Source organism: Dietzia sp. JS16-p6b, from assembly GCF_003052165.1.
Lineage (GTDB): Bacteria > Actinomycetota > Actinomycetes > Mycobacteriales > Mycobacteriaceae > Dietzia.
In genome coordinates this window covers 346,030-402,728 of record NZ_CP024869.1, presented here as the reverse complement: position 1 = coordinate 402,728, position 56,699 = coordinate 346,030, and the positions used below count along the sequence as shown (strand labels likewise).

The window sequence follows — 56,699 nt, the reverse complement described above, 5'->3', positions numbered from 1 at the left end:
TTCTCGAGGAACGCGCGAGGAGTGACGCGATGAACGAATACGTACCCATCCTGGTCCTCGGCGCCGTCGCCGTCGCCTTTGCCGTCTTCTCCTCGCTGACGTCCTCACTGGCCGGGCCGAGCCGGTTCAACAGGTCCAAGGTCGAGGCCTACGAGTGCGGCATCCAACCCACCCCGCAGCCGGTCGGGGGCGGCCGGTTCCCGGTGAAGTACTACCTCACGGCGATGCTGTTCATCATCTTCGGCATCGAGATCCTCTTCCTCTATCCGTGGGCCGTGCACTTCGACACCCTCGGGCTGTTCGGACTGGCCGCGATGGCCCTGTTCGTCGTCAACGTCTCCGTCGCCTACGCCTACGAGTGGCGTCGCGGCGGGCTGAGCTGGGACTGACCGGGGCCGGGGGAGGAGACATCATGGGACTGGAAGAGAAGCTGCCGAGCGGGTTCCTGCTGACCACGGTCGAGCAACTCGCCGGATACATGCGCAAGGGGTCGCTCTGGCCCGCCACCTTCGGACTGGCCTGCTGCGCCATCGAGATGATGGCCACCAGCGGAGGCCGCTACGACCTGGCCCGGTTCGGGACCGAGGTGTTCCGCGCCTCCCCCCGCCAGGCGGACCTGATGATCGTCGCCGGCCGCGTCAGCCAGAAGATGGCCCCGGTCCTGCGCCAGGTGTACGACCAGATGGCCGAGCCCAAGTGGGTGCTGGCGATGGGTGTGTGCGCGTCCTCGGGTGGGATGTTCAACAACTACGCGATAGTCCAGGGCGTCGACCACGTCGTCCCCGTGGACATCTACCTCCCCGGGTGCCCCCCACGGCCCGAGATGCTCCTGCACGCGATCATCACCCTGCACGACAAGATCCAGCACATGCCGCTCGGCGCCAACCGGGCCGAGGCCGTCCGCGCGGCCGAGCGGGCGGCGCTCGACCAACGCCCGCTCATCCCCGTCGAGGGGATGTTCCGGTGACCGGCGACCACCCGGTCCCGGCCGATGCCCCGGACCCCGCGGGCCCGGCCGAATCCGACCCGACCACCGTCGGGGTCCGCCACGGCATGTTCGGTGTCCGCGGCACCGGCGACACCTCCGGCTTCGGCGGCCTCGTGCGCCCCGTCGCCATGCCGGGAGGTACCCGGGCCCCGGGCGAGGGGGAACACGGTGCACGGGACGGCGGCGCGCCGGACGACGACCAGGGCGACGACGACGGGGTGGTCGCCACTCTCACCGCCGCCCTGGCATCGCGGGGCGGACCGACCTTCGACGACGCGGTGGAGAACGTCGTCGTCCACAGGGGGCAGCTGGCCCTCCACGTCCGGCGCCGACACCTGCCGGCGGTCGCGCTGACCCTCCGGGACGACCCCGCGCTCCGCTTCGAGATGTCGCTCGGGGTGAGCGGGGTCCACTACCCCGGCGCCGTGGGACACGAACTGCACGTGGTCTACCCCCTGCAGTCGATCACCCACAACCGCCGGCTGCTGTTGGAGGTCTCGGCCCCCGATTCCGACCCCCACATCCCGTCCCTGACCAGGATCTACCCGACCACCGACTGGCACGAGCGCGAGACCTACGACTTCTTCGGCATCCACTTCGACGGGCACCCGTCGCTCACCCGCATCCAGATGCCGGACGACTGGGAGGGCCACCCGCAACGCAAGGACTACCCGCTCGGTGGGATCCCCGTGCAGTACAAGGGCGCGACCATCCCGCCCCCGGACCAGCGGAGGGCCTACAGCTGATGGCCGACAGAACCGACTCGGACACCGTCCTCACCGCGACCGGACAGGACTGGGAGGCGATCAGCGACGCCGCACGCAGTGCCGACGACGATCGCATCGTCGTCAACATGGGCCCCCAGCACCCGTCGACGCACGGGGTGCTGCGGCTCATCCTCGAGATCGAGGGAGAGACCGTCACCCGTGCGAGCTGCGGGATCGGGTACCTGCACACCGGGATCGAGAAGAACCTCGAGTACCGCTACTGGACCCAGGGCGTCACCTTCGTCACCCGGATGGACTACCTCTCGCCGTTCTTCAACGAGGTCGCCTACTGCCTCGGGGTGGAGCGGTTGCTCGGGATCACCGACCAGGTGCCGGAACGGGCGTCGGTCATCCGGGTGATGCTCATGGAACTCAACCGGATCTCGTCGCACATGGTCGCCCTCGCCACCGGCGCCCTGGAGCTCGGCGCCAGCACCCCCATGCTGTTCGGGTTCCGCGAGCGGGAGATGGTCCTGGACGTCTTCGAGATCATCACCGGTCTGCGGATGAACCACGCCTACGTCCGGCCCGGCGGGGTGGTCCAGGACCTGCCCGACGAGGCGGTGCCCACGATCCGGGAGCTGCTGGACGTGATGCCCGGTCGCCTGCGCGAGATGGAGCTCCTCCTGCGCCAGAACCCGATCTGGAAGATGCGTCTCGAGGGCATCGGGTACCTGGACCTCACCGGGTGCATCGCCCTGGGCGTGACCGGGCCGGTGCTGCGCGCGAGCGGGCTGCCCCACGACGTGCGCCGGACCGATCCGTACTGCGGGTACGAGACCTACGAGTTCGACGTGGTGACGGGCTCGCACAGCGACTGCTACGACCGATTCGTCATCCGCGTGGACGAGATGAAGCAGTCCCTGAGGATCATCGAACAGTGCCTGGACCGGCTCGAGCCCGGCCCCGTGATGGTGGACGACCCCAAGATCGCGTGGCCCGCCCAGCTCAAGGTCGGTCCCGACGGCCTGGGAAACTCCCCCGACCACGTCCGCCACATCATGGACAGCTCGATGGAGGCACTCATCCATCACTTCAAGCTGGTCACCGAAGGGTTTGCGGTGCCCCCGGGACAGGTGTACGTGCCGGTCGAGTCGCCCCGCGGAGAGCTGGGCGTGCACATGGTCTCGGACGGCGGCACCCGCCCCTACCGCGTCCACTACCGGGACCCGTCGTTCACCAACCTGCAGGCGGTGGCCGCCATGTGCGAGGGCGGGATGCTCGCCGACGTGATCGCCGCCGTCGCCAGCATCGACCCGGTGATGGGGGGTGTGGACCGATGAGCGGCGAACCGGTCTTCCTGCAGTTCGGCCAGAAGCCCGATGAACCCGGGGCGATCGTCCACCCGGGCGCACGACGGAGCTACCCGGACGACGTCCGCGAGCGGTTGGCCGATGACGCCGCCGCGATCGTCGCCCGCTACCCGCAGGCCAGGTCTGCGCTGCTCCCGCTGCTCCACCTCGTCCAGGCCGAGGACGGGCACATCACGCCGGCCGGCGTCGAGTTCTGCGCACGGGTGCTGGAGCTCACGGCGGCCGAGGTGATGGCGGTGGCGACCTTCTACTCGATGTACCGCCGCACGCCGACGGGCGACTACCTGGTGGGCGTGTGCACCAACACGCTCTGCGCGGTGATGGGCGGCGACGAGATCCTCGTCTCCCTCGCCGACCACCTGGGCCTCGAGGGCCCCGGCACCACCGACGACGGCCGGATCACCCTGGAGCACATCGAGTGCAACGCCGCCTGCGACTACGCGCCGGTGGTGATGATCAACTGGGAGTTCTTCGACGACCAGACCCCCGACTCGGCCCGCCGGGTGGTCGACGACCTGCGGGCCGGGCGGCCGGTGACCCCCACCCGCGGCGCCCCGCTGTGCACCTTCCGAGAGACCGCCCGCATCCTCGCGGGCTTCCCGGACACGCGTCCCGGCGCCAACGACGGCGCGCCGGGCGCGCCCACCCTCGCCGGCCTGCGGGCCGCGGGATCGGCCGGGATGCAGGCGCCCGCCGACGCCGACGAGGAGGAGGTCTGACATGCCGCTCGCGCCGTACCTCAGTCGCTACTGGGACGCACCGGACAGCTGGACGCTCGAGACCTATCTGGCACACGACGGCTACACCGGGCTGCGCAACGCCCTGGCCGCCGGCCCGGATCAGGTCATCTCCACCGTCCTCGACGCGGGTCTGCGCGGTCGCGGCGGGGCGGGGTTCCCCACCGGCCGCAAGTGGGGCTTCATCCCCCAGGCCCCCGGCTCCGGGAGTCCCGACAGCACCGACACACCCGGGGATCCCCGGGCCTCCGACCCCGCAGACCGGCCCAAGTACCTGGTGGTCAACGCCGACGAGTCCGAGCCGGGCACCTGCAAGGACATGCCCCTCATGCTGGCCACCCCGCACGTCGTGATCGAGGGGATGGTGATCGCCGCGTACGCCATCCGCTCCTCCCACGCGTTCATCTACCTCCGCGGCGAGGTGGTGCCGGTCCTGCGGCGTCTGCAGACCGCGGTCGCCGAGGCGTACGAGGCCGGGTTCCTGGGCCGGGACATCCTGGGCAGCGGGTTCGACCTCGACATCGTGGTCCACGCCGGGGCGGGCGCCTACATCTGCGGAGAGGAGACCGCACTCCTGGACTCCCTCGAGGGCCGGCGCGGACAGCCCCGGCTCCGACCGCCGTTCCCCGCCGTCGCCGGTCTCTACGCCTGTCCCACCGTGGTCAACAACGTCGAGTCCATCGCGAGCGTTCCGTCGATCCTCCAGCGCGGACCCGAGTGGTTCCGATCGATGGGCTCGGACAAGTCCCCCGGCTTCACCCTGTACTCGCTGTCGGGCCACGTCACCCGGCCCGGGCAGTACGAGGCGCCGCTCGGCATCACCCTGCGCGAACTCCTGCAGCACGCCGGCGGGATCCGGGAGGGGCACACGCTCAAGTTCTGGACCCCCGGCGGTTCCTCGACCCCCCTCCTCACGGACGCCCAGCTGGACATGCCCCTGGACTACGAGGGCTGCGCGGCCGAGGGGTCCATGCTCGGCACCAAGGCGCTGCAGATCTTCGACGACACGACGTGCGTGGTGCGGGCCGTGCTGCGCTGGACGGAGTTCTACGCCCACGAGTCGTGCGGCAAGTGCACCCCCTGCCGCGAGGGCACGTTCTGGCTGGTGCAGATCATGCGCAGGCTCGAGGACGGGACCGCGACCGAGAGCGACCTGGACCGACTGCTCGACATCTCGGACAACATCGTCGGCAAATCGTTCTGCGCACTCGGCGACGCCGCCGGCGCCCCGATCATGTCCTCCATCGCGCTGTTCCGCGACGAGTACCTGGCCCACATCCCCGGCGGGTGCCCCTTCGACCACCGCCGCTCCACCGTCTTCGCCCCGGCCGAGGAGGTGGCCCGATGACCGCAGGTGACGCCGCACCCGACCGCCCGGCCACCCCCTCGGGCAGCACCGCCGATGACACCGTGGCCAACAAGATCACCCCCCGCGCCGACGACACCGTGGCCGACCTGGCGCCCGAGCAGAACGACGACCTCGTCACCCTCACCGTGGACGGCCGACGCGTCTCCGTGCCGGCCGGCACGCTGGTGATCCGCGCCGCCGAACGCCTCGGGGTGCAGATCCCCCGGTTCTGCGACCACCCGCTGCTCGAACCGGCCGGCGCGTGCCGCCAGTGCATCGTCCAGGTCGAGGGCGCCCCCAAACCCGTGACCTCCTGCACCACCCCGGTCACCGAGGACATGGTGGTGCGCACCCAGTTCACCTCCGAGATCGCGGACAAGGCCCAACGCGGGGTCATGGAGCTCCTGCTCATCAACCACCCGCTGGACTGCCCGGTCTGCGACAAGGGCGGGGAGTGCCCGCTGCAGAACCAGGCGCTCTCCAGCGGCCACGGCCACTCGCGCTTCACCGAGGTCAAGCGCACGTTCCCCAAACCCATCGCCATCTCGTCCCAGGTCCTGCTCGACCGCGAGCGCTGCGTGATGTGCGCCCGGTGCACCCGGTTCTCGGATCAGATCGCGGGCGACCCGTTCATCGACCTGATGGAACGGGGCTCCCGACAGCAGGTGGGCGTCTACGGGGACGAGCCGCTCGAGTCGTACTTCTCCGGCAACACCGTCCAGATCTGCCCCGTCGGCGCGCTCACCGGCTCCGCGTACCGCTTCCGTGCACGCCCGTTCGACCTGGTCTCGAGCCCCGGTGTCTGCGAGCACTGCGCCAGCGGGTGCGGGCAGCGGACCGATCACCGCCGCGGGAAGGTACTGCGCAGACTCGCCGGGGACGATCCGGACGTCAACGAGGAGTGGAACTGCGACAAGGGTCGTTGGGCCTTCGTCTACGCCACGCGGCCCGACCGCCTCACCACCCCGATGATCCGGGGCCGGGACGGTGGCCTGGTGCCGGTCCCGTGGAGCACCGCCCTGGCCACGGCCGCCGCGGGGCTGTCCGCCGCGCGCGGCCGCACCGGTGTCCTGACCGGCGGCCGACTGACCCGCGAGGACGCCTACGCCTACGCCAAGTTCGCCCGCGCGGTCCTGGGCACGAACGACGTCGACTTCCGCGCGCGCCACCACTCCGGCGAGGAGGCCGATTTCCTCACCCGACGTGTGGTCGGCCGCGGCCCGGGAGAAGAGGGAGTGGTCACCTACGCCGATCTCGAGACCGCTCCGGTGGTCCTGCTGGTGGGCTTCGACCCCGAGGAGGAGTCGCCGATCGTCTTCCTCCGCCTGCGCAGGGCCGCGCGGGACCTCGGGGTGCGGGTCTTCTCGGTGGCCCCGTTCGCCTCCCCGTCGGTGCGCAAGACGGGCGCCACGCTCGTGCCGACGGTGCCGGGGGCAGAGGCGGAGGTCCTCGCCGCGGCGGCCCGCGCATCGGGTCCCACCGCGCACGACCGGACCGCGCCGGCAGACGAGTTGCCCGCACTCCTCCGCTCCCCCGGCGCCGTGATCCTGGTCGGCGAGCGACTGGGCGCGGTCCCCGGGGGGTTGTCGGCGGCGGAAGATCTCGCCGACGCGACCGGGGCGCGCCTCGCGTGGGTCCCGCGAAGGGCGGGCGAGCGGGGGGCGCTCGAGGCGGGATGCCTGCCCGGCCTGCTGCCCGGAGGCCGGCCCGTCTCGGACGAGGGTGCCCGCCGGGCGCTGGCCGAGCTGTGGCGTTCGGAACCGCTGTCGGGCACCCCCGGCCGGTCCACCGACGACCAGCTCCGCGCCGCCGCCTCGGGGGACCTGAGCGCGTTGGTGGTGGGCGGGGTCGAGGCCGCGGACCTGGCCGACCCCCGGGCCGCGCTCGACGCGATCGACGCCGCCGGGTTCGTGGTGAGCATCGAACTGCGCCGGAGCGAGATCAGCGACCGCGCCGACGTGGTCCTGCCGGTCGCGCCCGTGGCCGAGAAGGCCGGCACCTTCCTCACCTGGGAGGGCCGCGAGCGCCCCTTCGCCGCCGCGCTGACCGGCGGAGACGCCCTACCCGACCATCGGGTCCTCAACGCCCTCGCCGAGGAGATGGGTGCCTGGTTCGGTCTGCCCGATGTCGAGTCCGTGCGCCGCGAGCTGGCGGCCGTGGGGGGCGCCGAAGGAGTACGCGAGGACCGGGAGGACCAGACCACGGACACGGACGCGGCCGCAGCCGCGACGACGACGAGGTCGGCTCCCCCGGGCCGGGCCCGGACGCCCCGGCCCCCCGCCGGGCAGGCCGTCCTCGCCACCTGGCGGATGCTGCTCGACTCGGGTCGTCTGCAGGACGGCGAACCGCACCTGGCCGGAACGGCCCGCACCCCCGTCACCAGGTTGTCCCCGACCACCGCGCACGAGGTCGGCGTCGCGGACGGCGAGCCACTGACCGTGACCACCGGACGCGGATCGATCACCCTGCCGTGCGCGGTCACCGAGATGCCCGATCGCGTGGTGTGGGTGCCGCAGAACTCGCCCGGATCGGCCGTCAACGCCACGCTCGCCGCGGCCGCGGGAGACGTGGTCCGGATCGTCGCCGGGGAGGTGGCCCCGTGACGACGGCCGCGCACCCGGACCTGTCCGCGTTCGGCATCGACCCGTGGTGGTTGGTGCTGCTCAAGGTGCTCGCGGTCTTCGCGTTCCTGGTGGTCACGGTGCTCGCCGCGATCTACCTCGAGCGCAAGGTCATCGCCTGGATGCAGATGCGGGTGGGACCCAACCGGGTCGGGCCTCTGGGCATGCTGCAGAGCCTGGCCGACGGCGTGAAGATCGCCCTCAAGGAGGGGCTGATCCCCGCCGGGGTGGACAAGCCGATCTTCCTGCTGGCCCCGGTCATCGCCGTGATCCCCGCGTTCATGGCGTTCGCGGTGATCCCCTTCGGGCCCGAGGTCTCGATCGCCGGTCACCGGACTCCGCTGCAGCTCACCGATTTGAACGTGGGGGTGCTCTACATCCTGGCCGTCACGTCGATCGGGGTGTACGGGATCGTGTTGGCCGGCTGGTCCTCCGGTTCCACCTACCCGCTGCTCGGGGGGCTCCGCTCCACCGCGCAGGTGATCAGCTACGAGATCGCGATGGCACTGTCCTTCGTGGGTGTGTTCCTGTTCGCGGGGACCATGTCGACCTCGGGCATCGTCGCCGCCCAGGCCGAGGTCTGGTTCGTGTTCCTCCTGGCGCCCTCGTTCCTCATCTACGTCATCTCCATGGTCGGCGAGACCAACCGCGCGCCCTTCGACCTTCCCGAGGCCGAGGGCGAGCTGGTCGGGGGGTTCCACACCGAGTACTCGTCGCTGCGGTTCGCGATGTTCATGCTGGCCGAGTACGTCAACATGACCACGGTCTCGGCACTCGCGGCCACCCTGTTCCTCGGCGGTTGGCAGGCCCCCCTGCCGTTCTCCCTGATCGACGGCGCGGACTCCGGGTGGTGGGCGCTGCTGTGGTTCGTCATCAAGGTGTGGGGCTTCATGTTCCTGTTCATCTGGCTGCGGGCCACCCTGCCGAGGCTCCGTTACGACCAGTTCATGGGATTCGGCTGGAAGGTGCTCATCCCCGTCTCCCTGGCGTGGGTGATGGCCGTGGCGAGCATCCGGGCCTTCTCGAACGCCGGGTACGACGGGGTGGCCATCGCCCTGGTGACCGTCGGTCTGATCGCGGTGGTCGTGATCGTGCTGGCCCTCCGCTCGCGCATCGGCACCCGCCCGAGCCGCGGGGGGTCCGCCACGGACCGTTCCGACCGATCACGGGTATCGACCGGGTCCGGCGACCCGGCCTACAACCCGGTGGCGGGCGGGTTCCCCGTCCCGCCGCTGCCCCACCAGCGCACCTCATCGGAGGAGGCCCGCAATGCCTAGGATCCCGAGGGTCCTCGAGCCGCTCGCCGGGTTCGGCGTCACGTTCGCGACGATGTTCCGCAAGAAGCACACCGAGCAGTACCCGGAGGAGAAGGTCCCCACCGCCCCCCGATACCACGGCCGCCATCAGCTCAACCGCTACGCCGACGGCCTGGAGAAGTGCATCGGCTGCGAGCTGTGCGCGTGGGCCTGCCCGGCGGACGCGATCTACGTGGAGGGCGCCGACAACACCGAGGCCGAGAGGTACTCACCCGGCGAGCGCTATGGGCGGATCTACCAGATCAACTACCTGCGCTGCATCGGGTGCGGGCTCTGCGTGGAGGCCTGCCCGACCCGCGCGCTGACCATGACCAACGACTACGAGATGGTCGGCGACGACCGGGCCGGGCTCATCTACGAGAAGCAGGACCTCCTGGGCCCGATGCTCGACGGGATGGTCCCCGCCCCGCACGACATGGCCCCGGGGACGACGCACGCCGACTACTACCGTGGCGACGTCCTGGGGACCGCGTCGAGCGGACCCGATGGCGGGAGCAGGTCGTGATGGCCGGGGACTCGGTGTCCACCGGGGAGTCGGTCCTGTTCTGGGTGCTCGCGGTCGTAGTGGTCGTCGGGGCCCTCGGGGTGGTCTCCGCCACCAAGGCGGTCTACTCCGCGCTCTGCCTGGCCATGACGATGGTCGCCCTGGCCGTGCTGTACATGGCGCAGGGGGCGGTGTTCCTGGGCGTCGGCCAGATCGTCGTCTACACCGGCGCGGTGATGATGCTGTTCCTGTTCGTGGTGATGCTCATCGGGGTGGAGTCCTCGGAGTCCCTGGTGGAGCGGATCCGAGGCCACCGCGTGGCCGCGATCGTCGCCGGGCTCGGTTTCGGGGTCCTCCTGGCGACCGGGCTGGCCCGCGCGCAGCTGCCCCCGTTCACCGGTTTCGGCGCCGACCACGACGACGTGCCCGCCCTGGCCACGCTGCTGTTCACCCGCCACGTGTGGGCGTTCGAGCTCACCGGGGTCCTGCTGATCATCGCCACCCTGGGTGCCATGGTGCTGGCACACCGCGAGCGGTTCTCCGGACGCCGCACCCAGCGCGAGATGTCCGAGCAGCGGTTCCTCGACTGGCAGCACGACGGCACCGCCCGGGTGACGCCGCCGCCCAGCCCCGGCGTGTACGCGCGTCGCAACTCCGCGGACTCCCCGGCCCGCCTGCCCGACGGCTCGGAGGCCACGGACTCGGTGAGCGAGGTGTTGCGACGGCACGGTTCCGACCGCGAGCTGGGCTCCGGCGACACGGCAGGGCCCGACGAGGGGGGACGACCGTGAACCCCGAGAACTACCTCTACCTCTCGGCCGTCCTGTTCACCATCGGCGCGGCCGGGTTCCTGCTGCGGCGCAACGCGATCGTGGTGTTCATGTGCATCGAGCTCATGCTTAACGCCACCAACCTCGCGCTCGTGACGTTCGCCCGGATGCACGGCGACGTGGGCGGACACGTGTTCGCGTTCTTCGTCATGGTGGTGGCCGCGGCCGAGGTCGTGATCGGCCTGGCGATCATCATGGCCATCTACCGTTCCCGCCGGTCGGCCTCGATCGACGACGCCAGTCTGCTCAGGTATTGAGGACGCGCCGATGACTCCTGATGTGACGTTGTGGCTGATCCCCGGCCTGCCGCTGCTCGGTGCCACCCTCCTGCTGCTCCTGGGGCGCCGCAGCGACCCGTGGGGCCACCTGCTGGGCTGCGCCACCGCGCTCGCCGCGTTCGGTGCGGCCGTCTGGCAGTTCGGCGCCATGGCCGGCCGCGGGCCCGCAGACCGGACCCTGCAGCAGACACTGTTCACCTGGATCTCGGTGGGCGACCTCACCGTGGACATGGGCCTGCGACTGGACCAGCTCTCCATGGTGTTCGTCCTGCTGATCACCGGCGTCGGCCTGCTCATCCACGTGTACTCGACCGGGTACATGGCCGCCGATCCCGCGCGACGGAAGTTCTTCGCCTACCTCAACCTGTTCCTGGCCGCGATGCTGCTGCTGGTGATGGCCGACGACTTCCTGGTGCTCTACCTGGGGTGGGAGGGCGTGGGCCTGGTCTCCTACCTGCTCATCGGGTTCTGGCAGCACAAGCCGTCCGCGGCCACGGCGGCCAAGAAGGCCTTCGTCGTCAACCGCGTCGGCGACATCGGGCTCGCCGTCGCGCTGATGGTGATGGTGACCCAGCTGGGGACCCTGTCCTTCGACGGGGTCTTCGCCGCGATCGACGGTGGGACCGTCGCGGCGGGTGTCGACGGCGTCGCGCCCGACCTCGGCCCGGGCGTGGTCACCGCACTCGGACTGCTGTTGCTGCTGGGCGCCTGCGCCAAGTCCGCCCAGGTGCCGCTGCAGTCGTGGCTCGGGGACGCCATGGAGGGCCCCACCCCGGTCTCCGCCCTCATCCACGCGGCGACCATGGTCACCGCCGGGGTCTACCTCATCACCCGGGCCAACCCGATCTTCGACGCGGCACCGGCGGCGCGAACGGCGGTGATCGCCGTCGGCGCGGTGACGCTGCTGTTCGGCGCGGTGATCGGCTGCGCCAAGGACGACATCAAGAAGGTGCTCGCCGCTTCGACCATGAGCCAGGTGGGCTACATGGTCATGGCGGCCGGGTTCGGCCCGGCCGGATACGCCCTGGCGATCATGCACCTGCTCACCCACGGCTTCTTCAAGGCCGGACTCTTCCTCGGCGCGGGATCGGTCATGCACGGGTTGGACGACGAGGTCGACATGCGCCGGTACGGCGCCCTCCGCACGGTCATGCCGGTCACCTTCGTCACCTTCGGACTGGGGTACCTCGCGATCATCGGCGTCCCGCCGTTCGCCGGCTTCTACTCCAAGGAGGGCATCATCTCCGCGGCGTTCGACGTGGGTGGCGGCGGAGCGGCCGGCTACCTGCTGGGCGCGGTGGCGCTCCTCGGAGCCGGTCTGACCGCGTTCTACATGACTCGGGTGATGATCCTGACCTTCTTCGGCCGACGGCGCTGGCGGGACGGCGCGCATCCCCACGAGTCACCGGTGTCCATGACGGCGCCGATGATCGTCATCGCGGTGGGGTCCGTGGCCTCCGGAGCCCTGCTCGCGATCGGCGGGCGGCTCGAGGACTGGCTGGCCCCGGTCGTGGGTGGACACCACGTCGAGCACGTCGTGCCGGTCTGGCTGGTCACCACCGCCTCACTGGTGGTCGTGGCCGCCGGGATCGCCATCGCGGTGCGGCTGTACGGCCGGGGCGAGATCCCGCTCGAGGTGCCGCCGGACGCCTCCGCACTCACCCGGGCCGCGCGCCGGGACCTCTACGCCGATGCCGTCAACGAGGGGGCCCTGATGCGGCCGGGCCAGGCCCTGGTCGCGGGCACCGCGGTGGTCGACCGCAGGGTCGTGGGCGGTGCGACGGGCGGGATCGCGGCGGCGATAGGGGCCCTGTCGGCCCGGGGCCGGTTGCTGCAGTCCGGACTCACCCGCTCCTACGCGCTGTACATGCTCGTGGGTGCGGCCCTGATCATCGCCGCCATGTCGGCCGGGGGTGTGCTGTGAACGGGCCCGGTCTGCTCTCCGCGCTGTGGCTCACGCCCCTGGTCGGCGCTCTCGTCGTCGTCGCCCTCCCCTCCGGCGCGCGACGCGCGGCGAGACCCCTCGCCCTGGCCACGTCGCTCGGCGTGCTGGCCGTGGCCGTCGCGCTCGCGGTGGGGTTCGACCCCGCAGGCCAGACCCACCAGTTCGTCGAGTCACGCTCGTGGATCCCCGCCTTCGGCGCCACCTACACGCTCGGGCTCGACGGGATCGCCCTGGTGTTGGTCCTGCTCACGGCCGCCCTCATGCCGCTGCTCCTGCTGGCCGGATGGCACGATGTCGACGACGGTGCCCACGGTCGCCGCGCGCAGGCCTACCCGGCGTTGCTGCTCACCACGCAGGGATTGGCGCTGGTGGCGTTCACCAGCCTGGACGTGCTGCTGTTCTACGTCGCGTTCGAGGCCATGCTCATCCCGCTCTACTTCCTCATCGGCGGGTTCGGCCGCAGCGACTCCTCCGGGGCCGACCGGGCTGCGGCGGCCGTGCGGTTCCTCATCTACAACCTGCTCGGCGGGCTGGTGATGCTGGTCGCGGTGATCGGCCTCTACGTCCTCACCGCCCGCGCCGGGATAGGGACTGACGCCGGATCGATCGGGGCGGGCACGTTCGACTACCGCCTCATCACCGCGGCCGTCGCGGACGGTCGGCTGGAGATCACGCCCGGCGTGGCGCTGCTGATGTTCGCCGCCTTCACCCTGGCCTTCGCGATCAAGGCGCCACTGTGGCCGTTCCACACCTGGCTGCCCGGCGCGGCCGTGGCCGCGACGCCCGCATCGGCGGTGTTGATGATGGCCGTCGTGGACAAGGTCGGCACGTTCGCGATGCTGCGCTACAGCCTGCCGCTGTTCCCGGACGCGGCCGCGACGGCGGCGCCGGTGCTCATCACGCTCGCGGTGGTCAGCATCGTCTACGGCGGCCTCATGGCCATCGCCCAGACCGACCTGCTCCGGTTGATCGCCTACGCCTCCATCTCCCACTTCGGGTTCATCATCCTGGGGATCTTCGCGAGGACCGAGCAGGCGGCCGCCGGGTCCACGCTCTACATGGTCAACCACGGCGTCGCCACGGCCGCGCTGTTCCTCGTGGCCGGGTTCCTCGTCCACCGACACCGCATCCGGGAGATCGGCTACTACGGAGGCGTGCAGCAGGTGGCCCCCCTCCTCGCCGGGACGTTCCTCATCGCCGGCCTGGCCACCCTGTCACTCCCGGGCCTGGCCCCGTTCGTCAGCGAGTTCCTGGTGTTCGTCGGCACCATCGGCCCGTACCCGGTGGCCGCGGTGCTCGCCACCAGCACCTTCGTCCTGGCGGCGATCTACATCCTGTGGACCTACCAACGGGTGATGGGGGGACCACCCGCGACCGGGCTGGCGCGGACACCTGATCTGGGTCACCGCGAACTCGTGGTGGTGATCCCCCTGGTGGTGGCGCTGATCGTGCTGGGCTTCTACCCGCAGCCCGCGTTGGACGTGATCGAACCGGCGGTCGCCCACACCGTCGCCCTCGTGGGAGGAGCCCGATGACCCCCGACATCGCGTACGGATCGCTCGCGCCCCTTCTCCTCGTGTTCGGGGCGGGGATCGTCGGTGTGCTGGTGGAGGCGTTCGTCCCCGCCCGGCGGCGCTATGCCACACAGATGGCCGTCTACCTGGGCGGTCTCGCCGCCGCCCTCGTCTCCGTGCTCCTGTTGTCCGGGACGCGGATCGTCACGGCCGAGGGCGCGGTCGCGGTCGACGGGCCGGCGCTGTTCCTGCAGGGCGTCACGGTGGTCGTGGCCGTCGCCGCCGGACTGTTGATCGGCGAGCGCACCGTCATCCCCTCGGCCTCCCGCAAGAAGGTCCTCGCGGGCTTCGCGCCCCAGGCCGCCGTGGCCCCCGGCGGTTCGGGAGAACGCGACGCCGAGCGCGCGGGATTCACCCAGACCGAGATCTTCCCCCTCACGCTGTTCGCCACGGGCGGCCTCATGCTGTTCCCGGCGGCGAACGACCTGATCACCCTGTTCATCGCGCTGGAGGTGCTCTCGCTGCCCCTGTACGTCCTGTGCGGGATGGCCCGGCGGCGACGCCTGCTCTCGCAGGAGGCGGCGGTCAAGTACTTCCTCCTGGGTGCGTTCTCCTCGGCGTTCTTCGTCTACGGCGTCGCGCTGGTGTACGGCGCCGCCGGGACCGTGGACTTCCGCGGGATCGCCGAGGCGGTCGAGGCCGACGGGGGCGGCGCCCTGGCCCTGATCGGCGTGGCCATGATGTCGGTGGGCCTGCTGTTCAAGGTCGGCGCCGTGCCGTTCCACACCTGGACCCCCGACGTCTACCAGGGCGCGCCCACCGCGATCACCGCGTTCATGGCCGCCGGCACCAAGGTCGCCGCGTTCGGCGCGATCCTCCGGTTCTTCCACACCGCGGTGCCCGGCCTCGAGGCGGACTGGGCGCCGGTGCTGTGGGTGATCGCGGCGCTGACGATGATCGTGGGAACTGTCGTGGGGGTCGCGCAGAACGACGTCACGCGGCTCCTGGCGTACTCCTCCATCGCCCACGCCGGGTTCCTGCTCACCGGGGTGATCGCGGTCCAGTCCACCGGGACGTCCGCGATGCTCTTCTACCTCGCTGCGTACGCCGTCAGCACCGTGGGCGTGTTCGCCGCGGCCGGGCTGGTCCGGGACGCCGACGGCGCCGAGATCGGCGATCTCCGGGCCTGGGCCGGACTGGGTCGGCGCCAGCCACTGGTGGCGGGCGCGTTCGCGGTGCTGCTGCTCGCACTGGCCGGGATTCCTCTGACCAGCGGGTTCATCGCCAAGTTCGCGGTCTTCTCGGCGGCCGTGGCCGGGGGCGCGGTGACCCTGGTGGTGATCGGTGTGCTCACCAGCGCGATCGCGGCCTCGTTCTACGTGCGCGTGATCGTGGTGATGTTCTTCCGCGAGGCCGGATCCGCGAGCTCGGGGGGCTCGGGGTCGGACCCGGGGTCTGGCGGCTCGGGGGTGGCGTTCGCCCGCCGACCGGTGACCCTGGCCGTGGTCGGGATCGCCGCGGTGCTCACGCTCGCTCTGGGGATCGCCCCGCAACCGCTCCTCGATCTCGCAGGGGCGGCCTCATCATTCGCGTGGTGACTCGCTCGAACCGCTCATTCAGCGCTCTCACCCCGCCCCCTCCTTCCACGTGAGGTCACCGCGTGCAGCGTTGTCCCAGGAGAACTGCGGCACACGCCTGACGCAGTGACTCAAAGCCGGCGGTCCAGGCAATGCCCGCGCGTGCTCGTCAGTCCATGTCCAGCCAGCGCGTCAGTCCATGCCCAGCGGGGTGGCGTCGAACTCCCCGGACAGCGCCGAAACGGACCGGGCCAGCTTCAGGTCCCGCCGGGTCACCCCGTCGACGTCGTGACTGCGCAGGTCCAGGGTCACCTCGTCGTAGCTCCACAGCAGGTCCGGGTGGTGGTCCTGGGAGTTGGCGGCCTGCCCGATCGCGGCGACCAGGTTGATCGCGGCCTGCGGGGTCTCACACACCGCGGTGTAGGTCAGCGACCCCTCGGAGAAGGCCCAACCGGGCAGGTCGGCGAGCCCCTCGGCGATCTGCTCCTCGGTCAGACGGGCCCGGTCATCGGCATCGGGGCGTGCGTTGTCGGCGTCGGCGCTCATGCCCTCCAGTCTGGCACCTCCCGGCGCGCCCGGCACCTCCCGCCGGATCCGACCCCGCCGCGCACCCGGCCTACCCTGAAGACGTGGACACCCCCGCCAGCATCCCCCCGCGCGGCGCCGGCCGGTACGCCCCCAGCCCGTCGGGCGACCTGCACCTGGGCAACCTGCGCACCGCCGTGGTGGCGTGGGTGCTTGCCCGCGGGTCGGGCCGCGGCTTCCGGATGCGCGTCGACGACCTCGACACCGCCCGCGCGCGACCCGGCGTGGCCGAGCGCCAACTGGAGGACCTCGCGGCGATCGGGATCGACTGGGACGGCGAGGTCATGTGGGAATCCGCTCGCTCGGACGCCTACGCCGCCGCCACCCGCCGCCTCACCGACCGCGACCTGGTCTACGAGTGCTACTGCTCACGCCGCGAGATCGCCGAGGCGCCGCGCGCCCCGCACTCCCCACCCGGCGCCTACCCCGGAACCTGTCGCGATCTCACCGACGCCGAGCGAGCGACCCGCCGCGAGGCACTCGGTCCGGGTCGGGTGCCGGCCCTGAGGCTGCGCGCCGGCATCACCGAACTCACCATCGACGACCTGATCCACGGGCCCTATACAGGCGTTGTGGACGACGTGGTGCTCCGCCGCGGGGACGGGGTGTGGGCGTACAACCTCGCCGTCGTCGTCGACGACTCCGACCAGGGCGTGGACCAGGTCGTGCGCGGTGAGGACCTCCTGCCCTCCACCCCGCGCCAGGCCCATCTGGCCGAGCTCCTCGGCCTGCCCCGGCCGGAGTACGTCCACGTGCCGCTCGCGGTCAACGCAGCCGGCGAGCGTCTGGCCAAGCGGGACGGTGCGGTGACCCTGGCCGACCTGGCAAAGGAGGGGACGACGACGAGGACGGCCGTCGCCCGGATCGTGGCCTCGCTCGGTGGGCCACCCGGTGCGGACTCGATCGACGCCCTACGCGGGGTGGTCACCCCGGAGTCGCTGCGGACCGGCCCCTGGGTCGTCACCTGACCCTCGCCTCCCACCCCTCGCGCACGGACCCCGGATCCCGCTCCTCTCCGGCGTGGGGCGGACGATGAATTCGCGGGACGGGCTCGTCAGGGCGAATAATCGACGCCCGTGACCACTCCATCGCAACAGAATCCTGACCTCCACGGGCCTGGGCGGCCGGACGGGACCAGTCCCGAGCCGGCGCGCAGCACACCGGGCTCCACTGCTCAGACCTCCTCCGACCCATCCCCCACCCGGGCCGCGCCCGCCGCCCGGGACGACAGCACCGGGACGGACCGCGCGGTCTTCGCCACCATCGCCAGCCCGTACTACGGCTATCTGATCGCCCTGTTCGTCGGCGTCATGCTCATCAGCAACGTCACCGGCACGAAGGGCGTCCTGCTCTTTCCCGGCCTGAGCTTCGAGCTCGGCTTCCTCAGCCTCGACGGGCTCGTCACCGACGGCGCCTTCCTGCTCTTCCCGCTGGCATACGTGCTCGGCGACGTGATCAGCGAGGTGTACGGCTTCAGGGCGATGCGCCGCGTCGTCCTCTCCGGCTTCGCCGTACTGGCGCTGGCCGCGCTGAGTTTCACGTTCACCGTCCACCTCCCGCCGGCCCCGTTCTACGAGAACCAGGAGGCGTTCGAGGCCGTTGCCGGAGTGATCCCGCAGTTCTTCCTCGCAGGCCTCGCCGGATACGTGGTGGGCGAGTTGCTCAACTCCTACGTGCTGGTGTGGATGAAGCGCCGCACCGGTGAGAGGACCCTCTGGGCCAGGCTGCTCGGCTCAACCGTGGTGGGCCAACTCGCGGATACCCTCGTCTTCTGCACGATCGCCGCCCCCGCCCTGGGCATGGTGCTCGGGTCGGGCGACTACTGGAACTACGTCGTGATCGGATTCGTCTGGAAGACGCTCGTCGAGGCGGTCCTGCTGCCGGTGACGTACGTGGTGATCGCGTGGATCAAGAAGCGTGAGCCCACCTACCAGACCGCGCTGGCCGACTCCTCTGCGGCGGGATCGTCGCCGGTGGGATCGTCGCCGGTGGGATCCGACCCGGCAGACTCGAGGACTTGACCTCTCACGGCGGGCACGGTGGATCGATACCGGTCCTCGGCGCCACCGTCGACGATCAGACCCGCTGCGTCCACTACCGCGGTCCCCTGGACGTGGTGGCGATCCGCTTCCACTGCTGCGGGGACTTCTACCCGTGCTTCCGCTGCCACGCCGAGGTCGCCGATCACGCGGTCTCGGCGTGGCCGAGGGCCGAGTTCGACGCCCGGGCGATCCTGTGCGGTGTCTGCCGGAGCACACTGTCGATCAGCCGATACCTCGAGGCCGACGGGTGCCCGACCTGCGGGGCGGCGTTCAACCCGGGCTGTTCGCTCCACCACTCGATCTACTTCGACGGCTGACCCGCTGCCCCGTGGCTAACCGGCCCACGGCCTCGCCCGAGGTGTGCGTCCTCCCCCGAGGTATGCGTCCTCGCCCGAGGTGTGCGTCCTCGCCCGAGGTGTGCGTCCTCCCCCGAGGTATGCGTCCTGAATGGTGCAGAGACGCAGCGCAAGTCCACCGAGACCTGACGAAGAGGCCGCGCAAGCCGAACAGGGCGCGCAAGCCAGCGTCTCTGAGGCCGCGCAAGCCGAACTGGGCGCGCAAGCCAGCGTCTCTGGGGCCGCGCAAGCCGAAGAGGGCGCGCAAGTCGGCGCGACAGCGGGCGGTGCCGGCGGGCGGTGCCTGCGGGCGGTGCTACGCCGAGTAGTACCGGCCCAGGAACTCGGACTTGTACGCCAGGTACTCGTCGGGCCCGGCGTCCATCGCGGCGCGCACCTCGTCGACCAGCCGCACCACGAACGCCAGGTTGTGCAGGGTGAGCAGGGTCGACCCGAGGAACTCCTTGGCCTTGAACAGGTGATGCAGGTACGCGCGGCTGTAGTCGCGCGAGACCTCGGACGGCCCCTCGGGGTCGAGCGGGGTGTGGTCGTGCCGGAACTGGGCACGGGTGATGTTGACCCGGCCGTTCAGCGTGTAGATCCCGCCGTGACGGGCGAGCCGGGTGGGCGCGACGCAGTCGAAGGTGTCGGCCCCGTTCTCCACGGCCGTGAAGATGTCGTCGGGCTCGCTGATCCCCAGCAGGTGGCGCGGCCGGTCCTCGGGCAGCTCCTCGGTGCACCAGCCCACGATGGTGCCGAGGTTCTCCTTCTCCAGCGCGCCACCGATCCCGTAGCCTCCGAACCCGCGCCGTCCCCGGTCCTCGGCGCGGTCGCTCATCTCCACGAGCCCGCGCACGGCCTGTCGCCGCAGGTCCTCGAACTGCGCGCCCTGGACCACGCCCCACAGCGACTGGCCGGGCCGGTGGGTCCGCTCCACCGACAGGCGCTCGTGTTCGTCGAGACACCGCTGCGCCCAGCGCCGCGTGCGCTCGACCGACCTCTCCTGGTACTCGCGGGTGTTCATGAGCGTGGTGAGCTCGTCGAAGGCGAACAGGATGTCGGCCCCCAGACCGTGCTGGATCCGCATCGAGACCTCCGGGGAGAAGCGGTGCGCGGAGCCGTCGAGGTGCGAGGTGAAGGTGACGCCGTCCTCGTCGACCTTCGCGAGCCTTCCCTGACCCTTGTTGGTGGCGGAGTCGTCCGGGGCCTTCGCCGCGCCGGCCGACATCTCGATCACCTTCTTGAACCCCACACCCAGGCTCATCACCTGGAACCCCCCGGAGTCGGTGTAGGTCGGCCCGGGCCAGCGCATGAACTCCCCCAGCCCGCCGGCCGCGTCCACCACGTCGTGGCCGGGCTGCAGGTACAGGTGATAGGCGTTGGCCAGGACGGCCTGCGCGCCGGTCGAGCGGACCTGCTCAGGGGTCAGGGTCTTGACAGTCGCCTTGGTGCCGACGGGGATGAACGCCGGGGTGGCGATGTCGCCGTGCGGGGTGCGGATGACGCCGGTGCGGCCCCCCGCGGTGCCGTCGAGGGCCATCCGCGAACCCACGTCGAAGGTGGTCGCGCGCGGGGTGGGGGCGTGTGAACCGACATGGGTCCCATCGTGGCACGACGGTCCGGGGGGCCGTCCGTGGCCCTACGATGGAGGGATCGACGACCGCAGCTATCGACGACGACGACGAGGTGAGCGATGCCCGGCACGAGCGGCCGACGGCTCTCCCGGCGCGAGCGCCACGATCAACTGGTGGTCCTGGGGGTGCGGCTTCTGGAGACGGTCCCGTTCCACTCGCTCTCGATGGACGATGTCGCCGAGCGGGCCGGTGTTTCGCGCAGTCTGCTGTTCCACTACTTCCCGACCAAGCTCGACTACCTCACGGCGGTGGTCAACGCGGCGGCCGATCACGTCCTGTCCCTGACCGAGGTCCCGGAGGGCACCAGCGCGGAGGACCGGACCCGGGCGATCATCACCGCACTGGTGCGCTACATCCAGCGGCGCCGCGACAACTACGTGGCCGTCCTGCGGTCGGGCCGGTCCGTCGACCCGGTCCTCGAGCAGGTCGTCGACGGCATGCACCGCACCGTCAGCCTGCGCATCCTCCGCAGCATCGGGGTGGACCGGCCCGGTCCCATGTCTCTGGTGCTCACCCGCGCCTGGTTGGCCGGAGTCGAGGAGCTGGCGCTGCTGGGCGAGGAGTCCGGGCTACCCCAGGCCACCGTCATCGACTCGGCGCTGACCACCCTCCGGGCGGTGGCCACCCTGCCGGATTTCGTCGCCGACGTCGCCCCGGCCGACGACGGGGAATGAGAGGAGTCCCGGAACTCCAGTGAGTTCCGGGACTCTCCCGTGGCGGTGGCGGTGGGATTTGAACCCACGGTTGGGGGTTACCCAACACAGCATTTCGAGTGCTGCACCTTCGGCCGCTCGGACACGCCACCGCCGATCAGGCTACTTCACGAGTGGCCGCAGGCGGAAATCGCCTGCTCGACGGGCGGATCAGGCCGTGCCGATGTAAGGCCGTGCCGGTCTCAGGCCTTGTCGTTGCCGGTGAGCTTGCCCGCTGCCTCGTTGGCCTTGTCCTTGAGCTTCTCGGCACCCTGCTTGATGCCGGCCTTGCCCTGGTCCGCCTGGCCCTCGGCCTGGAGGTCGCGGTCGCCGGTCGCGGCGCCGGCCGACTCCTTGGCGCGGCCGCCGAGCTCCTCGGCCTTGTTCGAGAACTTGTCTCCCACACCCATGTGGTGCTCCTCTCGATCGCGGCGCCGGTGCCCGGCGCCTCTCCTCACCCACCGTACGGAGATGCGCGATGGGCATCCACCGCACGACGGTCACGATCCCATCACCGCCGAGCGCGGAAGAAGTCCTCCAGCAGCGCGGCGCACTCGGTCTCGAGCACCCCGCCCCGGACCTCGGGGCGGTGGACGAGCCGGCGGTCACGGACCACGTCCCAGAGCGATCCACAGGCCCCGGTGCGGGGCTCCCAGGCGCCGAAGACTATGCGACCCACTCGGGCCGCGACCGCGGCGCCGGCGCACATCGTGCACGGTTCCAGCGTCACGACGAGGGTGCAGTCCTCCAGCCGCCACCCGTCACCGAGCTCCCGGGCCGCAGCACGCAGAGCCAGCACCTCGGCATGGGCGAGGGGATCGCCGTCGGCCTCGCGCCGGTTGGCGGCCGCCGCCAGTTCCCGGCCGTCCGGGCCCACGATGACCGCCCCGACCGGCACATCTCCGTCCGGGGTCCGACCCGCGACCGCCAGGGCCCGTCGAATCAGCTCCTCGTCCGCGGACCGGGGCGAGGTCAGAGACATGGGCGCCGCCGGAGGAGTGCGCGGGACGCGGGAGGTACGCGCCTCACGAGTCGGGTTGGTGCCGCTCGAGCTCCTCGCCGAAGCCCATCCGCTCCGCCAGCGACTGCAGCTGCTCATCGGCGTAGAGGTCGGTCTCGGAGACGATGATCTCCAACACCCCGGGCGGCAACCCGACGTCCTCGAGGATCGCCATGTCCCCCTCCCCCCAGGGGTCGGCGTCCTCGAGGTCCTCGTCCGGCAGGTCCACGTTGAGCTCGTCGAGCACGTCGGCCGCGAGGTCATAGTCCAGGGAGGCGGTCGCATCCGAGAGCATGAGACGCATCCCGGACGGGCCGGGGCGCAGGATCACGAAGAACTCGTGATCGACGTCCACCAGGCCGAACGAGGCGCCCTCGGTGCGCAGCGAGCGGACCTGGCGCGCGGCGTCGTCGAGACTGGTCAGTGCGGAATCGTCGAGCCGGGTGATCTCCCATGACCCGCCCGCCTGCAACACCCCGAAGGCGGACCCTGTGACGGCGTCGTCGTCGCTCTCACCGTCGCGGTTGGTTCGATCGGAGGTGCTGGCCATGGGCCCAACCGTAGTCGCCTGTGAGAACCTTGTCAGGTGACGGCGGTGACGGACGTGTGCGTGCTCGGGACGGGCCTCATCGGCGGTTCACTACTGCGGACCCTGGGGCCGGAACGTGCGTTCGGCTGGAACCGTTCGGCCCCCGGCGCGCGGGGGGCGACGACAGCCGGCTTCGACGTCTCCACGGACCTCGCCGACACACTCCGCCGGGCCACGCGGGCGGACGCCCTCGTCGTCGTCGCGGTCCCCCTCCCCGCCCTCGGCGCGGTTCTCGACGCGGTGGCAGAGCACGCCCCCGGGATCGCTCTGACCGACGTGATCAGCGTCAAACGACCGGTTCTGGACGCGGTGCGCGAGCGAGGGTTGGGCGCGCGATTCGTGGGTGGGCACCCCATGGCCGGCACCGCGCACTCCGGCTGGGAGGCCACCGACCCGGATCTGTTCCGTGGTGCGACCTGGCTCGTGGCCGCGGACGACGACGCCGACCCCCACACGTGGTCCCGCGTCGCCCGGATGGCCTCGGACTGCGGCTCCCGGGTCGTCTCGTCCACCTCGTCCGACCACGACGCGGCCGTGGCGAGGGTCTCCCATCTGGGACACGTGGTCGCCGAGGCGCTGGCCGCGGCGGGCGGCCGGGGCGGCGACCTCGCCCTGACCCTGGCCGCGGGGTCGTTCCGCGACGGCACCCGGGTGGCGGGCACCGCTCCCGACCTCGTGCGGGCGATCTGCGAACCCAACCGGCACGCACTCCTGACCGTCCTCGACGAGTACCTGGCCGACCTCACGACCGCCCGCGACGCCCTGGCCGGGGAGGGGACGCTCGGGGCGCTGGTCGACGAGGGGCACCGGGCGCGGCGGGCCTACGAGACGGCGCAGGAGGTTCGGCCGGACTCGGCGGTGTCGGTGACGCCCGGGGCACCGGGCTGGATCGCGGAACTCCGCGCCGCCGGGGCCGCCGGACTGGAGGTCAGACCCTCCGACTGAGACCGGTCACGTCGATGATGAACCCGTCGGAGTCGACGGTCGCGCTCGTGGCGGCGGTGGACGTGATCCCGTGGACCTTCTCGTCGTCGCTGGAGAACGTGACCGTGTCCTCGCTGACGTCGAGGGTGAGGGAGTCCACCCGGAGAACCCGCTCCTCCACCGACCCCGGCTGCGAGTGCAGCCCGAGCCGCCGGCTGATGACACTTGCGAAGAACACGCTGTAGGTCACGTCCACGTCGACGACACCGGCGCCACCGACGCGGGAGCGGGTGTCGGAGGGGTCGTCCAGGAGCCAGGAACCCTCGTCGTCACGGACCAGGTCGATGGTGCGCTCGTACTCCTCCGTGGAGACGGTCAGCTGCACCCGGCACGGGGCCAGGTCCGATCCGAGCTCCACCTGGTACTCGAGGGTGAACGCCTGGTGTTCTGGATGCGCCGCGGAGACGATCCGGCCGTGGGCGCGGGAGAAGTCGCCCTTCGGGACGATTCTCACCTGCTCGATCACCCTGCCGGTCTCGGAGATCCACGTGTACATGCGGGGGGCCGAGGCGCGCGGCGCTTCGACCTGCGACGAGGGCGACTGGGAAGCGTTCACCTCTCCTACGGTAGGAAACTCCGCACCGAAAAGCACATCACCCTCCCGTCGTCGCGGACCGGCGTCACCTCGGGAGCAGCTCCACGCGTGCGCGTCGCCACGGATACAGGGTCACGTTCCGCGCCCTGGGCCATTCGCGGCCGCTGCCCACGGGCTCGAGGCGGAACCGCGTCAACACCTGCCGCAGGATCACCTCGCCCTCCATCATCGCGAAGGACGCACCGATGCAGCGCCGGGCCCCGCCGCCGAAGGGCAGCCACGTGGTGGGGGTCGGGACGTCGCCGAGGAAACGACCGGGGTCGAAGACCTTCGGAGCGGGATAGGCGGCCGGCGCACGGTGGGCCAGGATGATCGACGGCGAGATGGTCATCCCCCGCGGATAGGTGCGACCACCGACGGTGGCGGGCTCCTGCAACTCCCGCATCACCATCGGGACCACCGGGTGCAGCCTCAGCGTCTCCTTGAGCACGGCGTCGAGGTACTCCGTTCCACCGGCGGCGATCTCGGACACACAGCGGTCCTGGATCCCGGGGTGCCGGGCCAGTTCGAGCACCGACCACGCCATGGCGGTGGCCGTGGTCTCGTGGCCGGCGGCGACCAGGGTCATCAGCTGGTCCCGCAGTTCCTGATCGGACAGCCCCTGCGCGTCCTGGGCGGACGCCCGCACCAACAGTGCCAGCAGGTCCCGTCGCCCTCCCAGTGCCGGATCCCGGCGGGTCGCCTCGATCTCCTCACCCAGGAAGGCGTGGATGGTCGCGAGATCCCGGACCTGCCGACTCCACGGTCGGAACCGGCGCAGCGGCTGGATGCCCATGCCGATCATCACCACCGGCCCGGCGTCCACCGCCCGCGCGACGATCGGCCGGATCCGGTCGAGGCGGGCCGAGTCCGTGACCCCGAACACCACTCGCAGGATCACCTCGAGGGTGAGCTGGTTGAACAGGATGTGCGCACGGACCCGACCCGACCGCGGCCAGCGGTCCAACTGCTCGGTCGTGACCTCCTCGACGAGCGAGCGGTACCCCTCGATCTCGCGACGTCCGAACGCGGGAGCGAGGAGCCGTCGGGCGCGCGCGTGCTCGTCACCGTCCTGCAGGAGCAGTGAGTGGTCCCCGAGCAGTGGCCGCAGGAGTTCGTTGCCCTTGCCCGCGTGGAACACCGAGGGCGAGCCGGCGAAGACGTCCTTGACCTGGGCCGGATCGGCGACGGCGACCACCGTCCGCCCCCTGGGCAGCAGGTCGAGCCTGAACGGCACGCCGTACCGTCTGGCGGCCGCCGGGAAGACGGCGGCGGGGGCCGAGAGCGTGAGCAGCGCCTGCACCAGGCCGGGCAGCCGCGGGCCGGGCGGAACTCCGTCGCCTGTGGTCAGGTCGTCTGTGGTCACACTGTCCATGGTGACACCGTAGGAGTCGACAGGGGGCGCCGCAGCCGGACCGCCGAACACGCCGGCTCGCGCCGGGCGAGGGGTGTCAGGCTCCCAGCCCCGCGCTGCCGAGCGAACCGGTGCCGGCCCCGGCGGCGCCGACGAGACGCTCCCAGGGACCTGTCACCGCGAACGTGTAGCCGTCGCCCTGGATCGACACGAACATCACCGAGCCGTCCTCGTTGAACACCGGGCCGGCGAACTCCGAGTCGCTCACGCGGTTGCGGGCGATGGGGTACGCCCGGCCTCGGTCGTCGACGCCGACGACGTGCTGGATCCCGGAACCGTCCTCGGACACCACGACGCCGCCGTGGGGGGAGACCGTGATGTTGTCCGGGCCGTCGAAGCCCCCGCCGTCCGCGAGGTCGACGGACGGGTCCGGGTTCCTGCCGAAGACGGAGTACAGGGTGATGGACGCACCGTCCGGCGCGATGCGCCAGACCTGCCCGTCGTGCTCGGCCGCCGAACCGTCGCCCATCCGGGCGAAGGAGGCCACGACGTACGCGCCCTCCTTCCACCACGCGCCCTCGAGTTTGCGCGAGCGGGTGCCGCGGTCGGCGTAGGACTGCTTGCGGATCGAGGTGGTCTCCGCGAGTCGGTCGCGACCCGGAACGTCCACCCACTCGACCTGGTAGGTCGTGCCGACCGTGGTGGCCACCGACAGGTCCGGTACGTGAGCGCCGCCGGAGACGCATCGCATCATCTCGAAGGTGCCGGCCGTGTCGCCACCCTCGGAGCGGGCGAGCTCCGCGAGCGAGCCCGTACCCGGCTGGAACCCCGGCGGAGGGGTCCAGCGGTACACGTGGCCGTTGGGAGTGCCCGCGTCCTCGGTGAGGTAGATGACGCCGCTCGTGGGGTGCACCGCGACGGCCTCGTGGGCGAACCGCCCGAGGAACTTCAGAGGCACCGTGGCCTGGGCCCGGTTGAGCGCGGTGTCCGGCGAGACCTCGAAGACCCAGCCGTGGTCCAGTGAGGCGGTTCTGCCCTGGAGCGAGCGTCCACCGGCCCGGAGTTCGGTCTCCTCGCAGGTGAGCCACGTGCCCCACGGGGTGACGCCGCCCGCGCAGTTGTTCACCGTGCCGGCCACGCCGACGTACTGCGACCTGCGTTCGCCCCGGGAGTCGACGGCGATCACCGTGCATCCCCCACCCGCCTGGTCGTCGAACGTGAGCCCGTCGGTCACCGGAACGATATGCGGTTCGCTGCCGCCGATCTCGTGGTTGAGGACGAGGAAGCCGCCACCTGCGCCCACGAGGTCACCGACCGAGCCCAGTGCTCCTGATAGAGAACCGAGGGGGCCGGAGGCCGGGAAGTACCCGGCGCCGTCGGGATCGGACGGGGACGCGGCGCCACCCTCCATGGTGGTCTCGCCCGCGTGCGAGACCACGGTGTACGTGAAGCCCTCCGGCAGATCGAGCAGTCCGTTCGGGTCCGGCACCAGGTCCCCGTACCCCTCGGTCCCGACGCCCGTGGCGCCGGCGATCGCGCCGGAGCCGGTGAAGGTCCCGGTGAGGTTACCCGCGACGTACACCCCCGCGCCGAGAGCTGCCGCGCCGGCGAGGAATCGACGACGATCGATGCTGGTGGTTGCCATTGTTCCGGTGTCCTCTCCCCGCGGCCGGCCCGTCCGGCGCGCGGGTTCAGACGCTAGGGGCCGATGGAAACGGGAACGCGCCGTTGAGATGTCGCGGGCGTGAACGCGCGGCGGAGACGCGGTGCGGGCGTCCGCCCGCCGGCTGCACGGATCGGCTCGACGGGGCCCACCGGACCCCCGTGGTCGCCGAGTGTTCACCGACGGGCAATCGACCGGGCCCCCGGGGTGGCCTAATGTGACCGGCATGGCACTGCTGCCGGTGGACCTGGACTCGACGCCTGACGACATCGCCTCCCTCCTCGCCGTGGACTCCGCCGTCCGCGCCGCGGTGGGACTGGAGCACTTCGCGCCCACGCCGGCGGCGCTGCACTGGGCCGGCGCCGAGGGGATGTGGATGGCGCTCGTCCGGCCCGGCGAGGGGCGTGCGCTCCTCGTCGGCTGGCACCACGAGTTCTCCCTCACCGAGGGCAGCGGACGCACCGGCGAGACGGGGACGGACCTCGTCGGCGACGCCCCGGGGTGGTGGCGTCGCGGAGTCGAGCACGCCCGGTCCGCCGGCCTCTACCTGGGCTTCCTGTACGGCTGGGACGGGGCGACGTGGTGGCGGCTGGACCAGCCGACCGACGACGGGTTCGACCCGGAGATCTTTCCGGTGACCGCGGCGGCCGTGCGGGACATCATCGACGACCTCGCCGACGACACCCTGCTCGACGCCCCGGGAACCGGAGCGGTCGACGCGCTCCTGGCGGCCGGTGCGCGGCTGGACTCGCCCGAACTGGCGGCCGTCCTGCACTCCCCCGACGGGTGGCCGGAGGTCGACCTCGAGGCAGGCGTGCGTGCTGCACGCGCGTTCGGTTCACCCGTTCCGGCCTGAGCGCGCAGCCGTACCCACGCCGCGCATCTCTGCCACCATGGTCGGGTGAGAAGACTCGGTTACGTCGCGGCCAAGCGCCTCGCCCTCGAGACACTCGGGTGGACCCTCGTCGTGCTGGGAATCGCGGCCCTGTTCCTGCCCGGCCCCGGGCTGCTCACGCTCTTCGCGGGAATGGTGGTGCTCTCCCAGCAGTACGAGTGGATCGAGAAGCGGGTCGACCCCGTCAAGCGCGTCGCGCTCGAGGGTGCGTCCCGCGGGGTGCAGACCTGGCCGAGGATCGCGGCGTCGGTGCTCGGCGTGACGTGGCTGGTCGGGCTGGGGATCTACTGGGGACAGCATCCCCCGGCGCCCCGGTGGTGGCCGTTCGACCCGGCCTGGTGGTTCATCGGCGGTTGGGGTACCGGCGGGAGCCTGATCGCCTCCGGACTCATCGGCCTGGTACTGATCGCCTACTCGGTCCATCGCTTCCGTGGCAACCCCTACGATCACGCGGTCGAGACGGAGCGTGAGAGGGAACGCCACGCCGCACGCCACCGGGAGAGGGAGGAGCGTCGACGGTCCCGGCAGGGCGTCACATCGGATCTGTCGGACCTCACGTCAGAGTGAACGTCTCCTCGCCGCCCACCGCGACCATCCGTTCCTGCCGGCCGACCCGAACCCGCACGGGGGTCGCGTCGATCACCCCGTCGCGGTGGTGGACGGTGACGCGATCCCTCATCACCGTCACCGTCAGCGGTGACCGCAGGTAGGTCATGTTGAAGGACACCCCGTCTATGCCGCTGGGCAGGTTGGGGTCGAGTCGCAACATCCCGCCGCTGACCCGCATACCCGCGTAGAACCGTTGGACCAGATCGACGGTCCCGGACATGACCCCCATGTGGATCCCCTCACGCGTGGTTCCGCCCTGGATGTCGTTGACGTCGCTACCCAGGGCCACCTTGAACCTCTCCCAGGAGGCGTCCGGGTCGAAGCGGGCGAGCACCCCCGCATGCGTGATGTAGGACAGCGTCGATCCGTGGGAGGTCCGTCGGTCGTAGTACTCGATGGTGCGCTGGGCGGCATCGTCCGGGAAGTCGTATCCGAGCCGCCGGACGACGCGCCTGAGTTCGGAGTCGCTGAAGAGGAAGAACAGCATCACGGCGTCGGCCTGCTTCGCCAGCTTGTACCGGTCAGGGGTGTCCCCCTCGGCCTTGAGGATCCGGTCCAGCCGCTGGATGTCGCCGTACTGGGCGCGGTAGGAGTCCCAGTCCAACTCCTCGAGGTCCTCGTACCCCTCGAACTGGCTGATGACCCCGTCGTGGAACGGGACGAACATCTTGCGGCTCATGTCCTTCCACCGCGTGACCTCCTCCTCGCGCAGTTCGAGTCGGGCGCGCACCTCCTCGGCCCGGGGCTCGGGGAGGAGGTCGAGCAGGCTCGCGGCGACGTCGCAGATCCACGCCACGAACACATTGGTGTAGGCGTTGTTGCGCAGACCCGCCTCCGACGCCCCGGGGTACTTCTCGTGGTACTCGTCCGGCCCCATCACCCCGTGGATCTCGTAGCGGTCCCGCTCTGGTGAGTAGTGGGCTATCGAGGACCAGAAACGGGCGATGCCGAGCATCATCTCCGCACCGCGGAACTCGAGGAACATCGTGTCCTCGGTGAGGGTGACGTACTGCCAGACGTTGTAGAAGATGGCCGCGCTCACGTGTCGCTGGTTGTGCGAGAGGTCCTCGTCCCACCGTCCGGACAGCGGGTTGAGGTGTACCTCCTGGGTCTCCTCGGTCCCCAGCGACCCGCTCTGCCACGGGAACATGAAGCCCTCGTACCCGGATGCCTCCGCGGCCGCGCGGGCCTCCGACAGTCGGCGATAGCGGTACATCAGCAGACCCCGGGTGACCTCCGGGGTGCGGAAGGTCAGGAAGGGGAAGACGAACAACTCATCCCAGAAGATATGGCCGCGATAGGCCTCCCCGTTGATCCCACGGGCGGGCACCCCCGCGTCGAGGTCCGCGGTGTGGTGCGAGCAGGTCTGCAGGATATGGCTGATGTGGACCCGGAGCAGATGCTGGGCCTCGTCGTCGCCGAACACCTTCATGTCACACGCCTGCCACAGCCGGCCCCATGCCTGACAGTGGTGGGCGTGGGCCGCGTCGAATGGCCGGGCGCGGCTCACTGATCGGTGCGCGCGCGTCATGGTGTTCCCGGTGGCCGGGTCTCGGGAGGTGAACAGTGCGACAGACTTCTCGATCGTGACCGGAACCCCGCGCTCAAGGTCCAGGCACAGCGTCTGCTGGATGTAGTCGGGGGTCCGGAAGTCCGTCCGCGGGACGTCGACCCGCTCGTCGGCCACGAGGACGAGGGTCCGTGCGGCCAGGCTGACCGCGACCTCGGACTGACGGGTGTGGGCCTTGAGGGCGATCACCTCCGGCGCGGGGAAGAGCGTGCTCCCCGGTCGCAGGTGGTCGCTCTCGAGCTGGCGGTAGCGGGGCACGCCGGCATTGGTGACCCGGCCGTCGATCGCGGTGACCACCTCCGCCTCCCCCGACCAGTTGACAGGGGTGATCGTCCACTCGATGTAGGCGTGGTGCATCGCGGCCATCGAGACGAACCGCCGGCTGACCAGCTCGGTCTCGCGACCCTCCTTGTCCCGGAACCGGAGGCGCCTGGTCAGCGTCGCCGACCGGAGGTCGAGTTCGTGCCCGTAGTCGAGGATCTCCACCTCGGCGAGCCGCAGCACCTCCGCACCGCCGATCCGGAGCTTCATCGGCAGCCAGTTGGGCAGGTTGACCAGGTCCTCGTTGTGCACCGGGACCCCGCCGAGCATGGTGGTCGCGCGGTTGTACAGACCGTGCACGTACGTCCCGGGGTAGTGGACCCCGTCGGCCTCCTCCCATTCGGCGGCGCCGCGTGTGCAGAGGTAGCCGTTGCCGGTGGAGGTGAGTGTCTCGCGAAGTCCCTCCTCGCCGGAATCGAACCCGGTGTAGGTCAGCGTGAAGGGGTCGGACCGCCCCACGGTGGTGTCGGTGGCGGGCCCGGTCGACGTGATGCTCACGCCTGTGACCCTATCCACCGACCCGCGGTCGCGCCGGGACGCCGCCTGCCGGTTTCCGCGATCGTCATCTGGCCGAGACTTGTTGGCCACCGACATATTGTATGATCTACGTCACAGTCGAGACGGCCCTCGCCGCGGCGCGAGACCCGCCGTGGACCGCCTCGCCGGAACAGGGGTTCACCATGACCGTTCAGTTCATCGAGATCTCGGAGGACGTTGCCGACAGGCTCCACGTCCTCACCACACCGACGGCCTGCCAGGTCGGCGATGCGCGGATGATCATCGTCGATCTGCTCGGCTCGGGCCCGTCGTGGCCACTGTCCGTCCTCGTGGATCACGTCTGCACCGCGTACGAGGCCCCCGACGGGGAGCGCCTCACGGTCGACCTCAGGGAAGGAATGGCCGAGGACGATCTCCGCGACGAACCGGCACTCCGGCACGTGACGTGGGTGCGGGCGACGCGCCTCGCCCTGAGGGAGCTCACCGACTCCGGCGACGTGGTCTGGAGCCTGCCCTCGGACGACCCGGACGAGGTCGACCACCCCGAGGTCGAGGTCCTCATGGCCGGTGCGGAACCCCGCGCCTTCCGGATCTACGTGGGGGATCCGCTCCCGGACGGATCCGTGTCGTTGCGGTAGCGGACGGCCACGGCCAACATCACCGCGCCCACCGCGATGAAGGACAGCACCCGGAACAGCCCGGGGAGCGTGGCCAGATCGAGGAAGAGCAACTTGGCGAGCGCGAGCGATCCCAGGACGAATCCCATCCGACGGGCGTCCGAGAGCCGGGGGCTCGGGGTGAGGATCAACCAGGCCGCGCAGCTGATCCACAGGACCGTGACCACCAGGTGGGCCCCGAGGAACCCGTCACGCGCCGCGCCGGCGAGGTCGCCGATCACCACACCGGCCGCCACCACCATGACCGAGAAGGTCAGTAGCGCGGCCACGGCACCCGCCATCACCACCCTGGCGGACCGGTGCGGGGCCAGCCGGGAGCCCCACCACGTCGCGGCCACGGCGAGCGTGGTGGCCGCGAACGCCGCCACCACGTCCCCATAGGTCAGCTCGCGGACCGCCAACCCCTCGTCCAGTGCGAGGAACGGCTGGTTGACCGCCAGGTACACGAGGAGCGCGATCGACCCGCCGACGCCGGCCACCCAGTCCATCCAACGTCGGCGCCACAGGCCCGCCGCCACGAGGTACCCGGTGGCGCTGAGCGTCAGGGCCAGGCTCGTCATCTCCCGCCCGCCGAGTTCGACCCAGGTGGCGAACAACAGACCACTGCCCACGACACCCGTCACGGCGGACAGCAGGACCGGCCCCGGCTCCTGGGTCCGTCGTCCGGCGAGCACCGCGACCGTGAGGTAAACGGCGGCCAGGACCAGCCCGACCGGCCATCCCGGCCGTAGGAGGGACAGTCCGGGCAGGAGGTACAGGGGTACCGCGGTGGGGACGACGACGAGGGCCGCCCGCTCCGGAGCCGGGCGGCGACGCAGGGAGTCGACCCAAGCGATCCCGACGCCCACCGCGGCGAACGCCAGGACCGCCACGATGAGTGCGATCTGGGAACCCCTGTCCTGACGGAACGCCTGCGAGAGGTACCCGACGAGAACCGGGGCGGGGAAGACCGACCACACCACCCTGACCGCGATCCCGAGGTCCGAGCCGAGCACCGCGGTCGCGATCGCGAGGATCACGAGGAACACCGCCAGCTCCACGCCGGTAGAGATGAACGGCGAGAGCAGCATCGTTCCCGCCGAGACCAGGCACGCGAGCAGAGCCGAGGACCACCGCTGCGCGAGCGCCATCCCCGCCAGCGCCAACCCACCCACGAACATGTACGCCGCCGGGACGGGGATCCACTGGTAGAGCGAGGTGCTGGCGATCACGTCGAGCATCGCCGCGGCCAGGCCGGTGCCGACCAGGGCCAACGCGCCCGGGTTGATCGGGCGCTCGGGCGTGACCTCGTGCCGGGCCTGCAGCCACAACCCGAGCCCGATGAGCACCACCGCCAGCACCGCCGCCGCGACGACACGCGCGATCGGCGGGAAGAGACCGGCCTGGATCGCGACCACCAGGAGGAACGCGATCCCGGCCAGCATCACCAGACCGCCGATCGCGGCGATCACCGTGGCCGCCGTGAGCCGTGGCATCCGGCGGCTCCGATCGCCGGCGGGTTGAGTCCACCCGGGCCCGGCCGGGGCGGGTCCGGGGTACGGGCCGGGGTGCTGTCCGGGACCGGCGCCAGGGCCGACGGGGCGGTAGCCGCCGTGAACCGGTGCGCCGGCCTGCGGGGCGCCCGCACGCCACACCGGAGACCGCCCGAGGCCGGGCTGGCCGGGCGCGTGCGCGGGAGGCACCGGCCCAGCAGGAGGCCCCGGCTGGGTACGGGGTGCCTGCGCTGTCGGCGGCGCCTGCTGCGCCTGTCGCCCGAGCGCGGCCAGGTCGCTCCGGACCTCCGCCATCTCGGCGGTGATGCGTCCGAGACGGGCGTCGAGGTCGGCGAGTGTCCGCTGGAGGTGGTCGGGGTGTTCCGGGTTCACCCCTGAATACTCTCCCGTACCGGCCGCCTCGTCCACAGGCTCCGCGCTCGGCCGGCCTCCCTCTATCGCCGCGCGAGGTGGGCCTGCGCCCCGGCCCGCGACCGCAACACGAGGACCACACCGACCGCGCTGACCGCCATCCCCACCACCGCGAGAAGAGTGATCGGCACCCCGAACATCAACCGCACCCAGACCATGGTGGTGGGCGGGGTCAGGTAGAGCAGGACGCTGGCGACCGTGGCGCCGCGGGTGCGGGTGACGAACACATAGAGGACGTACCCGCAGAGCGTCGACAGGAAGACCAGCCAGGCCACCGCCACCCAGAAGTCGGGGTCGGCCGGCACCGCTCCCTGCCCGACGAGGAGCATCGCTGCGACCAGGGCCCCCGCCGCGACGACCGACTGCATGGTGATCGCCTGGAGCAGGGTCTCCGTCGGCCTGAGGCGCTGGGTGAGAACCGTCCCCGTGGCGAGGCTCAGCATCCCGGCCACCGGGAACAGGTACGCCCACCACGGCGCACTCCCGGCACCCAGGCCGCCAGAGACCACCACCACCACGCCGGCCATCCCGAGCAGCATGCCGAACCACATGACCGGCGTGGTCCGTTCCCCGAGGAACCTGCCCGCGACGGTCGCCACGAGCAGCGGCTGCAGGGCCGCGATCAGCGCCGCCGTCCCGCCGTCGACACCGCGCGCGACGCCCTCGAAGATCATGAACAGGAACACGGCCTGGCTGAACATACCCAACACCGCCTGCCGCGCCCACGCCCTCCGGTCGGCCAACCGCACGCCCAGCACGAGGCAGACGGAGAGCAGCAGCACCCCCAGGATCGAGAACCGCCACCCGAGCAGCTGCAGCGGGGTCCCCCCGGTCCGGGTCCCGAGCTCGGCGCCGACATAGCCCGAGCTCCACATGATCACCAGAGCCACCGACGCCAGATGGCCGGCGTTGCGGCGGAGCGCATCTCGAGCGGGCGTGGGCATCGGCACAGCCTACGAAGCGGCCGGCCTCGTCGTCGTCGTACCGTCGGCCCCACCCCCGCGCCCGGGACCCGCCGCCGGTGATCCGCAGAGGGACGGCGGACGACGAACGCCCCCGTCCGGAGGGACGAGGGCGTTGCCGATACCTGCTGTGCGCCCGAAGGGACTCGAACCCCTAACCTCTTGATCCGTAGTCAAGTGCTCTATCCATTGAGCTACGGGCGCAGTATTCATCTGTCGTGCCAGTTCATCCGGTCACCCGGTGCTCCGGCATGGCGGAGGCGAGAGGATTTGAACCTCCGGTCCCCTTTAAGGAGGACAACTCATTAGCAGTGAGTCCCATTCGGCCGCTCTGGCACGCCTCCTGGAGGCTCTGCTGAGCCAACGAGGGATAACAGTACACACCGGTCGGCGGGGTGCGCAAAACGGCCGGACACCCCGCCGTCACCCGGTGGACCTACTCTGGACGCATGTCCCCCGACGTGCGCACCGACCTCGACGCCATCCCCTCGTACGTACCCGGCGCCACCGTCCCGGGCGCGATCAAGCTCGCCTCCAACGAGACGACCGCGGGCCCGCTCCCGAGCGTGGCGGCCGCAATCGTGGACGCGGCGGCAGGGGTGAACCGCTACCCGGACATCACGGCCGGGGCCCTCGTCTCCCGGCTGTCGGAGTACCTCGGTATCCCGTCGGAGAACGTCACGGCGGGGTGCGGGTCGGTCGCGCTGTGCCAGCAACTCGTGCAGGCGGTGTGCGCCCCGGGGGACGAGGTGCTCTTCGGCTGGAGATCGTTCGAGGCGTACCCGATCATCGCGCGCATCGCCCACGCCGTCCCCGTCGCGATCCCCAACCGCTCCGACGGCACCCTCGATCTCGACTCCCTCGCCGATGCCGTGACCGACCGGACCCGGGTCATCTTCGCGTGCACCCCCAACAACCCCACGGGTCCGGCGGTCTCCCGGGCCGCGCTCACCGCGTTCCTGGACCGCATCCCGGAGCGGGTCACCGTGGCGCTGGACGAGGCCTACTACGAGTACCTCCGATCCGAGGACCCGATCGACGGCGTCGCCGAGTCCATGGCCCGGCCGAACGTCGTGGCACTGCGGACGTTCTCCAAGGCGTACGGTCTGGCGGGCCTGCGCGTGGGCTACCTCACCGGACCAGCGGGGCTGGTGGCATCGGTGGGGAAGATGGTCGTCCCCTTCTCGGTGAGCTCGCTCGCCCAGGCCGCGGGGATCGCATGCCTCGAGGCCGGTGACGAGCTCCGCGCCCGCACGGACGCGGTGGTCGCGGAACGGGAAAGGGTCCGTGAGGCGCTGCTCGGACTCGGGCACGCCGTCCCGGACAGCCAGGCCAACTTCGTGTGGCTGCCGCTCGGGGACGCCGCGGCGGCGTTCGACGCACACTGCCGCGACCACCTCGTCATCACGAGGTGCTTCGCCGGAGACGGGGTGCGGGTGACGATCGGCGACCCGGCGGAAAACGACCGCCTACTCGCCGCCGCCCGCACTTTTGTGATCGGAACGTGACTGTTCCGGCGGGCTCCCGTGACCTCGCACCGGCACAGTGGTCGGGGTTCGAGGGGGCGGAGTGGTGCTCCCGCTCGCGGCCCCACGTGTCCGCGTGCCCGACCTGGGCGGGACCCGAAGGAGCCGGATGAGACAGAAGAGTTCATGGGACAGCGTGAACTCCTCGCCCATCCAGGTCGCCCTGTGGTCGGGTTCACAGTCAGCCGCCGCCGTCCGCGGCGCGGAGACCTCGCCCCGTCGCCTCGCCGGGGTCATCACGCTGGTGATCACGACCATCGGCGCGCTGGTCCTCACCCTCGCCCCCGCCCCCGCCGCCGACGCCCGCCCCGGCGAGTCGGGCCGGCCGTGGACGCCCTCGGTGGAGACGCAGTCGGTGCGGATCCTCGGAATCGGGGAGTTCTCCGGCGCGCTCACCCGACCGGTGGGGTTCCAGGGCCAGCTCCGGGACGGCTCGGGGAACGTGCGACCGGCGGGCGGGGGGTCGCACCTCGCCGCGACGGTGGGCAAGCTGCGAGACCAGTCCGGCGACGCGATGCTGCTCGCCACCGGTGACTCCATCGGCGGGACGTCCCCGGAGGCTGCGCTGCTGGGTGACCGGCCGACCGTCGAGTTCTTCAACCGCCTCGGGGTCAACGGAGCGGGCGTCGGGAGGCGTGAGCTGGAGAAGGGCGCCGACCACATCCGCGAGTTGGTCCGACCGGCGTGCCGTACGGAGCAGGACTGCCGGGTGGACCCGCCCCTTCCCCCGTTCCGGGGCGCGGCCTTCCCCTTCCTGGCCTCCAACGTCATCCCCTCCCCCGACGCCGCACCCACCTTCCCGTTCGCGATCCAGCGGGTCGGGGACGTGCGTGTGGGAATCGTGGCGGTCACCGTCCCCTCCGACAGCGCCCCGGAGACCACCACCCGGCTCTCCGACCCCGTGAAAGCGGTCAACGAGACTGTCGACGCGTTGCAGTTCCTCGGCGTGGAGGCGATCGTGGGGCTGGTGCAGTCCACCACGGTGCACGGCAACCTCGATCCCGGTGCCTGCCCGGAGGAACTCACCGAGCTCGACCTGATCACGCGCCTCGACCCCGCGGTCGACGCGCTGATCGTCGGCGCCTCGGGCGGTCCCGCCACCTGCCGGGTCAGGGACGCGGAGAACGAGGAGCGTGTCGTGGTGGCGCCGGCATCACACGGACGGTCGGTCGCCGTGGTCGACCTCGCCGTCGATCCCGCCACCGGCGACGTGATCCGTCCCCAGACCTCGGCGTTCAACCAGACGGTGAACGCCGACATCGCACCCGACCCGGGCACCGAGGAACTCGCGCGCCAGGCCGGTGCCGCCGCGACCGCGGAGGCCCGCACGCCCCTCGGTTCCGCCACCGAGACGATCCCCCGGAGGATGGACTCCAACGGGGAGTCCCCGCTGGCCGACGTGATCGCCGACTGCCAACTCCACGCCACCCGGGGAAGGGGCGCCCAGCTCGCGCTGTCCAACCCGGACTCGCTGCGGACAGACCTGCCCCAGGGCCCCCTGGATTACGCGACCCTGCACACCGTGCAGCCCTACGGCGACCGCCTCTACCTGGTCACCGTGACGGGGCGGGAACTGCGAGCGGCGTTCGACCACTTCGCCGACGACATCGGCGACAACGGCCCGGCGGTCTCGTCCAACGTGCGCTACACCGTGGACACCCGGCGACCGGCAGGCGCGAGGGTCTCCGAACTGCTGGTCGACGACCAGCCGGTCGATCCCGACCGCGAGTACACCGTCGTGGTCAACGAGTTCCTCTCCTCTCCCGAGTTCAGGGGCTCGCCCCTCGCCGAGCGGGGGGATCGCCGGGAGGCGGGCCTGACGGACATCGACGCGCTCATCCGGTACGTCACCGACGAGGGCCCCCTGAGCGCGCCCGACACCGGGCGGGTCCGGGTGCTCCGGTAGGCGTGGAGACCGCCGCCCGCCTGCAGATCGCGGCCCGACATTCCTCCTCACCTGCGGTCACCGGAATCCGGTAGGGAACCCTTAGGTTTTTCGCGCCGCTCATTCTAAGATCGATTTCACCACGCCGTCCGGCGCCCCTCACCGGACTGTGGTGAACGGCGACTGCGTCCAGCATGAGTCGGCTATTCCTTCTTTCTGATTCGTGCCTGAGAAAATGGTGGTCATGCTGCAGCGACGACGTTGTCTCCGCCCCACGAGAGCCGCGCGGATCGGCGTGGTCCTGGCGATCGCCTTGGCACTGGGGTCGGGATGTGTGACCACCGGCGCGGCGCCGGTCGTGGTGACCGACCTCCGCGCCCCGGCGAGGCTCGACGAGGTCACCGTCCAGCGGTTCGAGTACCCCACGAACGGCACCTCGGATCCGGAGCAGAACTGGGCGGACCTCTACCTGCCCGCCGGGGAGCAGCTCCCCAACTCCATCCCCCTGGCGGTCCTCATCCACGGCGGGGCGTGGCGGGACCAGATCGGGGCCGACTCGTTCGACCCGCTCGCCCGAACGCTGGCCAACCGCGGGATGGCCGTCTACAACATCGAGTACCGACGGGTGGGCTCGGGCGGCGGATGGCCGACCACGTTCCACGACGTCGCGAGCGCTATGGACCACGTGGTCGAGGTGGACAAGAAGTTCCCGCAGATCACCACCGACGACGAACTGGTGGTGGGGCACAGCGCGGGAGCCCAGCTCGCCGTGTGGGCCGGAACGCGACACACGTTGGACGACGACGAGGTCGGCGCCAAACCGGCGTTCCGCCCGACGCGGGTGATCTCGATCGCCGGCCCTCTGGACATGGTCTACGCGGCCACCCATGGCGACGACAGGATCGTCACCGCGATCGGCGGGACCCCGGCGGAGGTGCCGGAGCGCTACGCGAAGGTCGATCCGATCCAGAACATCGCGACAGATACCCCGGTGGTCGCCATGCACGGCGCGCGCGACGTGACCGTGGGGCCGGAGAACTCCCAGCGCTATGTGGACGCGGTCGGCCGCGCCGGGGGGAAGGCCAAGATGGTCCTGTTCAACGACGAGGACCACGGCTCCCTCGTGTCAGGGGACTCCCGCGCCTACCCGCGGGTCCTCGAGATCATCCGCCACGTGTCGGCGGCGGAACTCCACGAGACCACGGCCTGAGCCGAGATCGGCGCGAGCCGGCGGTCAGGTCAACCCAGGACCGTGTCGAGCCAGCCGAACATCCGCGCATCGGTGAGCTGTCGGGCCAGCGGCTGGCAGTGGTAGTTCGCACCCTCGGCAGCGGTGAACCGGGCCAGTTCGGTGGGGCCGCCCGCGCCCTCGGCGAGCCGCTCGGACTGGCCGGGCCAGAACTGCTCGTCCTCCGGGTCGGTCACGAGCAGTGGGGTGGTGATGTCCGACATCTCGTCGGCGGTCAGCGAGTAGCGGTGGACCGCGGCGAGGGTGTCGAAGTACCCGGTCTCCCCGTACGGTCGGGCACGGAAGGCCCACGTCCGCGCAGTGGAGGAGGAGAACTTCATCCCGAGTGACATGTCGCGGTCGAACGCCTCCTTCTTGCCCGCGCGGAACAGCGTCATCAGGCTGGACGGGATGTGCGCGGTCCACGACGCCGCCACGTCCACCACTCCGGGGTCGGCGACCGCGGCGGCGAAGCGATGTTCGTAGGCCAGCGCCCGCGAGACCCAGAACCCGCCCTGACTGATGGCGTACACGGCCAGCGCTCCGGCGTCGACGTCGGAGCGGTCCAGGAGGAAGTCGACGACGGGGGTGAGGACCGACTCCCAGTCCGGGCGGAAGCCGATCCCGCGCTCGAACAGCATCGACTGCTGGCCCGGTCCGTCGAAGAGCAGCACGTTGTATCCGCGCGCGAGCGCGCCGGCCGCACCGTTGTGCCAGAGCCCACTGGTCGCCCCGTCGCTGCCGTTGACCATCACCAGTGTCCGGCGGGGTCCGGGGTCGGTCGACGGCCGGAGGAACCACCCGGGCATCGTGTCCTTCTCCCATGGGATGGACACCCGTTCGATCACCCGGTCGGTGGTGTCGACGAAGCGCTCCCAGCTCGCACGCTGGAGGCGGAACGTCGACGTCAGTTGCCCCTCGTCCCGCAGGCCGCTGGCCGCGTTCACCGCCACCGCGAGATACGTGGACGCTCGGAGGTAGGCCATCGACGCGGTCACCGTCCGACCGGCCGCCGCCTCCCGGTCCGCCGCGGCGTGGACCCTGCTCCCGAGGTCGTGCCAGGCGTGGAACCAGTGATCGTGGTCGCCGTCGCCGACCCCGTCCACGGTCGCCAGGACCTCCCCGGCCTCGGCGGCGCCGTAGGCGACGGCCCCGAGCAGGCACCGCACCTCGTAGTCGAAATCCGGATCCTTGTAGAACCCCGCACTCAGCGCGCGGTGGGGCCGGGCGGAGAAGAAGGTCGACATGCTCAGGTCCCCTGACAGTTGGTGGTGGGTGCGAGGCCGGCGAACCGGTCGGCGAGGAACTGGGCCGTCTGCACCTGGAAGGGTGCGAACGCCTCGGAGTGGGCGAGGCCGTCGTACTGCGCGTAGGTCACCGCCACACCGCGGGTGCAGTACTCGTACGCCAGACCGGCGACATCCGCCGTCACCATGACCGAGTCGCCGATCCCGTCGACGTCGCCCACGGCCAGCAGCATCGGGACCCTCGGCGTGCCCGCCGTGCCCATCACGTTGTCCCCGATCGCGCTCACCACCGCCGGGATGTCCAGCAGGGACGTGTACGGGGCGCGGACCATCTGGGCGTCGGTGAGTCCGGGGTAGTCGGCGGCGAAGGCGTTGATGCACTGCGAGCTGACGATCTCGACGAGGTGGCGGCCGTAGTCCGACAGGAAACTGTCGGTGTCGATCCCATACGCTCGCTGATATGCCACGACGAGCGCGGGGATGACCCCGGCCCATGTGGCGCTCCCGCTCACGTACGGGAGGTTGTGGGCCACGTTGACCGGCAGTCCTCCGGCGGCCGCGCCGACGATGTTGAGTTCCGGGGCGTAGGTCGGCGCCACCTCGGCACCCCACTGGGTGGGCACGGACCCGCCGGAATATCCGGCCAGCCCCACCGGCGTCGACGCCGGCAGTCCCAGATGGTCGATCGTGGCGCGGACACCGTCCAGGGCGGCGTAGCCGGACTGGCGCCCGATCGTCCACTCGAGGTCCGGTCCCTCGTAGTCGGGAACGACGACGGTGTAGCCGGCCGCGAGATATCCGCCGATCACACCCTGCTCGGCGATCGCGGCCCGGCCCGGGGCACCGTTCCCGGTCAGGGTGTAGGAGGGGTCGCATTCGGAGCCCAGCGCGTCGTAGGCCATGTGGTAGGAGATGAGCCTCGGGGGCCCCGGGACCAGGGGCCTGAGAACCGTCGCGACCGTCGCGCTCGGCGCGCCCGCCTGATCGGTGGTCCGGTAGAGCACCTGGGTGCTGGTGAGCGGTGTGGCGAGTTCGAGCGACCCGTAGGTCATGGTCCTGCTCTTGATCACCGTTCCCGGCGCGAGATCGGCGATCGGCCCGTCCGGGGTGTAGAACGGATCGGCGGACGGCAGAGGCACGGGTGGCGGAGCGGCGGACTGGGCCCCGGCCGCTCCCGATCCGGCGCCGACACCGGCGCAGACCAGGAGGAGGAGGGCGAGGGCGCACGCGACGCCCCCACGCATCTGACGGATGGCGGTGCTCGTGCCGACCATGGCGCACTCCCGGCGGTTCGTCGCGCTCAGAGGATGTGGTGGTGGGGCCGGGTCGCCGCTCGACGGCGGTGGACGGCCCCACTCTCACTGCGAGATCTCTCTGATCATCCCAGCAGGGACCACCGTGTGTAAACAGGTGATTATTCGTCCTGGTGGTTTAGGTGGTCGCCTTCTGCGTCGAGCTGTTCGAGCAGATCGACCGCCGCGCGGGCGTACTCACCGATCCACCGGTCGTGGATCCGCTTGATCGGCAGCGGTGCGAGCGACAGGTGGCGTTCGCGGCCGACCTTGCGGCCCGCCACCAGGTCGGCGCGCTCGAGCACGCGCAGGTGCTGCAGCACCGTGGTGCGGTCGATGTCGGGGAACAGGGCGCAGAGACCGCCGGTCGTGCGCGGCGAGTCCTTGAGCGCGTCCAGCATGCGCCGCCGTATCGGGGCGGCGAGAGCCTTGAACACGGCGTCGTCGTCGTCCGCACCCTTGCGCGCACCGTCATACATGTTGTAAATGTACAACATGTCTGGAGTGCTGAGAGAACTGACCTTCACCGTCTCGGGCCGCGTGGGGCGGCCCGTCGACGCCGTCTACGAGGCCGTGGCCGACCCCGCGCAACTGTCCCGCTACTTCACCACCGGGGGCGCCCGTGGCAGGCTCGAGCCGGGCGCGGAGGTCTCGTGGGAGTTCGCCGACTTCCCCGGCCGATTCCCGGTGACGGTGGTCGAGGCCGATCCACCCCGGCGACTGGTCATCAGGTGGGAGGGCGTCGAGGCCACGGACACCGAGACCACCACGGTCTTCGAGTTCGAACCGATCGACGACGGCGCGCGCACGCTGGTCACGATCACCGAGCGGGCCTGGCGCGTGACGCCCGGCGGCGCGGAGAGCGCCTTCGGCAACTGCGAGGGGTGGACGATGATGCTCACCGCACTCAAGGCGTGGGTCGAGCACGGCATCAACCTGCGAGAGGGCTACTACGCCTGAGTGCGGCCACGTCGACGTCCGGGGCGGAAGTGGAGGGATTTGAACCCCCGGTGCTGTTTAGGCACGCTCGCTTTCAAGGCGAGTGCATTCGGCCGCTCTGCCACACTTCCCCGTCGTCCGCCACGACACGCCAGGGCGCGTGGTTCCACGTGGAACACGCGTGGACGACGCTGCTCATCGTAGTGGACCCTCCCGCCCACACCCAGCCCGGCTGCCGGCCGCGGCCATCGCGGCTACGGTCGAGGCATGAAGGCCATCGAGTATTCCAACGGTCCCGATTCCCTCCGGCTGACCGAGGTGGACGATCCGCACCCCGGGCCCGGCGAGGTCCTCATCGACGTGGCGGCCACGGCCGTCAACCGCGCCGACCTCCTGCAGTCCCAGGGCCTCTACCCGCCGCCGCCCGGGGCGTCGGAGATCCTCGGACTCGAGTGCTCCGGACTGATCTCGGCCGTGGGCGAAGGCGTCGAAGGCCTGGCCATCGGCGACGAGGTGTGCGCGCTCCTGGTCGGCGGCGGGTACGCCGAGAAGGTGGCCGTGCCGGCCGGGCAGGTCATGCCCGTTCCCGCCGGCGTATCACTCCACGAGGCCGCGACGCTGCCCGAGGTGGCGTGCACGGTGTGGTCCAACCTCGTCATGACCGGCGGGCTCGGCCGCGGCGTCCTGTCTCCCGAGGCCCGCTGGGGCGACACGGACCTCGGGGCCCCGCGGGTGCTGATCCACGGCGGGGCCGGGGGCATCGGTTCGCACGCCATCCAGGTCTGCCGCGCGCTCGGCGCCCGCGTGGCCACCACCGCCGGAGGCCCGGAGAAGGTGCGGAAGTGTCGCGAGCTCGGCGCCGACCTGGTCATCGACTACCGCGAGGAGGACTTCCCTGACCGGGTCAGAGAATGGACCGACGCGGACGAGCGGGGCCGTGGCGTCGACCTGATCCTCGACGTGATGGGCGCGAAGTACCTCGAGCCCAACATCGCCTCACTCGCCCCGGACGGCCGACTGATCGTGATCGGCATGCAGGGCGGGGTGAAGGGAGAGCTGAACCTGGGGGCCCTGCTCCCCCGCCGAGCCGGCGTGCTGGCCACCAACCTCCGTGCCCGCCCGGTCGACGGTCCCGGGGGCAAGACCGGCATCTGCCGGGAGGTGGTGGACTGCGTGTGGCCGATGGTCGCGGCGGGTGACGTGACCACCCGCGTGTCCCGGGAGATCCCGCTCGAGCGCGCGGCGGAGGCGCTGGCCCTGCTCGAGTCGGGGGAGAGCCACGGGAAGATCCTGCTGACCGTCGGCTGACGTGCCGGCGCCGTGTTCCGGAGGGCGACTCTCAGCCCGCCGGGAGCTGGTCCAGCATCTCGAGCACCTCGTCGCACCACCTCACCCACGCCTGCTCCACCTGGATCCCCAGCGTGAGCACGCGGTGCTGGAGGAGATCGCGGGCGTCGGCCGGGTCGGGCCGGGCGAAATCCCGGTCCTCTATCTCGCGGTACCGGCGGAGATTGTCGGCCCGCTGGTCCCGGTGATGCCGCAGCGCCTCCCGGACCTCGTCGACCGCCCCCGTCGCGGCCGCGGCACGCACCCGCACCGCCATGGTGGACCGCATCGGGTCCGGCTCGTCCGGTTCGCGGATCCACTCGGTGAGCAGCCTCCGGCCGTCCCCGGTGACCTCGAAACGACGCGGGTTACCCCGCGAGGGGGCGCCATCGAGAGGGAGCTCCCGGATCAGCCCGGACTCCGCCAGCCGGTCGAGCTCCCGGTAGATCTGCTGGTGGGTGGCCGGCCAGAAGTACCCGATCGACTTGTCGAACCGCCGTGCCAGCTCGATCCCGCTCCCCGCCCGCTCGGTCAGAGAGGTGAGAATCGCGAACTTCAGTGACACGGTGTCAGCGCGCAGCCAGGGCGGACGCCGCCTGCTCGTACTCCGCGCGGAGCCGCTCGACCAGTTCGCGCACGGTGCCCGACGTGGAGACAGCGCCCACGCCCTGGCCCGCGCCCCAGATGTCCCGCCACGCCTTGGAGTCCGCGCCCCCACCGGAGCCGAAGTCCATGGCCGTGGGATCCGAGACGGGTAGGTCGTCCGGGTCCAGCCCGGCCGCCTCGATGCTGCCCCGGAGGTAGTTCCCGTGGATGCCGGTGAAGAGGTTGCTGTAGACGATGTCCTCCGCCTTGCTCCGGACGATCATCTGCTTGTACTCGTCGGCCGCGCGGGACTCCTCGGTCGCGAGGAACGCCGAGCCCACGTATGCCAGGTCGGCGCCGGCGGCCTGCGCGGCGAGGATCGACCGGCCGTGGGCGATCGCCCCGGACAGCAGCAGCGGGCCGTCGAACCACTCGCGGATCTCCTGGATCAGGGCGAACGGCGACTGCGTCCCGGCGTGTCCCCCGGCGCCGGCGGCCACCGCCACCAGCCCGTCGGCCCCCTTCTCGATGGCCTTGCGGGCGAACCTGTCGTTGATCACGTCGTGCAGCACGATGCCGCCGTAGGAGTGGACTGCCTCGTTGACCTCGGTACGGGCACCGAGGGAGGTGATGACGATCGGCACCTCGTGCTCGACGACGGTCGCCAGATCCTGCTCGAGCCTGTCGTTGGACCGGTGGACGATCTGGTTGACGGCGAACGGGGCCACGTACCGGTCCGGGTTCGCCGCGGCGAAGGCGGCGTTGCTCTCGGTGACCTGGTCCAGCCACTCCCCGAGGGCCGACTGCGGTCGCGCGTTGAGCGCCGGGAACGACCCGATCACCCCGGCCTGACACTGCGCGGCCACCAATTCCGGGCCGGAATAGATGAACATCGGCGAGGCGACCACCGGGACGGTGAGCGGGCCGGCGAGCACGGAGGGAAGGGCCATGAGCTGTCCTTTCGAGACCGGTATGGGGTCGGCTGTCCCCGACCGTACGGCCGCCCACCGTTTTATGCAACTAGTTGCACAAAGCCCGAGCGGCGACCACGAAGTCGACTGGAGCGCGGGCACCCCTTCTCATCTCCGCCGCGGATCTGGGCTCCTCATCGGGACGCCGCGGCGTAGATCTCCTCCGCCAGCCGCTCGGCCCCCGACACGAGCGCGTCGACCGTCGCCGGCGCGACACCGCCCGCAGCGGGCATCGCGATCGAGGAGGTCGCGTGCGGAGCCACCGCCTCCCACGGCGAGCCGGCGGCCTGCAGGGATCCGTGCTTGACGTCGTAGAAGGCCGAGCCCGTCCGCAGGGCCACCCCCGAGGCGCCGCGGGCCGCCGCGAAGAGATGAGGGTGGAAGCGGCTGGTCAGCCAGACCTGGCCGGGCCGGGCGGGAAGACCCGTCGACCACAGTTCCTGGAACGGCACGAAGCGCGCGCGTGTCAGGCGCAGGCCCGCCAGAGCGCGCCCCACCTCGTCGTCGTCGCCACCTGCGCCGGACGCGGCCTCGGCGCGCGCACAGACCATGTCCCACACCACGCGGTCGCCACCGGGGATCGACTCGACCACCGTGATCCGCTCGCCCGGCACCGCCCACTCTGCGAGCACTCGCCCAACGGCGTCGGCGAGGACCTCCGGCTCCACCAGGTCGGACTGGGCGCAGAGCACCAGGTCGCGACTGGTGTCCGGATCGGAGGAGTAGACGGGGTGGTCGCCGGCCTCCACTCCCCCGGCGACGGACAGCGCGAGCCAGCCGTCGTCGGCCACATGACGGACCGGGACCCCCGAGCTCTCCAGGAGTTCACAGGAGGCCGCGTCCCGGACGGTGACCAGGTGATAGTCGCGCAACGCCCCCGCCAGCCGTTCGGCGTCGTCGCACGGCACGAAGCCCTGCCCCGTGGCCACCACGCGAGCACCGGCCCGCCTCCCGGCCTCTCCCGCCCCCGCGACCACGCCGAGATGGTGCGGCCACAGGTCGTTGACGTACCCCCCGCCGATCAGGTGCACGACCGACGCGCTGCGCAGCAACCCGATGCCCGAGGCGAGCGCGGGCCTGACCCCGAGGTCGCCGATCGCGCGACGGCAGAACCCCACCGCCTCCTCCACGGCCTCGTCCACGGCCTCGTCCACGGCCTCCCCCGCCAGGCGCCACAGCGTGTCGGTGAACAGCACGTCCGGGTGCTCGCCGTGGTGGAGGACCGCCGCCTGCCCTGGCGTGTGGCAGTCCACCACCACCGGCGTTCCCGGGAGCCGGTGACGCAGGTACCGCAGCCACCCGGCCAGCAACTGCTCGTCACCGTGGTTGGGATGACCGGCCGGCGCGACCAGGTAGACGGGCAGGTGGGCCTCACGGGGTCGACCCCAGCGCGCGTCCGCCGCGGCCCGCGTGGCGTCGAGCCGACGCCGGGCCCGTCGTCGCAGGCGGGAGGTGGGCGCGGCTCGGCGAGTCGACGTCATGCGTCCACCCTGCCCCACGGCGGCACCGCGGTCGGGCCGACCCCTCGGATCAGATCTTGACGAGCATCTTCCCGACGTTGGCCCCGCGCATGAGGTCGAGGAACGCGTCGACCGAGTTGTCGATGCCCTCGACGACCGTCTCGTCGAAGACGATCTCGCCCGAGGCCACCCACGGACCGACCTTCTCCGCGAACTCCTTGAACAGGTGCATGTACTTGTTGACCGTGAAGCCCTGGAGGGTCAGCCCGCGGGTGATGGCGTGCCAGAGGTTGTCCGGGCCCGGCGAACGCTCGGTGGCGTTGTACGAACTGATCGCCCCGCACAGGGCCAGCCGACCGTCATCGTTCATCAGGTCCAGTGCGGCCTCGAGGTGGTCGCCACCGACGTTGTCGAAGTACACGTCGATACCCTCGCCGTCGGCGCTGCCGAAGTGCTCGCGCAGGAGCGTGCGGACCGGGCCTTCACGGTAGTTGAGCGCGGAGTCGAACCCGTAGTCGCTGATGGCCTTGTCGACCTTCTCCGCGCTCCCGGCCGAACCGACGACCTTCGATGCGCCCATGAGTCGGGCGATCTGACCGACTGCCGACCCCACGGACCCGGCCGCCCCGGAGACGAAGACGGACTCGCCCTCCCGGAAGCGCCCGATGTGCAGCAGGCCCACATACGCGGTGAGGCCCGTGGTCCCGAGGATCCCCAGGTACGCGGAGATCGGGACACCCTCGATCTCCTGAACCACCCGGAACTGTCGGCCGCCGCCCTGCGCGACGTCCCGCCAGCCGAGATCGTGCATCACGACCGACCCGACCGGGTGGGCGTCGGAGCGGGACTCCACCACCCGCCCGACGGCGCCACCGGTCATGGTCTCGTTCAGCTCGAACGGCGGGATGTACGAGCGGCCCTCGTTCATCCGGCCGCGCATGTAGGGGTCCACGGAGAGGAACTCGTTGGCCACGCGCACCTCGCCCTCGGCGAGGTCGGGGAGGTCGACGACGACGGTGCGGAAGTCGTCATGGGTGGGCCAGCCACGCGGGCGGCTGACGAGCTGGATCTGGGTGCTGGTCGTCATGACTCATGTGTACGCGCCCTGTCTGCGGGGCTGCCACCGGCCACACCTCTAGTAGGCTTCGCCTTCGTGCAGGACCAGCCCACTCCCGACCCCGCTTCGGCGACGCTCCCCGACGAGCGCGTCCGCAGCGAGATCGTCAGCGACTCCCAGACCTTCCGCCGGGCCGTGGCCGACCTCCGCCAGGGGCTGGGTCAGCGGGAGTTGTGGCTCTCCCTGGGGTGGCAGGACATCAAGCAGCGCTACCGCCGCTCGACCCTGGGCCCGTTGTGGATCACCATCGCCACCGGCGTCATGGCGACCGCTCTGGGGCTGCTGTACTCGATCCTGTTCCAGATCCCGCTGGCCGAGTTCCTCCCCCACGTCACCGTGGGACTGATCCTCTGGGGATTCATCTCCGGCTGCATCAAGGAGGGCTCGGAGGTCTTCATCTCCAACGAGGGCCTGATCAAACAACTGCCGAGCGCGCTGAGCGTCCACGTCTACCGGCTGGTGTGGCGGCAGTTCCTGTTCCTCTGCCACAACCTGGTGATCTGGGTCGTGCTCATGCTGATCTACCCGCGCCCGCTGGGCTGGGACCTGCTACTGGCCGTTCTGGGCCTGGCGGTCCTCATGGTCAACGGCGTCTGGGTGGCCATGCTGTTCGGCATCCTCGCCACCCGATTCCGCGACATCGCGCCGCTCCTGGACTCCCTGGTGCAGCTGCTGTTCTACATGACCCCCATCGTGTGGACCACCCAGACGCTGTACGAACAGGGCGGGGAGATCGCGGACCGGGCTCGCATCGCCGAACTCAACCCGCTCTATCACTACCTGGAGATCGTGCGCGCCCCCATGATCGGCCAACCCGTCGCCGCGTACCACTGGTGGATCGTCCTGGCCTGCACGGCCGTCGGTCTGATCCTCGCCTTTGTCGCGCTGCGCCGGTTCCGCTCCCGAGTCCCGTACTGGGTGTAGGAGGTACATCCCATGAGCCCCGCCACCCCGACCCCCGGCGGCGTGTCCATCGACTGCGTGGACGCGTGCGTGGACTTCCCGATCTTCGACGCCAAGTCCCGCTCCCTGAAGAAGGCCGTCCTCGGCTCCGCCGGCGGCGCGATCGGGCGGAACTCGTCCAACGTCGTCGTCGTCGAGGCCCTGCGAGACATCACGCTGTCCCTCCGGGAAGGTGACCGCATCGGGCTGGTGGGACACAACGGTGCCGGCAAGTCCACGCTGCTGCGGCTGCTGTCCGGAATCTACGAACCCACCCGCGGCGCCGCCCGGATCCGGGGACGCGTGGCCCCGGTGTTCGACCTCGGCGTGGGCATGGATCCGGAGATCACCGGATACGAGAACATCATCATCCGCGGCCTGTTCCTGGGCCAGACCCGCAAGCAGATGAAGGCCAAGGTCGAGGAGATCGCCGACTTCACCGAGCTCGGTGACTACCTGGACATGCCGCTGCGCACCTACTCGACCGGGATGCGCGTCCGGTTGGCGATGGGCGTGGTGACCTCGATCGACCCGGAGATCCTGCTGCTCGACGAGGGCATCGGCGCGGTGGACGCCGAGTTCATGAAGAAGGCGCGGATCAAGCTGGCGGACCTGGTCTCCCGGTCCGGCATGCTGGTGTTCGCCTCCCACTCCAACGAGTTCCTGGCGCAGCTGTGCGACTCGGCGATGTGGATCGACCACGGACGCATCCGGCAACGGGGCAGCATCGAGGAGATCGTCACCGCCTACGAGGGCCCCGAGGCCGGGCGGTCCATCGCCGCCTACATGGAGAGGATGGAGCGTGAGGCCTGAGGGCGGCTCCGGCCCGGGTGCGGGCCCCGGCTCGGACCCCGGATCGGGCTCGCGCGCCCGATATGGACCCGAGGGGGCGCGTACTCCCACCGGAAGCGAGCGATCCGGGCGCGCAACCGGGCAGGGGCCGGGCGATTCGCGGCGAGTGGTGGCCGTGGTGGTCACCCACCGACGGCTCGAGCAGCTCCGCGCCTCGCTCGAGGTGGTGTGCGGGCAGACCCGGCCCGTCGACCACCTCGTGGTGGTGGACAACGCCGACGAGAATGCGGTGCGTGAGCTCGTCGAGGCGCAGCCCGTCGAGGCCACCTACCTGGGCTCGAAGCACAACCTCGGTGGCGCCGGCGGATTCGCGCTGGGCATGCTCCACGCCCTGGCCACCGGCGCCGACCTGGTGTGGTGCGCGGACGACGACGGCAGGCCCGAGGGCCCCGAGGTCCTGGCCACGCTGATGGCCTGCATGGACCGCCACGGACTGGCCGAGGTCTCGCCGGTCGTGTGCGACCTCGCCGAACCCGACCGCCTGGCCTTCCCCCTGCGGCGCGGAGTGGTGTGGCGGCGCTGGCGGTCCGAACTGTTCGCCGACGACAAGGGTGGCCGCGTCGCCCGGGAGGCGGGCCCGACGGGCGCGGCAATGGGCCCGACGGACGCGGCAGTGGGCCCGACGGACGCGGCAGTGGGCCCGACGGACACAGCAGCCGCGGTCGCGGATGGTTCCGATCTCCTGCCCGGCATCGCCTCCCTGTTCAACGGCGCACTGTTCACCGCGGACTGCCTGGACCGCGTGGGCGTGCCGGACCTCCGGTTGTTCATCCGCGGCGACGAGGTGGAGATGCACCGCCGGCTGGTGCGGTCCCGGCTGCCCTTCGGCACCTGTCTCACCACCGCGTACCTGCACCCGCAGGGCTCGGACGAGTTCAAGCCGATCCTCGGCGGCCGCATGCACACCCAGTTCCCCGACGACCCGGTCAAGCGGCACTTCACCTACCGCAACCGCGGGTATGTGCTCACCCAGCCCGGCAACCGACGTCTCATCCCCCAGGAGATCCTGCGCTTCGGCTGGTACTTCCTGGTGACCAGGCGGGACCCGGCCGGCCTGCGCGAGTGGATGCGGCTGCAGCGGTTGGGCGCGGGCGAGCGGTTCGACAAGCCCTGACCAGACCTACCGGCCCGGAACACTCCGTCGCGCCGGGGCATGATGGAGCCCATGACCGACTGGATCGCCCTGCAGTCCCAGGCCGTCGACCTGTACGACCGGGTCCTGCCGACCATCGCCGACTGGGATGCGGCCACGCCGTGCAGCCAGTGGACCGCCCGAGACGTGCTGGCCCACGTCGTGGACGAGCAGATGTGGGTCCCGGGGCTGCTGGCCGGTGGGACGATCGACGAGGTGGCCGGGGACCTCGAGGAGCCCCTCCTGCGGCTCTCCGACGCCACCGGTCCCGACCTCGTGGCCTTCTGGCACTCCCTGCGCGCCCCGGTGGCCGCCTCGTGGCGTGGAACCCCGCTCGACGAGGAGGTCCATCTCTCTTACGGTCTGGCGCCGGTGGAGCACTATCTCGCGCAGCAGACCTTCGACCTGGCGGTCCACGCCTGGGACCTGTCGGTCTCCCAGGGCATCGACCTGCCGTGGGGCGAGGAGCTCGAACGCGCCGTCCTGGACTTCGTCCGGGCCGACCTCGCCGACGACCCGGCGCCGGAGTTGTTCGCCGCCCCGGTGCCGGGCTTCGACGACCCCGGGGTCCCGCCCCGGCACGCCGCTCTCGCGCGCACCGGGCGGGACCCCTCGGCCTGGCCGGCACCGTAACCGGCCCCGGCCTACCCGGTCTCGCGGAGCGCCGCCATCGGGCACTTCTCAATGGCCTTGCGGGCCCTCTTCTGCAGTTCCTCGGGAACGTCCTCGACGAGCAGGCGCACCACCTCGTCGTCGTCGCCCAGGGCGAAGACCTTCGGGGCGAGCCCGACGCACACCGCCTGACCCTCGCACCGGTCCGGATCGATCGAGATCTTCATGGGTTACCTCCTGAAGGGAACGCTGGGAACACTGGGAACGCTGGGAACACAGGGAACGACGGGGATCAGCTGACCGGAACGAAGTCGACCTTGTCCCGGACACCACAGTCGGGGCACTGCCAGTCGTCGGGGATCTCCGACCACGGGGTGCCGGGGCCGAAGCCCTCCCGCGGCTCTCCGAGCGCCTCCACGTAGTGGTGGCCGCAGTTGGGGCAGGCGTAGGTGCCGATCGGCGAGACGGCACCGCGGACCGCGTTCACGTCGGGCTCGGGATCCAGGACGGCGGTCGCAGTGGCGGACGGCGTCGTGGACGCATTCGACGCGGCGCTCGTCCCGGTGGCCGACGGAGCGGAGTAACGCGCGAGGATCCGCTCCCGCTTGGACGGCTGGATGTTGGCGCGGGTGACGTCGCCGTCGTAGTGCTCGAGGACCCGGTGGTCCATGATCCTGCGCCAGAGCGGCGGGACGTAGGCCACCACGATGAGCGCGGCGTACCCGGCGGGCAGCTGCGGGGCGTCGTCGGTGGTGCGCAGCACCTGGTAGCGGCGCATCGGGTTGGCGTGGTGGTCCGAGTGACGCTGCAGGTGGTACAGGAAGATGTTGGTGACCAGGTGGTCGGAGTTCCACGAGTGCTCGGGCCGGCAGCGCTGGTAGCGACCGCTGTCGAGCTTCTTGCGGCGCAGTCCGTAGTGCTCGAGGTAGTTGACGACCTCCAGCAGGCTGAACCCGTACACCGCCTGCAGGATCAGCCAGGGCAGGACCTCGAGGCCGAAGGCGGCGGTGAGGGCACCGAACAGGACCACGGTCATGAGCCAGGCGTTGATGTTGTCGTTACGCAGGCTCCACGGGGACTTGCCGAGGCGAGCGAGACGATTCTTCTCCAGCTCCCAGGCCGAGACGAGGGAGCCTGCGACGCTGCGCGGCAGGAAGGCCCAGAACGACTCGCCGAGACGCGAGCTCGCCGGGTCCTCCGGGGTCGCGACACGGGCGTGGTGTCCACGGTTGTGCTCGATGTAGAAGTGGCCGTAGGCGGTGGTGGCCAGGGCGATCTTGGAGAGCCACTTCTCGGAGTTCTCGATCTTGTGGCCGAGCTCATGAGCGGTGTTGATGCCGATACCCCCGGCGATCCCCACGGCCCAGGCGATACCGATCTTGGCCACCAGGCCCAGCCCGCCCTCGTGGCCGAAGAACGACAGGTCGTCCGCGGTCCACAGATAGCAGGCCGTGATCAGGGCGGCGTACTGCACCGGGATGTACAGGTACGTACACCAGCGATAGAACGGATCGGCCTCCAGGCGTTCGATGACCTCCTCCGGCGGGTTCCGCCCGTCCACCCCGACGACCATGTCGAGCAGGGGGATGAACACGAACACGACGAAAGGCGCGACGAACCAGGCCACCACGGCGGCGGTGCCCCACCCGGCGTGGGAGAACCACGAGAACAGCCCGAGCGAGATGAACAGGGCGCCGGCCGGGATGAGCCCGAGTAGCCACAGGTATCGCTTGCCGTCAGTCCAGGGGTACGGCTGAGCCGCGGTCTCCTCTGTCTGGAGGTCGGTGTGCATCTGGAGGACTCCCTCGGTCGAACCCGGCGGCGTGTGTCGCACGCCACGTGATGCGTCCAACGTAGACAAACCACCGCCGTTTGTCTAGACAGCGGGGCTGATTTTGTCCACGGCTCGCCGCCATCGGGTCTCCGCGTTCGCCCGACCAGGGCTTCCACGCCCCGCCGGCGGGATCACCTGATTGAACTGACTCGCGGGTAAGTTACGATCTGGGCGTGCCCAAGACGCTGCTGCACCGATACACCTCCAGCCCCCGGGCGTTCCCTCTGCTGGCCTCCCTCTACCCGCCGCTGCTCGGCTCCGGCATCCGCATCCGGCACGTCGCCCCGGACTGGAGCCGCGGGGAGCTGAGCATGCACGTCGCGCCGTGGACCGCCAACACCAACGGCACCGCGTTCGGAGGCGCCCTGTTCGCCGCGACCGACGTCCTCTACGGGGCACTGCTGTCCGGCCAGCTCGGTGGCGGCTACCAGGTGTGGACCAAGAGCGCGACGATCGATTTCCGGGCTCCCGGCCGGGGCAGACTGCGGTGTGTGGTGGACGTCCCCGGCCCCGAGGCCGACGCCATCAGGCAGCAACTCTCCGAGCGGCCGAGCAGCAGCGTCGTCCACACGGCGGTGGTGACGGACAGCCGCGGCGCGACGGTGGTGGAGGCGCAGCACACGATGTTCGTGCGGCGGAAAAACTGACCTGGGGCGACTCCGGTGGAGGCGCGTAGGATAATCCGGTCACTCGGCCTTCCTCGGAAAGGACACCCCCGTTGGGAGCCTCCCCGCTCGCCTGGACCCTCGCGGTCTCACTCATCGTCGCACTGCTGCTGTTCGACTACTTCTTCCATGTCCGCAAGGAGCACATCCCGACGCTCAGGGAATCGGCCATCTGGTCCGCCCTGTACGTGGGCATCGCGATCGCCTTCGGTTTCCTGGTGTGGATCTTCGGCGGCACTCAGATGGGCGTGGAGTACTTCGCCGGGTACATCACCGAGAAGGCCCTCTCGGTGGACAACCTGTTCGTCTTCCTGCTCCTGCTGACCAGCTTCAAGGTCCCCCGCGCGGGGCAGCAGAAGGCGCTGCTGTTCGGCATCGTGTTCTCCATCATCGCGCGGACCGCCTTCATCTTCGTGGGCGCCGCTCTGCTCACCGCGTTCAGCGCGCTGTTCTACGTGTTCGGCATCTTCCTCATCATCACCGCGGGCCGACTCCTGGCCGAGGATGACGAGGACGACGACGCGGACAACGTCGTGGTGCGCCTGGCCAAGAGGTTCATTCCGGCGACCGAACACTACGACCACGACAAGCTGTTCACAATCGAGAACGGCAAGAAGGTCATGACGCCGATGATGATCGTCATGGTGGCGATCGGCGGCACCGACATCATGTTCGCGTTGGACTCCATCCCCGCGATCTTCGGTCTGACCCAGAACGTCTTCATCGTCTTCACCGCGACCACGTTCTCCCTGCTCGGTCTCCGCCAGCTGTACTTCCTGTTGGACGGCCTCCTCGACCGTCTCGTCTACCTCAAGTACGGCCTGGCGGCGATCCTGGGCTTCATCGGCGTGAAGCTGGTCCTCCACGCACTCCACGAGAACAACCTGCCGTTCATCAACCAGGGCGAGCACGTCGACGTGGTGGAGGTGCCCACCTACCTGTCGCTCGGCGTCATCGTGGCGGTCCTCGTGGTGACGATCGTGGCCTCGCTGGTGAGCCCGGCCGGTAAGGCTCTCACCGTCCTCGGCAACCTCAGGCGGCACTCGCACGAGTACCTGAACAAGAACTTCACCGACGACCCCGTCGAGCGGGCCAAGTTGTGGGCCAAGATCCTCGAGAACGAGGACAAGCTCAAGACGATCGACCGGAAGTACTTCGGAACCGAGGGCGACGTCTGGGAGCTCGAGCAGCTACTGCGCCGGGTCTGGGACGATCACGCGCGCTATGAGCGCGCCACGGACTACACGCGCTGACGGGACTACGCGCTGCGTACGGCCCAGATCCCGAGCGGATCAGCGACCGGCTCGCCGAGGAGCGGTGGAAGCAGCGTGGTCCCCGGCCACCAGGATCTCAGGGCGGGCAGCACGCCGCCCGCGTCCGATGGCACGGTGCCCACCTGCGGACGACAGGCGTTCGCGGGAGCGGAGGGCCCCCGTACGACGAGGATCGTCCACCCGGCCCGACACAGGGCGACCAGGTGACGCTCGGCCCCGGCCCCGGCCGCCGGGCTCGTCCCCGCTCCCGACGACCGGCCAGGTGAAGCGACCGGCGATGCACCCGGGACCACCACCGCGCAGCGGAGAGCCGGGTCCGCCAGAGGGAGTGCCAGCTCGCGCCCGTCGATCCTGATGCGGTGGTCCGCGCGGAACCCGTCGAACCCCGCCGCCGCCAACCGGAGCCGCGCGCGGGACGATTCCGCGGACACCGACCGCCGGTCGATCGCCGCGGCAACGTTCGCAAACCGGCGGGCTCCCCGGCCGGACGGGTGCGCGGTCGCCGCCGCGAGCCGACCCGCCAGTCCCGGGATCGCCGCGCACATCCGCTCCACGGCCACCACCGCGTCCTCGGGACCCAGATCACAAGCCAGGTCCCGGCAGGTGCGCAGCGGGGTGGTGACCCGGAGACCGCCCACCTCGGTGACGGCGGCCGACGGCATCGCCCCATAGCGGTACACCCGTCCCTCGCGGGACCTCCGGGTGGCCGGCAGCCAGATCTCGGGCGGCGCACCGGGCGGGGCCGAGTCGTCTCCCCACAACAGTGCGGCGCTGCGCCCGCGCAGGACCCCCTCGGGCCAGATCCGCGCCAGCGCCTCACTCCGTAGCCGGAGGTCGTCGACCTGATCGTCACGTCGGTAGACCCCGTGCCAGATCCGGACGTAACGCTCGCGCTCGCGTGGGTCGGGGACCGCCGCCGCCAGTTCGGCGGTGGTCAACGGTCCCGGCGGCAACAGTCCGACGGACCGAGCGACGGAGGTGACGATCGCAGGCCCGGGAGAGGGAGTCGGTGAGTGCATGCCGCACACTCTGCCCCCCGGAGCCGGTGGACGGCCCTGAGATCGGTCTGCGACCACCGGTCATGTGGACAGCGCGGGCCTGTGGAGGAACGCCCCCGGGAGCAGCCCTCGAGGGGGTGGACCGACAGATGCGCGGTGGCAGTAGGAGCGTCGACACCGCGGCCGACCAGATGATGCACGGCCGCAG

54 protein-coding genes and 4 tRNA genes are annotated in these 56,699 nt (G+C 70.8%); 33 read left to right on the top strand and 25 right to left on the bottom strand.

Annotated features, from left to right (window positions below):
• Positions 1–29: 29 nt before the first annotated feature.
• The 14 genes from CT688_RS01805 to nuoN all read left to right on the top strand — a co-directional run bounded on the left by CT688_RS01805 (position 30) and on the right by nuoN (position 15,739).
• Positions 30–389 (top strand): NADH-quinone oxidoreductase subunit A, encoded by a 360-nt coding sequence (locus CT688_RS01805; protein WP_107755519.1) that lies wholly within the window; start codon positions 30–32, stop codon positions 387–389.
• A 23-nt stretch (positions 390–412) separates the two neighbouring features.
• The gene (locus tag CT688_RS01800; RefSeq protein ID WP_107755518.1) at positions 413–967 is read left to right on the top strand and encodes an NADH-quinone oxidoreductase subunit B family protein; all 555 of its coding nucleotides are present in this window, start codon (positions 413–415) and stop codon (positions 965–967) included.
• Positions 968–1,053: 86 nt separating this feature from the next.
• Positions 1,054–1,734, top strand: coding sequence for an NADH-quinone oxidoreductase subunit C (locus tag CT688_RS01795; protein WP_231750568.1), 681 nt, complete (start codon positions 1,054–1,056; stop codon positions 1,732–1,734).
• Entirely contained in the window at positions 1,734–3,038 is a 1,305-nt protein-coding gene (gene nuoD, locus CT688_RS01790; protein ID WP_107755517.1) for an NADH dehydrogenase (quinone) subunit D, read from the top strand. The genes CT688_RS01795 and nuoD overlap by 1 nt, the downstream gene beginning before the upstream one ends.
• Entirely contained in the window at positions 3,035–3,787 is a 753-nt protein-coding gene (gene nuoE, locus CT688_RS01785; protein ID WP_107755516.1) for an NADH-quinone oxidoreductase subunit NuoE, read from the top strand. The genes nuoD and nuoE overlap by 4 nt, the downstream gene beginning before the upstream one ends.
• Position 3,788: 1 nt before the next feature.
• Entirely contained in the window at positions 3,789–5,153 is a 1,365-nt protein-coding gene (nuoF, locus tag CT688_RS01780) for an NADH-quinone oxidoreductase subunit NuoF (RefSeq protein WP_107755515.1), read from the top strand.
• A 74-nt stretch (positions 5,154–5,227) separates the two neighbouring features.
• Entirely contained in the window at positions 5,228–7,756 is a 2,529-nt protein-coding gene (locus CT688_RS01775; protein ID WP_370446345.1) for an NADH-quinone oxidoreductase subunit G, read from the top strand.
• Positions 7,753–9,051, top strand: coding sequence for an NADH-quinone oxidoreductase subunit NuoH (gene nuoH / locus CT688_RS01770; protein WP_107755514.1), 1,299 nt, complete (start codon positions 7,753–7,755; stop codon positions 9,049–9,051). Before CT688_RS01775 ends, nuoH begins: the two co-directional genes overlap by 4 nt.
• Positions 9,044–9,595 carry an NADH-quinone oxidoreductase subunit NuoI gene (gene nuoI / locus CT688_RS01765; protein ID WP_194305492.1) on the top strand — a complete coding sequence of 184 codons (552 nt, stop codon included), beginning with the start codon at positions 9,044–9,046 and terminating at the stop codon, positions 9,593–9,595. The genes nuoH and nuoI overlap by 8 nt, the downstream gene beginning before the upstream one ends.
• The gene (locus CT688_RS01760) at positions 9,595–10,365 is read left to right on the top strand and encodes an NADH-quinone oxidoreductase subunit J (protein ID WP_107755513.1); all 771 of its coding nucleotides are present in this window, start codon (positions 9,595–9,597) and stop codon (positions 10,363–10,365) included. The genes nuoI and CT688_RS01760 overlap by 1 nt, the downstream gene beginning before the upstream one ends.
• Complete coding sequence (gene nuoK, locus CT688_RS01755) at positions 10,362–10,661, top strand: NADH-quinone oxidoreductase subunit NuoK (RefSeq protein ID WP_095717142.1); 300 nt, start codon at positions 10,362–10,364, stop codon at positions 10,659–10,661. The genes CT688_RS01760 and nuoK overlap by 4 nt, the downstream gene beginning before the upstream one ends.
• A 10-nt stretch (positions 10,662–10,671) precedes the next feature.
• A complete protein-coding gene (gene nuoL, locus CT688_RS01750; protein ID WP_107755512.1) occupies positions 10,672–12,606 on the top strand; it encodes an NADH-quinone oxidoreductase subunit L in 1,935 nt (644 codons plus the stop codon).
• Positions 12,603–14,162 (top strand): NADH-quinone oxidoreductase subunit M, encoded by a 1,560-nt coding sequence (locus CT688_RS01745; protein WP_107755511.1) that lies wholly within the window; start codon positions 12,603–12,605, stop codon positions 14,160–14,162. Before nuoL ends, CT688_RS01745 begins: the two co-directional genes overlap by 4 nt.
• Positions 14,159–15,739: an NADH-quinone oxidoreductase subunit NuoN gene (gene nuoN, locus CT688_RS01740; RefSeq protein ID WP_107755510.1), complete on the top strand. Its 1,581-nt coding sequence runs from the start codon at positions 14,159–14,161 to the stop codon at positions 15,737–15,739. The genes CT688_RS01745 and nuoN overlap by 4 nt, the downstream gene beginning before the upstream one ends.
• Positions 15,740–15,910: 171 nt before the next feature.
• On the opposite strand, the gene CT688_RS01735 is transcribed toward nuoN, so the two are convergent.
• On the bottom strand, positions 15,911–16,264 hold the full coding sequence (locus tag CT688_RS01735; protein ID WP_107755509.1) for a 4a-hydroxytetrahydrobiopterin dehydratase: 354 nt from the start codon (positions 16,262–16,264) through the stop codon (positions 15,911–15,913).
• An 83-nt stretch (positions 16,265–16,347) separates the two neighbouring features.
• On the opposite strand from CT688_RS01735, the gene gluQRS reads away from it, so the two are divergent.
• The 3 genes from gluQRS to CT688_RS01720 all read left to right on the top strand — a co-directional run bounded on the left by gluQRS (position 16,348) and on the right by CT688_RS01720 (position 18,662).
• Positions 16,348–17,271 (top strand): tRNA glutamyl-Q(34) synthetase GluQRS, encoded by a 924-nt coding sequence (gluQRS, locus tag CT688_RS01730; protein ID WP_107755508.1) that lies wholly within the window; start codon positions 16,348–16,350, stop codon positions 17,269–17,271.
• 294 nt (positions 17,272–17,565) lie between these two features.
• Positions 17,566–18,324, top strand: coding sequence for a queuosine precursor transporter (locus tag CT688_RS01725; protein ID WP_107757936.1), 759 nt, complete (start codon positions 17,566–17,568; stop codon positions 18,322–18,324).
• Positions 18,321–18,662 carry a CHY zinc finger protein gene (locus CT688_RS01720; protein WP_231750459.1) on the top strand — a complete coding sequence of 114 codons (342 nt, stop codon included), beginning with the start codon at positions 18,321–18,323 and terminating at the stop codon, positions 18,660–18,662. Before CT688_RS01725 ends, CT688_RS01720 begins: the two co-directional genes overlap by 4 nt.
• Before the next feature lie 334 nt (positions 18,663–18,996).
• Here CT688_RS01720 and tgt read toward each other — a convergent pair whose 3' ends face one another.
• Positions 18,997–20,220 (bottom strand): tRNA guanosine(34) transglycosylase Tgt, encoded by a 1,224-nt coding sequence (gene tgt / locus CT688_RS01715; protein ID WP_107755506.1) that lies wholly within the window; start codon positions 20,218–20,220, stop codon positions 18,997–18,999.
• 153 nt (positions 20,221–20,373) lie between these two features.
• Here tgt and CT688_RS01710 point away from each other — a divergent pair, with 153 nt between their 5' ends.
• Positions 20,374–20,988, top strand: coding sequence for a TetR/AcrR family transcriptional regulator (locus CT688_RS01710; RefSeq protein ID WP_107755505.1), 615 nt, complete (start codon positions 20,374–20,376; stop codon positions 20,986–20,988).
• 40 nt (positions 20,989–21,028) lie between these two features.
• On the opposite strand, the gene CT688_RS01705 is transcribed toward CT688_RS01710, so the two are convergent.
• The 4 genes from CT688_RS01705 to CT688_RS01690 all read right to left on the bottom strand — a co-directional run bounded on the left by CT688_RS01705 (position 21,029) and on the right by CT688_RS01690 (position 22,556).
• Positions 21,029–21,119: transfer RNA gene (locus tag CT688_RS01705), tRNA-Ser, on the bottom strand.
• Between the two features lie 90 nt (positions 21,120–21,209).
• Entirely contained in the window at positions 21,210–21,416 is a 207-nt protein-coding gene (locus tag CT688_RS01700; protein WP_107755504.1) for a CsbD family protein, read from the bottom strand.
• Positions 21,417–21,517: 101 nt separating this feature from the next.
• Complete coding sequence (locus CT688_RS01695; protein WP_107755503.1) at positions 21,518–21,988, bottom strand: nucleoside deaminase; 471 nt, start codon at positions 21,986–21,988, stop codon at positions 21,518–21,520.
• 43 nt (positions 21,989–22,031) lie between these two features.
• Positions 22,032–22,556, bottom strand: coding sequence for a tRNA adenosine deaminase-associated protein (locus tag CT688_RS01690; RefSeq protein WP_194861153.1), 525 nt, complete (start codon positions 22,554–22,556; stop codon positions 22,032–22,034).
• Between the two features lie 45 nt (positions 22,557–22,601).
• On the opposite strand from CT688_RS01690, the gene CT688_RS01685 reads away from it, so the two are divergent.
• The gene (locus tag CT688_RS01685; RefSeq protein ID WP_107755502.1) at positions 22,602–23,540 is read left to right on the top strand and encodes a prephenate dehydrogenase; all 939 of its coding nucleotides are present in this window, start codon (positions 22,602–22,604) and stop codon (positions 23,538–23,540) included.
• On the opposite strand, the gene CT688_RS01680 is transcribed toward CT688_RS01685, so the two are convergent.
• The 3 genes from CT688_RS01680 to CT688_RS01670 all read right to left on the bottom strand — a co-directional run bounded on the left by CT688_RS01680 (position 23,524) and on the right by CT688_RS01670 (position 27,152).
• On the bottom strand, positions 23,524–24,135 hold the full coding sequence (locus tag CT688_RS01680) for a putative glycolipid-binding domain-containing protein (protein ID WP_231750458.1): 612 nt from the start codon (positions 24,133–24,135) through the stop codon (positions 23,524–23,526). The two genes, CT688_RS01685 and CT688_RS01680, sit on opposite strands and share 17 nt — an antisense overlap.
• Before the next feature lie 64 nt (positions 24,136–24,199).
• Positions 24,200–25,528 carry a cytochrome P450 gene (locus CT688_RS01675; protein ID WP_107757934.1) on the bottom strand — a complete coding sequence of 443 codons (1,329 nt, stop codon included), beginning with the start codon at positions 25,526–25,528 and terminating at the stop codon, positions 24,200–24,202.
• 76 nt (positions 25,529–25,604) lie between these two features.
• Positions 25,605–27,152, bottom strand: a complete 1,548-nt coding sequence (locus CT688_RS01670; RefSeq protein ID WP_107755500.1) for an alkaline phosphatase PhoX — start codon at positions 27,150–27,152, stop codon at positions 25,605–25,607.
• Between the two features lie 244 nt (positions 27,153–27,396).
• On the opposite strand from CT688_RS01670, the gene CT688_RS01665 reads away from it, so the two are divergent.
• Positions 27,397–28,026, top strand: coding sequence for a hypothetical protein (locus CT688_RS01665; protein ID WP_107755499.1), 630 nt, complete (start codon positions 27,397–27,399; stop codon positions 28,024–28,026).
• A 45-nt stretch (positions 28,027–28,071) separates the two neighbouring features.
• Positions 28,072–28,632 (top strand): PGPGW domain-containing protein, encoded by a 561-nt coding sequence (locus CT688_RS01660; protein WP_107755498.1) that lies wholly within the window; start codon positions 28,072–28,074, stop codon positions 28,630–28,632.
• On the opposite strand, the gene CT688_RS01655 is transcribed toward CT688_RS01660, so the two are convergent.
• Entirely contained in the window at positions 28,619–31,063 is a 2,445-nt protein-coding gene (locus tag CT688_RS01655; RefSeq protein ID WP_231750457.1) for a glycoside hydrolase family 65 protein, read from the bottom strand. The two genes, CT688_RS01660 and CT688_RS01655, sit on opposite strands and share 14 nt — an antisense overlap.
• A gap of 101 nt (positions 31,064–31,164) precedes the next feature.
• Between CT688_RS01655 and CT688_RS01650 the strand changes: the two genes are divergently transcribed.
• Positions 31,165–31,701 carry a hypothetical protein gene (locus CT688_RS01650; RefSeq protein WP_107755496.1) on the top strand — a complete coding sequence of 179 codons (537 nt, stop codon included), beginning with the start codon at positions 31,165–31,167 and terminating at the stop codon, positions 31,699–31,701.
• Here CT688_RS01650 and CT688_RS01645 read toward each other — a convergent pair.
• The 4 genes from CT688_RS01645 to CT688_RS01630 all read right to left on the bottom strand — a co-directional run bounded on the left by CT688_RS01645 (position 31,656) and on the right by CT688_RS01630 (position 34,950).
• Entirely contained in the window at positions 31,656–33,605 is a 1,950-nt protein-coding gene (locus CT688_RS01645) for a DUF2339 domain-containing protein (protein ID WP_107755495.1), read from the bottom strand. The genes CT688_RS01650 and CT688_RS01645 overlap by 46 nt on opposite strands.
• A 62-nt stretch (positions 33,606–33,667) precedes the next feature.
• Positions 33,668–34,588 (bottom strand): DMT family transporter, encoded by a 921-nt coding sequence (locus CT688_RS01640; protein WP_107755494.1) that lies wholly within the window; start codon positions 34,586–34,588, stop codon positions 33,668–33,670.
• A gap of 149 nt (positions 34,589–34,737) precedes the next feature.
• Positions 34,738–34,810, bottom strand: a tRNA-Arg gene (locus tag CT688_RS01635).
• Between the two features lie 48 nt (positions 34,811–34,858).
• A tRNA-Ser gene (locus CT688_RS01630) sits at positions 34,859–34,950 on the bottom strand.
• Between the two features lie 105 nt (positions 34,951–35,055).
• Between CT688_RS01630 and CT688_RS01625 the strand changes: the two genes are divergently transcribed.
• From CT688_RS01625 to CT688_RS01615, 3 genes are all read left to right on the top strand, one after another.
• Positions 35,056–36,114, top strand: coding sequence for a pyridoxal phosphate-dependent aminotransferase (locus CT688_RS01625; protein WP_107755493.1), 1,059 nt, complete (start codon positions 35,056–35,058; stop codon positions 36,112–36,114).
• 127 nt (positions 36,115–36,241) lie between these two features.
• A complete protein-coding gene (locus tag CT688_RS01620; RefSeq protein ID WP_107755492.1) occupies positions 36,242–38,038 on the top strand; it encodes a bifunctional UDP-sugar hydrolase/5'-nucleotidase in 1,797 nt (598 codons plus the stop codon).
• 223 nt (positions 38,039–38,261) lie between these two features.
• Entirely contained in the window at positions 38,262–39,227 is a 966-nt protein-coding gene (locus tag CT688_RS01615) for a S9 family peptidase (RefSeq protein WP_231750456.1), read from the top strand.
• Positions 39,228–39,256: 29 nt separating this feature from the next.
• On the opposite strand, the gene CT688_RS01610 is transcribed toward CT688_RS01615, so the two are convergent.
• The 3 genes from CT688_RS01610 to CT688_RS01600 all read right to left on the bottom strand — a co-directional run bounded on the left by CT688_RS01610 (position 39,257) and on the right by CT688_RS01600 (position 42,263).
• Complete coding sequence (locus CT688_RS01610; protein ID WP_107755490.1) at positions 39,257–40,492, bottom strand: S9 family peptidase; 1,236 nt, start codon at positions 40,490–40,492, stop codon at positions 39,257–39,259.
• A 2-nt stretch (positions 40,493–40,494) separates the two neighbouring features.
• Positions 40,495–41,766: a lipase family protein gene (locus CT688_RS01605; protein ID WP_107755489.1), complete on the bottom strand. Its 1,272-nt coding sequence runs from the start codon at positions 41,764–41,766 to the stop codon at positions 40,495–40,497.
• Between the two features lie 140 nt (positions 41,767–41,906).
• A complete protein-coding gene (locus CT688_RS01600) occupies positions 41,907–42,263 on the bottom strand; it encodes an ArsR/SmtB family transcription factor (protein WP_370446322.1) in 357 nt (118 codons plus the stop codon).
• Between the two features lie 7 nt (positions 42,264–42,270).
• Here CT688_RS01600 and CT688_RS01595 point away from each other — a divergent pair, with 7 nt between their 5' ends.
• On the top strand, positions 42,271–42,744 hold the full coding sequence (locus CT688_RS01595) for an SRPBCC domain-containing protein (RefSeq protein ID WP_231750455.1): 474 nt from the start codon (positions 42,271–42,273) through the stop codon (positions 42,742–42,744).
• A gap of 24 nt (positions 42,745–42,768) precedes the next feature.
• Here CT688_RS01595 and CT688_RS01590 read toward each other — a convergent pair.
• Positions 42,769–42,854: transfer RNA gene (locus CT688_RS01590), tRNA-Ser, on the bottom strand.
• Positions 42,855–42,990: 136 nt separating this feature from the next.
• Here CT688_RS01590 and CT688_RS01585 point away from each other — a divergent pair.
• Entirely contained in the window at positions 42,991–44,031 is a 1,041-nt protein-coding gene (locus tag CT688_RS01585; protein ID WP_107755486.1) for an NAD(P)H-quinone oxidoreductase, read from the top strand.
• Positions 44,032–44,062: 31 nt separating this feature from the next.
• Here the strand turns inward: CT688_RS01585 and CT688_RS01580 are convergent, their stop codons facing one another.
• The 4 genes from CT688_RS01580 to CT688_RS01565 form a co-directional block, all read right to left on the bottom strand.
• The gene (locus CT688_RS01580) at positions 44,063–44,614 is read right to left on the bottom strand and encodes a PadR family transcriptional regulator (RefSeq protein WP_107755485.1); all 552 of its coding nucleotides are present in this window, start codon (positions 44,612–44,614) and stop codon (positions 44,063–44,065) included.
• Positions 44,615–44,618: 4 nt separating this feature from the next.
• Complete coding sequence (locus CT688_RS01575) at positions 44,619–45,584, bottom strand: nitronate monooxygenase family protein (protein ID WP_107755484.1); 966 nt, start codon at positions 45,582–45,584, stop codon at positions 44,619–44,621.
• A gap of 155 nt (positions 45,585–45,739) precedes the next feature.
• A complete protein-coding gene (locus tag CT688_RS01570; protein WP_107755483.1) occupies positions 45,740–47,086 on the bottom strand; it encodes a polysaccharide pyruvyl transferase family protein in 1,347 nt (448 codons plus the stop codon).
• 49 nt (positions 47,087–47,135) lie between these two features.
• Positions 47,136–48,152, bottom strand: coding sequence for an NADP-dependent oxidoreductase (locus CT688_RS01565; protein ID WP_107755482.1), 1,017 nt, complete (start codon positions 48,150–48,152; stop codon positions 47,136–47,138).
• 66 nt (positions 48,153–48,218) lie between these two features.
• Here CT688_RS01565 and CT688_RS01560 point away from each other — a divergent pair, with 66 nt between their 5' ends.
• From CT688_RS01560 to CT688_RS01545, 4 genes are all read left to right on the top strand, one after another.
• Positions 48,219–49,106 carry an ABC transporter permease gene (locus tag CT688_RS01560; RefSeq protein ID WP_107755481.1) on the top strand — a complete coding sequence of 296 codons (888 nt, stop codon included), beginning with the start codon at positions 48,219–48,221 and terminating at the stop codon, positions 49,104–49,106.
• Positions 49,107–49,118: 12 nt separating this feature from the next.
• Complete coding sequence (locus CT688_RS01555; RefSeq protein WP_017837450.1) at positions 49,119–49,937, top strand: ABC transporter ATP-binding protein; 819 nt, start codon at positions 49,119–49,121, stop codon at positions 49,935–49,937.
• 148 nt (positions 49,938–50,085) lie between these two features.
• A complete protein-coding gene (locus CT688_RS01550) occupies positions 50,086–51,090 on the top strand; it encodes a glycosyltransferase (RefSeq protein WP_107757933.1) in 1,005 nt (334 codons plus the stop codon).
• A gap of 51 nt (positions 51,091–51,141) precedes the next feature.
• Positions 51,142–51,741, top strand: coding sequence for a maleylpyruvate isomerase family mycothiol-dependent enzyme (locus CT688_RS01545; RefSeq protein ID WP_197431456.1), 600 nt, complete (start codon positions 51,142–51,144; stop codon positions 51,739–51,741).
• An 11-nt stretch (positions 51,742–51,752) separates the two neighbouring features.
• On the opposite strand, the gene CT688_RS01540 is transcribed toward CT688_RS01545, so the two are convergent.
• Both CT688_RS01540 and CT688_RS17985 read right to left on the bottom strand, forming a co-directional pair.
• The gene (locus CT688_RS01540; RefSeq protein ID WP_107755479.1) at positions 51,753–51,947 is read right to left on the bottom strand and encodes a ferredoxin; all 195 of its coding nucleotides are present in this window, start codon (positions 51,945–51,947) and stop codon (positions 51,753–51,755) included.
• Positions 51,948–52,012: 65 nt separating this feature from the next.
• Positions 52,013–53,512, bottom strand: a complete 1,500-nt coding sequence (locus tag CT688_RS17985; protein WP_107755478.1) for a fatty acid desaturase — start codon at positions 53,510–53,512, stop codon at positions 52,013–52,015.
• A gap of 215 nt (positions 53,513–53,727) precedes the next feature.
• Here CT688_RS17985 and CT688_RS01530 point away from each other — a divergent pair, with 215 nt between their 5' ends.
• Together CT688_RS01530 and CT688_RS01525 are read left to right on the top strand one after the other, a co-directional pair.
• The gene (locus CT688_RS01530; RefSeq protein ID WP_107755477.1) at positions 53,728–54,201 is read left to right on the top strand and encodes a DUF4442 domain-containing protein; all 474 of its coding nucleotides are present in this window, start codon (positions 53,728–53,730) and stop codon (positions 54,199–54,201) included.
• Positions 54,202–54,272: 71 nt separating this feature from the next.
• Positions 54,273–55,472, top strand: coding sequence for a TerC family protein (locus tag CT688_RS01525; RefSeq protein WP_107755476.1), 1,200 nt, complete (start codon positions 54,273–54,275; stop codon positions 55,470–55,472).
• A gap of 5 nt (positions 55,473–55,477) precedes the next feature.
• Here CT688_RS01525 and CT688_RS01520 read toward each other — a convergent pair whose 3' ends face one another.
• Positions 55,478–56,512, bottom strand: a complete 1,035-nt coding sequence (locus tag CT688_RS01520; RefSeq protein WP_231750454.1) for a hypothetical protein — start codon at positions 56,510–56,512, stop codon at positions 55,478–55,480.
• Positions 56,513–56,699: the final 187 nt, after the last annotated feature.

Coding starts and splice junctions, on each gene's coding strand:
- CT688_RS01805 (WP_107755519.1), top strand. CDS start 30: ATGAACGAATACGTACCCATCCTGGTCCTCGGCGCCGTCGCCGTCGCC.
- CT688_RS01800 (WP_107755518.1), top strand. CDS start 413: ATGGGACTGGAAGAGAAGCTGCCGAGCGGGTTCCTGCTGACCACGGTC.
- CT688_RS01795 (WP_231750568.1), top strand. CDS start 1,054: ATGTTCGGTGTCCGCGGCACCGGCGACACCTCCGGCTTCGGCGGCCTC.
- nuoD (WP_107755517.1), top strand. CDS start 1,734: ATGGCCGACAGAACCGACTCGGACACCGTCCTCACCGCGACCGGACAG.
- nuoE (WP_107755516.1), top strand. CDS start 3,035: ATGAGCGGCGAACCGGTCTTCCTGCAGTTCGGCCAGAAGCCCGATGAA.
- nuoF (WP_107755515.1), top strand. CDS start 3,789: ATGCCGCTCGCGCCGTACCTCAGTCGCTACTGGGACGCACCGGACAGC.
- nuoI (WP_194305492.1), top strand. CDS start 9,044: ATGCCTAGGATCCCGAGGGTCCTCGAGCCGCTCGCCGGGTTCGGCGTC.
- CT688_RS01760 (WP_107755513.1), top strand. CDS start 9,595: ATGGCCGGGGACTCGGTGTCCACCGGGGAGTCGGTCCTGTTCTGGGTG.
- nuoL (WP_107755512.1), top strand. CDS start 10,672: ATGACTCCTGATGTGACGTTGTGGCTGATCCCCGGCCTGCCGCTGCTC.
- nuoN (WP_107755510.1), top strand. CDS start 14,159: ATGACCCCCGACATCGCGTACGGATCGCTCGCGCCCCTTCTCCTCGTG.
- CT688_RS01735 (WP_107755509.1), bottom strand. CDS start 16,264: ATGAGCGCCGACGCCGACAACGCACGCCCCGATGCCGATGACCGGGCC.
- tgt (WP_107755506.1), bottom strand. CDS start 20,220: ATGGCCCTCGACGGCACCGCGGGGGGCCGCACCGGCGTCATCCGCACC.
- CT688_RS01710 (WP_107755505.1), top strand. CDS start 20,374: ATGCCCGGCACGAGCGGCCGACGGCTCTCCCGGCGCGAGCGCCACGAT.
- CT688_RS01700 (WP_107755504.1), bottom strand. CDS start 21,416: ATGGGTGTGGGAGACAAGTTCTCGAACAAGGCCGAGGAGCTCGGCGGC.
- CT688_RS01695 (WP_107755503.1), bottom strand. CDS start 21,988: ATGTCTCTGACCTCGCCCCGGTCCGCGGACGAGGAGCTGATTCGACGG.
- CT688_RS01690 (WP_194861153.1), bottom strand. CDS start 22,556: ATGGCCAGCACCTCCGATCGAACCAACCGCGACGGTGAGAGCGACGAC.
- CT688_RS01675 (WP_107757934.1), bottom strand. CDS start 25,528: ATGGACAGTGTGACCACAGACGACCTGACCACAGGCGACGGAGTTCCG.
- CT688_RS01670 (WP_107755500.1), bottom strand. CDS start 27,152: ATGGCAACCACCAGCATCGATCGTCGTCGATTCCTCGCCGGCGCGGCA.
- CT688_RS01665 (WP_107755499.1), top strand. CDS start 27,397: ATGGCACTGCTGCCGGTGGACCTGGACTCGACGCCTGACGACATCGCC.
- CT688_RS01650 (WP_107755496.1), top strand. CDS start 31,165: ATGATCTACGTCACAGTCGAGACGGCCCTCGCCGCGGCGCGAGACCCG.
- CT688_RS01640 (WP_107755494.1), bottom strand. CDS start 34,588: ATGCCCACGCCCGCTCGAGATGCGCTCCGCCGCAACGCCGGCCATCTG.
- CT688_RS01625 (WP_107755493.1), top strand. CDS start 35,056: ATGTCCCCCGACGTGCGCACCGACCTCGACGCCATCCCCTCGTACGTA.
- CT688_RS01620 (WP_107755492.1), top strand. CDS start 36,242: ATGAGACAGAAGAGTTCATGGGACAGCGTGAACTCCTCGCCCATCCAG.
- CT688_RS01615 (WP_231750456.1), top strand. CDS start 38,262: ATGCTGCAGCGACGACGTTGTCTCCGCCCCACGAGAGCCGCGCGGATC.
- CT688_RS01610 (WP_107755490.1), bottom strand. CDS start 40,492: ATGTCGACCTTCTTCTCCGCCCGGCCCCACCGCGCGCTGAGTGCGGGG.
- CT688_RS01605 (WP_107755489.1), bottom strand. CDS start 41,766: ATGGTCGGCACGAGCACCGCCATCCGTCAGATGCGTGGGGGCGTCGCG.
- CT688_RS01600 (WP_370446322.1), bottom strand. CDS start 42,263: ATGTATGACGGTGCGCGCAAGGGTGCGGACGACGACGACGCCGTGTTC.
- CT688_RS01595 (WP_231750455.1), top strand. CDS start 42,271: ATGTACAACATGTCTGGAGTGCTGAGAGAACTGACCTTCACCGTCTCG.
- CT688_RS01585 (WP_107755486.1), top strand. CDS start 42,991: ATGAAGGCCATCGAGTATTCCAACGGTCCCGATTCCCTCCGGCTGACC.
- CT688_RS01575 (WP_107755484.1), bottom strand. CDS start 45,584: ATGGCCCTTCCCTCCGTGCTCGCCGGCCCGCTCACCGTCCCGGTGGTC.
- CT688_RS01570 (WP_107755483.1), bottom strand. CDS start 47,086: ATGACGTCGACTCGCCGAGCCGCGCCCACCTCCCGCCTGCGACGACGG.
- CT688_RS01565 (WP_107755482.1), bottom strand. CDS start 48,152: ATGACGACCAGCACCCAGATCCAGCTCGTCAGCCGCCCGCGTGGCTGG.
- CT688_RS01555 (WP_017837450.1), top strand. CDS start 49,119: ATGAGCCCCGCCACCCCGACCCCCGGCGGCGTGTCCATCGACTGCGTG.
- CT688_RS01545 (WP_197431456.1), top strand. CDS start 51,142: ATGACCGACTGGATCGCCCTGCAGTCCCAGGCCGTCGACCTGTACGAC.
- CT688_RS01540 (WP_107755479.1), bottom strand. CDS start 51,947: ATGAAGATCTCGATCGATCCGGACCGGTGCGAGGGTCAGGCGGTGTGC.
- CT688_RS17985 (WP_107755478.1), bottom strand. CDS start 53,512: ATGCACACCGACCTCCAGACAGAGGAGACCGCGGCTCAGCCGTACCCC.
- CT688_RS01520 (WP_231750454.1), bottom strand. CDS start 56,512: ATGCACTCACCGACTCCCTCTCCCGGGCCTGCGATCGTCACCTCCGTC.